Annotated in this window: 50 protein-coding genes (1 of these 50 running past the window's edge); 4 read left to right on the top strand and 46 right to left on the bottom strand. The window is 34.6% G+C overall.

The features are described 5' to 3' along the window. The 5 genes from C240_RS13830 to C240_RS13810 form a co-directional block, all read right to left on the bottom strand. Nucleotides 1-427 carry the 5' portion of an ABC transporter substrate-binding protein gene (locus tag C240_RS13830; RefSeq protein WP_271497048.1) on the bottom strand. It extends 638 nt beyond the left edge of the window, so 427 of the gene's 1,065 nt are visible here — the first part of the coding sequence; its start codon is at nucleotides 425-427; its stop codon lies beyond the left edge, outside the window. 27 nt (nucleotides 428-454) lie between these two features. Next, nucleotides 455-1,495, bottom strand: a complete 1,041-nt coding sequence (locus tag C240_RS13825; protein WP_271497047.1) for an ABC transporter ATP-binding protein — start codon at nucleotides 1,493-1,495, stop codon at nucleotides 455-457. A 55-nt stretch (nucleotides 1,496-1,550) separates the two neighbouring features. Further along, entirely contained in the window at nucleotides 1,551-2,330 is a 780-nt protein-coding gene (locus C240_RS13820; protein ID WP_271497046.1) for an ABC transporter permease, read from the bottom strand. Continuing rightward, nucleotides 2,323-3,159, bottom strand: a complete 837-nt coding sequence (locus C240_RS13815; RefSeq protein WP_271497045.1) for an ABC transporter permease — start codon at nucleotides 3,157-3,159, stop codon at nucleotides 2,323-2,325. Before C240_RS13815 ends, C240_RS13820 begins: the two co-directional genes overlap by 8 nt. A gap of 213 nt (nucleotides 3,160-3,372) precedes the next feature. After that, nucleotides 3,373-3,792 carry a YbgA family protein gene (locus tag C240_RS13810; protein WP_271497044.1) on the bottom strand — a complete coding sequence of 140 codons (420 nt, stop codon included), beginning with the start codon at nucleotides 3,790-3,792 and terminating at the stop codon, nucleotides 3,373-3,375. 163 nt (nucleotides 3,793-3,955) lie between these two features. Here C240_RS13810 and C240_RS13805 point away from each other — a divergent pair, with 163 nt between their 5' ends. After that, nucleotides 3,956-5,425, top strand: coding sequence for a peptide MFS transporter (locus C240_RS13805; protein WP_271497043.1), 1,470 nt, complete (start codon nucleotides 3,956-3,958; stop codon nucleotides 5,423-5,425). A 198-nt stretch (nucleotides 5,426-5,623) separates the two neighbouring features. On the opposite strand, the gene C240_RS13800 is transcribed toward C240_RS13805, so the two are convergent. The 4 genes from C240_RS13800 to fabF form a co-directional block, all read right to left on the bottom strand. Then, a complete protein-coding gene (locus C240_RS13800; protein WP_271497070.1) occupies nucleotides 5,624-6,784 on the bottom strand; it encodes a cation:proton antiporter in 1,161 nt (386 codons plus the stop codon). Nucleotides 6,785-6,893: 109 nt separating this feature from the next. Continuing rightward, nucleotides 6,894-7,457: an elongation factor P gene (efp, locus tag C240_RS13795; protein ID WP_271497042.1), complete on the bottom strand. Its 564-nt coding sequence runs from the start codon at nucleotides 7,455-7,457 to the stop codon at nucleotides 6,894-6,896. Nucleotides 7,458-7,839: 382 nt separating this feature from the next. Beyond that, a complete protein-coding gene (fabZ, locus tag C240_RS13790) occupies nucleotides 7,840-8,274 on the bottom strand; it encodes a 3-hydroxyacyl-ACP dehydratase FabZ (RefSeq protein ID WP_271497041.1) in 435 nt (144 codons plus the stop codon). 1 nt (nucleotide 8,275) lies between these two features. Further along, complete coding sequence (gene fabF, locus C240_RS13785) at nucleotides 8,276-9,514, bottom strand: beta-ketoacyl-ACP synthase II (protein ID WP_271497040.1); 1,239 nt, start codon at nucleotides 9,512-9,514, stop codon at nucleotides 8,276-8,278. 302 nt (nucleotides 9,515-9,816) lie between these two features. Between fabF and fabI the strand changes: the two genes are divergently transcribed. Next, nucleotides 9,817-10,569 carry an enoyl-ACP reductase FabI gene (fabI, locus tag C240_RS13780; protein ID WP_271497039.1) on the top strand — a complete coding sequence of 251 codons (753 nt, stop codon included), beginning with the start codon at nucleotides 9,817-9,819 and terminating at the stop codon, nucleotides 10,567-10,569. Between the two features lie 157 nt (nucleotides 10,570-10,726). Here the strand turns inward: fabI and C240_RS13775 are convergent, their stop codons facing one another. The 11 genes from C240_RS13775 to C240_RS13725 all read right to left on the bottom strand — a co-directional run bounded on the left by C240_RS13775 (nucleotide 10,727) and on the right by C240_RS13725 (nucleotide 26,841). Then, nucleotides 10,727-12,073, bottom strand: a complete 1,347-nt coding sequence (locus tag C240_RS13775; protein ID WP_271497038.1) for a glutamate decarboxylase — start codon at nucleotides 12,071-12,073, stop codon at nucleotides 10,727-10,729. Nucleotides 12,074-12,130: 57 nt separating this feature from the next. After that, entirely contained in the window at nucleotides 12,131-13,132 is a 1,002-nt protein-coding gene (locus tag C240_RS13770; RefSeq protein WP_271497037.1) for a choloylglycine hydrolase family protein, read from the bottom strand. A gap of 38 nt (nucleotides 13,133-13,170) precedes the next feature. Further along, nucleotides 13,171-15,597: a YhgE/Pip domain-containing protein gene (locus tag C240_RS13765; RefSeq protein WP_271497036.1), complete on the bottom strand. Its 2,427-nt coding sequence runs from the start codon at nucleotides 15,595-15,597 to the stop codon at nucleotides 13,171-13,173. Beyond that, the gene (locus C240_RS13760) at nucleotides 15,584-17,002 is read right to left on the bottom strand and encodes an amino acid permease (RefSeq protein WP_271497035.1); all 1,419 of its coding nucleotides are present in this window, start codon (nucleotides 17,000-17,002) and stop codon (nucleotides 15,584-15,586) included. The genes C240_RS13765 and C240_RS13760 overlap by 14 nt, the downstream gene beginning before the upstream one ends. A gap of 268 nt (nucleotides 17,003-17,270) precedes the next feature. Continuing rightward, nucleotides 17,271-18,749: a helix-turn-helix domain-containing protein gene (locus tag C240_RS13755; protein WP_271497034.1), complete on the bottom strand. Its 1,479-nt coding sequence runs from the start codon at nucleotides 18,747-18,749 to the stop codon at nucleotides 17,271-17,273. Nucleotides 18,750-19,548: 799 nt separating this feature from the next. Further along, nucleotides 19,549-20,265 carry a DNA-binding response regulator gene (locus C240_RS13750; protein ID WP_271497033.1) on the bottom strand — a complete coding sequence of 239 codons (717 nt, stop codon included), beginning with the start codon at nucleotides 20,263-20,265 and terminating at the stop codon, nucleotides 19,549-19,551. Between the two features lie 549 nt (nucleotides 20,266-20,814). Further along, on the bottom strand, nucleotides 20,815-22,350 hold the full coding sequence (locus C240_RS13745) for a helix-turn-helix domain-containing protein (RefSeq protein ID WP_271497032.1): 1,536 nt from the start codon (nucleotides 22,348-22,350) through the stop codon (nucleotides 20,815-20,817). A 569-nt stretch (nucleotides 22,351-22,919) separates the two neighbouring features. Then, on the bottom strand, nucleotides 22,920-24,302 hold the full coding sequence (locus C240_RS13740) for a glutamate decarboxylase (RefSeq protein ID WP_271497031.1): 1,383 nt from the start codon (nucleotides 24,300-24,302) through the stop codon (nucleotides 22,920-22,922). Nucleotides 24,303-24,354: 52 nt separating this feature from the next. Continuing rightward, on the bottom strand, nucleotides 24,355-25,344 hold the full coding sequence (locus tag C240_RS13735; RefSeq protein ID WP_271497030.1) for a choloylglycine hydrolase family protein: 990 nt from the start codon (nucleotides 25,342-25,344) through the stop codon (nucleotides 24,355-24,357). 159 nt (nucleotides 25,345-25,503) lie between these two features. Continuing rightward, on the bottom strand, nucleotides 25,504-26,055 hold the full coding sequence (locus C240_RS13730; protein WP_271497029.1) for an FUSC family protein: 552 nt from the start codon (nucleotides 26,053-26,055) through the stop codon (nucleotides 25,504-25,506). Nucleotides 26,056-26,094: 39 nt separating this feature from the next. Then, the gene (locus C240_RS13725) at nucleotides 26,095-26,841 is read right to left on the bottom strand and encodes a tyrosine-protein phosphatase (protein WP_271497028.1); all 747 of its coding nucleotides are present in this window, start codon (nucleotides 26,839-26,841) and stop codon (nucleotides 26,095-26,097) included. A 214-nt stretch (nucleotides 26,842-27,055) separates the two neighbouring features. Between C240_RS13725 and C240_RS13720 the strand changes: the two genes are divergently transcribed. Further along, on the top strand, nucleotides 27,056-27,661 hold the full coding sequence (locus C240_RS13720) for a helix-hairpin-helix domain-containing protein (RefSeq protein ID WP_271497027.1): 606 nt from the start codon (nucleotides 27,056-27,058) through the stop codon (nucleotides 27,659-27,661). Nucleotides 27,662-27,699: 38 nt separating this feature from the next. Here C240_RS13720 and C240_RS13715 read toward each other — a convergent pair whose 3' ends face one another. The 17 genes from C240_RS13715 to C240_RS13635 form a co-directional block, all read right to left on the bottom strand. Further along, complete coding sequence (locus C240_RS13715) at nucleotides 27,700-29,352, bottom strand: amino acid ABC transporter ATP-binding/permease protein (protein ID WP_271497026.1); 1,653 nt, start codon at nucleotides 29,350-29,352, stop codon at nucleotides 27,700-27,702. Next, nucleotides 29,353-31,077 (bottom strand): ABC transporter ATP-binding protein/permease, encoded by a 1,725-nt coding sequence (locus C240_RS13710; RefSeq protein ID WP_271497069.1) that lies wholly within the window; start codon nucleotides 31,075-31,077, stop codon nucleotides 29,353-29,355. Continuing rightward, a complete protein-coding gene (locus C240_RS13705) occupies nucleotides 31,064-31,468 on the bottom strand; it encodes a YbaN family protein (RefSeq protein ID WP_271497025.1) in 405 nt (134 codons plus the stop codon). Before C240_RS13705 ends, C240_RS13710 begins: the two co-directional genes overlap by 14 nt. After that, nucleotides 31,468-31,788: a nitrous oxide-stimulated promoter family protein gene (locus C240_RS13700; RefSeq protein WP_271497024.1), complete on the bottom strand. Its 321-nt coding sequence runs from the start codon at nucleotides 31,786-31,788 to the stop codon at nucleotides 31,468-31,470. Before C240_RS13700 ends, C240_RS13705 begins: the two co-directional genes overlap by 1 nt. A 162-nt stretch (nucleotides 31,789-31,950) precedes the next feature. Beyond that, nucleotides 31,951-32,277, bottom strand: a complete 327-nt coding sequence (locus C240_RS13695) for a ribonuclease G (RefSeq protein WP_271497023.1) — start codon at nucleotides 32,275-32,277, stop codon at nucleotides 31,951-31,953. Nucleotides 32,278-32,728: 451 nt separating this feature from the next. Continuing rightward, nucleotides 32,729-33,718, bottom strand: coding sequence for a choloylglycine hydrolase family protein (locus tag C240_RS13690; protein WP_271497022.1), 990 nt, complete (start codon nucleotides 33,716-33,718; stop codon nucleotides 32,729-32,731). A gap of 124 nt (nucleotides 33,719-33,842) precedes the next feature. Then, on the bottom strand, nucleotides 33,843-36,260 hold the full coding sequence (locus C240_RS13685) for a YhgE/Pip domain-containing protein (RefSeq protein WP_271497021.1): 2,418 nt from the start codon (nucleotides 36,258-36,260) through the stop codon (nucleotides 33,843-33,845). Then, nucleotides 36,257-37,699 (bottom strand): amino acid permease, encoded by a 1,443-nt coding sequence (locus C240_RS13680; RefSeq protein WP_271497020.1) that lies wholly within the window; start codon nucleotides 37,697-37,699, stop codon nucleotides 36,257-36,259. The genes C240_RS13685 and C240_RS13680 overlap by 4 nt, the downstream gene beginning before the upstream one ends. 81 nt (nucleotides 37,700-37,780) lie before the next feature. Further along, entirely contained in the window at nucleotides 37,781-38,299 is a 519-nt protein-coding gene (locus tag C240_RS13675; protein WP_271497019.1) for an HdeD family acid-resistance protein, read from the bottom strand. Nucleotides 38,300-38,861: 562 nt separating this feature from the next. Continuing rightward, nucleotides 38,862-39,893, bottom strand: coding sequence for a LacI family DNA-binding transcriptional regulator (locus tag C240_RS13670; RefSeq protein ID WP_271497018.1), 1,032 nt, complete (start codon nucleotides 39,891-39,893; stop codon nucleotides 38,862-38,864). A 15-nt stretch (nucleotides 39,894-39,908) separates the two neighbouring features. Beyond that, nucleotides 39,909-42,041, bottom strand: coding sequence for a glycoside hydrolase family 65 protein (locus C240_RS13665; RefSeq protein ID WP_271497017.1), 2,133 nt, complete (start codon nucleotides 42,039-42,041; stop codon nucleotides 39,909-39,911). After that, nucleotides 42,028-42,864 carry a carbohydrate ABC transporter permease gene (locus C240_RS13660; protein ID WP_271497016.1) on the bottom strand — a complete coding sequence of 279 codons (837 nt, stop codon included), beginning with the start codon at nucleotides 42,862-42,864 and terminating at the stop codon, nucleotides 42,028-42,030. The genes C240_RS13665 and C240_RS13660 overlap by 14 nt, the downstream gene beginning before the upstream one ends. 3 nt (nucleotides 42,865-42,867) lie before the next feature. Beyond that, nucleotides 42,868-43,773, bottom strand: coding sequence for a carbohydrate ABC transporter permease (locus C240_RS13655; RefSeq protein ID WP_271497015.1), 906 nt, complete (start codon nucleotides 43,771-43,773; stop codon nucleotides 42,868-42,870). A 118-nt stretch (nucleotides 43,774-43,891) separates the two neighbouring features. Continuing rightward, nucleotides 43,892-45,160, bottom strand: a complete 1,269-nt coding sequence (locus C240_RS13650; protein WP_271497014.1) for a sugar ABC transporter substrate-binding protein — start codon at nucleotides 45,158-45,160, stop codon at nucleotides 43,892-43,894. Nucleotides 45,161-45,171: 11 nt separating this feature from the next. Continuing rightward, nucleotides 45,172-47,499 (bottom strand): glycoside hydrolase family 65 protein, encoded by a 2,328-nt coding sequence (locus C240_RS13645; protein WP_271497013.1) that lies wholly within the window; start codon nucleotides 47,497-47,499, stop codon nucleotides 45,172-45,174. A gap of 44 nt (nucleotides 47,500-47,543) precedes the next feature. Continuing rightward, nucleotides 47,544-47,837 carry a hypothetical protein gene (locus C240_RS13640; protein ID WP_271497012.1) on the bottom strand — a complete coding sequence of 98 codons (294 nt, stop codon included), beginning with the start codon at nucleotides 47,835-47,837 and terminating at the stop codon, nucleotides 47,544-47,546. After that, complete coding sequence (locus tag C240_RS13635) at nucleotides 47,815-48,252, bottom strand: RDD family protein (RefSeq protein WP_271497011.1); 438 nt, start codon at nucleotides 48,250-48,252, stop codon at nucleotides 47,815-47,817. The genes C240_RS13640 and C240_RS13635 overlap by 23 nt, the downstream gene beginning before the upstream one ends. Before the next feature lie 159 nt (nucleotides 48,253-48,411). Here C240_RS13635 and pgmB point away from each other — a divergent pair, with 159 nt between their 5' ends. Next, a complete protein-coding gene (gene pgmB / locus C240_RS13630) occupies nucleotides 48,412-49,086 on the top strand; it encodes a beta-phosphoglucomutase (protein ID WP_271497010.1) in 675 nt (224 codons plus the stop codon). 60 nt (nucleotides 49,087-49,146) lie between these two features. Here the strand turns inward: pgmB and C240_RS13625 are convergent, their stop codons facing one another. The 9 genes from C240_RS13625 to C240_RS13585 form a co-directional block, all read right to left on the bottom strand. After that, nucleotides 49,147-50,367, bottom strand: coding sequence for an AbrB/MazE/SpoVT family DNA-binding domain-containing protein (locus C240_RS13625; RefSeq protein ID WP_271497009.1), 1,221 nt, complete (start codon nucleotides 50,365-50,367; stop codon nucleotides 49,147-49,149). Between the two features lie 223 nt (nucleotides 50,368-50,590). Beyond that, nucleotides 50,591-51,904 (bottom strand): NCS2 family permease, encoded by a 1,314-nt coding sequence (locus tag C240_RS13620; RefSeq protein WP_271497008.1) that lies wholly within the window; start codon nucleotides 51,902-51,904, stop codon nucleotides 50,591-50,593. 364 nt (nucleotides 51,905-52,268) lie between these two features. Continuing rightward, a complete protein-coding gene (locus C240_RS13615; protein WP_271497007.1) occupies nucleotides 52,269-52,670 on the bottom strand; it encodes a hypothetical protein in 402 nt (133 codons plus the stop codon). Nucleotides 52,671-52,786: 116 nt separating this feature from the next. Continuing rightward, nucleotides 52,787-53,431, bottom strand: a complete 645-nt coding sequence (locus C240_RS13610) for a DUF998 domain-containing protein (protein WP_271497006.1) — start codon at nucleotides 53,429-53,431, stop codon at nucleotides 52,787-52,789. 642 nt (nucleotides 53,432-54,073) lie between these two features. Then, the gene (locus C240_RS13605) at nucleotides 54,074-55,120 is read right to left on the bottom strand and encodes a trypsin-like serine peptidase (protein WP_271497005.1); all 1,047 of its coding nucleotides are present in this window, start codon (nucleotides 55,118-55,120) and stop codon (nucleotides 54,074-54,076) included. Next, a complete protein-coding gene (locus C240_RS13600; protein ID WP_271497004.1) occupies nucleotides 55,101-55,409 on the bottom strand; it encodes a hypothetical protein in 309 nt (102 codons plus the stop codon). The genes C240_RS13605 and C240_RS13600 overlap by 20 nt, the downstream gene beginning before the upstream one ends. Nucleotides 55,410-55,566: 157 nt before the next feature. Next, nucleotides 55,567-55,989 (bottom strand): hypothetical protein, encoded by a 423-nt coding sequence (locus tag C240_RS13595; protein ID WP_271497003.1) that lies wholly within the window; start codon nucleotides 55,987-55,989, stop codon nucleotides 55,567-55,569. A gap of 333 nt (nucleotides 55,990-56,322) precedes the next feature. After that, on the bottom strand, nucleotides 56,323-56,547 hold the full coding sequence (locus tag C240_RS13590) for a hypothetical protein (protein ID WP_271497002.1): 225 nt from the start codon (nucleotides 56,545-56,547) through the stop codon (nucleotides 56,323-56,325). A gap of 30 nt (nucleotides 56,548-56,577) precedes the next feature. After that, nucleotides 56,578-57,671: hypothetical protein (locus C240_RS13585; RefSeq protein WP_271497001.1), on the bottom strand; the 1,094-nt coding region annotated here is incomplete at its 5' end.

The following is a 57,671-nucleotide window of genomic DNA, read 5'->3' as shown; positions in this document are numbered from 1 at the left end:
CTATACTGTTAACTGCAATCGGAACCCCTGCGCCGCTCTCATAAACTTCTTTAGCACCAGTCGTTAACTCTTTGATATTTGGTACTTCTTTTTCAGTAATCTTTTCAAAAAGCCCTTCTTCATTACCTTGGGTTGCATTCGCTTGTGCTAACTCAATAACATCAATGCCTGCATTGGGATTGTTCAATAGTTTTGTATAACGGTCAGCGCTATTACCAACTTCTAAAGTAACTTTTGCATCATTGGATTCTTCAAATGGTTTAATGATATCTTTTTTCACAATATCTTCGCTTAATCCAAAAGTAGACACAACTAATGCGTTACTTCCGCTTTTGCTGTCACTTTTTGTATCCGCCTCACTATTACCGCAAGCCGCCATAAGTAATGTTGCTGTTGCTAAAACACCGATCATTAATTTCTTTTTCATGCTGTCTGTATCTCCTTCATTTATCGTTTATTTTTCTAAAATAACTAATTTATCTGCTGGAAAAGCCAGATGGATAGTTGCTTCTGTTTCATAAATTTGTTCGCTTGTTCCATTAACTAGTAATTTCCCTAGAGATGTTTGGACTTCATATTGGTAACTTTTTCCTAAAAAGGTTCTAACAACAACTGTTCCTTCAATAGAATCATCAACAGATTCTGGTACAATTTCAATATCTTCTGGACGAATTGTTGCTACGATTTCTGCTGTAGCTGGTTCAGGATTAGTCGTTGTAAATACTTGCCCACCAACACTGCTGTATTGTCCTTCTGCGGTTTTCTTAACATCGAAGAAGTTTTCAAAGCCGATGAAATGAGCAACAAATTTTGTTTTTGGTAAACGGTAAATCTTTTCGGGTGAATCATATTGCTCAATAACACCATTATTCATGATGGCAACTTTATCTGAAATCGAGAAACATTCTTCCTGATCATGAGTAACAAAAACAGTTGTGATGCCTAACTGCTGCTGAATTCGTTTGATTTCGATTCGCATCGCTACTCTTAGTTTTGCATCCAAATTACTTAATGGCTCATCCAATAATAATAATTTAGGTTCAATAATCAAGGCACGCGCTAAAGCCACACGTTGTCTTTGCCCGCCTGAAAGTTGTTTAGGATAACGATCCCCAAGGTTTTCTAAACCGCAAACTTCCAGCATTTTTGCAACTTTTTCTTGCATAGCAGCTTTTGATTCTTTTCTTAATTTCAACCCAAAAGCAACATTTTCTGCAATAGTCAAATGAGGAAATAAAGCATAACTTTGAAACACCATACCAAAATTTCGTTTGTGAACAGGCACTTTCGTTAATTCTTCATCATCTAATTCAAAAGAACCGTCATTGGGCTTAATCAGGCCTGCAATGACACGCAGCGTGGTTGTTTTACCACAGCCGCTAGGTCCAAGCAGAGAAACTAGCTCCCCTTTTTCCATCGAAATACTTAAATCTTTTAATATATCTTGTTTCCCGTCATAGCTGACACGGATATCTTTTAAATCAACAAAAGTCAAAATTTTCTCCTCTTTCTACCTATAAGTCCGGAATCTATTGTCCCTTTAATTTAAACTACGCAATCGAAGCCAATCCCAATGTTTTTTCGATCAAAAACATTAAGCCCATCGTCAATAGCATCAACATTACTGATATAGCTGAAACTGTCGGATCATAGTTGTACTCCATATAACTCAACAATGAAGTCGGCAACATCGTCACGCCTGGACCAGATAAAAACATCGAAACCGGTACATTATTGAATGAATTTACGAAAGCCAACATAAATGCCGCAAAAATACCGGAAGAAACATTCGGTAAAACGATTTGAATAAACGCACGAGTTCTGGTACAGCCTAAGGTCCAAGCTACTTCTTCCATTGAATAATCCAATTGCTCCATACTAGAACCAACTACCCGAATAATATATGGCAAACTAATCAGGAAATGCCCTATTAGCAGACCTTGAAAAATCGGCAAACCTAACTTAATCACAATATATTGAAACAACGTGTAACCGACCACAATTCCCGGAATCACAGTTGGCGACAAAAAGAAACTTTTAATGAAATTCCGACCTTTTACTGAATAACGGGCCAAGGCATATGAAGCTGGAATTCCAACAACTAAAGCTAATGCCGTCGCTAATACGCCGATGCTTAAGCTTAATTTAAAACTATTCATAAACGTTTCTGACTGCAACGCTTTCCCATACCAATCCAACGTAAAGCCTTTAATTGGAAATTGAATAGCCGCAGCTGTTCCAAACGAAGTAACCACAATTAAACACAGCGGTAAAAATAAAAATAAGAATACTAGGATCGCAATCAACGACATCCCTTTTTGTTTACGCATTGTTTGCTTCTCTCCTATCAACTTTTTTCGCTAGTAAATCCAATAATTTCATCACGATTAAAGTAACCACAATCATAATCAGCGCTAATACGCTGGCTGCACTCCAATCACCTAAAGTATTGGCTTTTTGATATAAAAACGTAGACATCATCATTTTTTGATTCCCGCCTAATAGCTGCGGTGTCGTATACGCAGTCAATGTGCCAGTAAATACTAAGACGCTCCCAACAATCGTGCCCGGGATAGATAACGGTAAAACCACTTTACGAAAAGCTGTAAAAGGGCTTGCTCCTAAGGTTTCTGCGGCTTCTAACATCTCACCTTCAATATTTTCCATAACACCGACTAGCGTCATAATCATAGTAGGTAAAAATAAGTAAACTGAACCGATAATAATAGCAAATTCTGTATAAAGTAAATTCAACGGTTCAGAAATTAAGCCAGTATTTAACAATAATGTATTAACCACACCTGTTTTACCAAGAATGTTGATCCACGCAAAACTACGAATAACGGAATTTGTCAGCAATGGAAATAGTGTCATCGCCATCAAGATACCACGCCATTTTTTGCTTACTCCTGCGATAAAATATGCTGTTGGAATCCCAAGTAAAATCGAAATAAACGTTACAATCAATGAGACTCTAATCGTGCGCCAAAAGATCGACATATTGTAGTCATCTTTAAAAAACGTGAGATAATTGTTAAGCGTCACCCCTTGATCGGTAAAAATAGTTGGTAAAATGCTAGTTACTAAAGGAATCATTAAGAAAAATAATAATAAAATCATTCCAGGTGCCACAATAAAATACGGAACATTCTTGTTCATTCATACACTCCTCGTTCGTTTTTCCACTGATTTAGTATAATCATTTTCTGAACGTTTTTCAATATGTTTTTTCAATTTATAAAATAAACATTCGGTTATTAACAAAAAACGAACGAAATAAAAATAAAAACAGCAGAACTAAACAAAAATAACGAACATAAAGTCGTATTTTGCTAATTCTCCTGATTTTTACTAATTATTTAGTTATGTCCTTTAATGAAAAAGTAATCGTGATTGAAGTAAATATTCTTCTTGATATTTTAACGATAATTCTTGTAAAAACGGGAGTAACCTATCTTGTTCTATTGAAAAATTATCAACTAATTTTTGGTATTTTTTCTGCTCATCTTCTGTAGCTTTATTTTTAAAGTATCCCCAAATATGTTGATATGCATTTAAACTATTGCCTTTTTTAGCTGGTTCAGCAAGAGCATGCTGAATGTAAAAACGAAACTGCAGCTCCTTTTCATCACTCCAATTATGATCTGCAAACAATGCACGGATAGCTTTATAGTCTGGTTGAGATTTTGAGAGAACTAAATATTTTAACTCGGCCCATTCCATCTGTTTTTTTGCAATTTCTTTCAAAATGATACGCCCTTTCAATTGTTTTATACCTTTATTTTCTTCCAATTATTAAAATTAAATGAATATATATCCGTTTTTTCTTATACACTAATCATGGAAATTTATGCTGAATAAAAGAGTAGAAGTTTACAATATATTACATATATTTTTCAGAAAACACTTAAATCTTGAATTTTCTGAATATTAAAAAAGAATTGAGGTTTTACTTATGAACGAGCAGCAGCTAGACAAATCATTTTTGGGTCAGCCAAAAGGACTGTCTACACTCTTCTTCACTGAAATGTGGGAAAGATTTAGTTATTATGGTATGCGCGCTATTTTACTCTATTATATCTACGATACGGTAGCAAACGGGGGATTGGGGCTACCTAAGGAAACTGCATTAGCAATTATGTCAATTTATGGATCACTAGTTTTTATGTCAAGTATTGTCGGAGGCTGGATTTCTGACAGGGTTTTAGGTGCCAGAAAAACCGTCTTTTTCGGCGGCGTATTTATTATGGTTGGTCATATTGTCTTAGCAACTCCTTTTGGTGTCGCAGCTTTATTTCTTTCCATTTTACTAATTGTGATTGGGACAGGCATGCTAAAACCAAATGTTTCTGGTATGGTCGGACATTTATATTCAGGAACAGATAATCGACGTGATGCTGGTTTTTCTATTTTTTATATGGGTATTAATATTGGTGCATTGATCGCTCCTTTTATTGTAGGAACGCTAGGCCAAACATATAATTATCATATTGGTTTTTCTATTGCAGCATTTGGTATGTTTTTCGGCTTATTACAGTACTATTTCCAAGGAAAAAAATCTTTGGCTAATATTGGTTTAGCACCAACAAATCCAATGGATACAATAGAAAAGAAAAAATTCTTACGCTCATTTTTTATCGCTATTATTGTGGCAATCGTCATTTTCGGCGGTGCTTTTCTGACAGATCATTTAACGATTGATTTTTTTATCAACACCGTTAGTGTCCTTGGTATTTTGTTACCTGTTTACTATTTTATTAAAATGCTAACTTCAAAAAATGTTACTGCTGAAGAAAAACCGCGAATTCTTGGCTATATTCCGCTCTTTATCGCCGGAATTATTTTCTGGTCATTAGAGGAACAAGGTTCTTCTATTTTAGCACTTTTTGCAAATGAACGAACAAATGAAACATTATTTGGTTTTCATATTGCTTCAAGCTGGTTTCAATCATTAAACCCGATTTTCGTTGTCATATTAACGCCAATCTTTGTAACTCTTTGGACAAGATTAGGTAACAGACAGCCATCAACTGTCGTCAAGTTTTCCCTTGGTTTAGTTATTACGGGACTTTCTTTTATTCTATTGATGTTTCCAGGATTACTATATGGAACAAGCGGTCGTGTAAGTCCGTTATGGCTATTCTTCGCTTTCTTTATTATGATTATAGGTGAAATGTGTATTTCTCCTGTTGGTTTATCAGTTACCACAAAATTAGCACCAAAAGCATTTGAATCTCAAACAGTGGCAATTTGGTTATTGGCCGATGCAGCTTCACAAGCGATTAATGCGCAAATTGCTCGTTTTTACACACCGCAAACTGAGTCAGCTTACTTCGGTATTGTTGGTGCAGTGGCAGTAGTTGCCGGAATTATTCTATTCCTAGTAAAAAATCCAATAAAAAAATTAATGGGTTCTGTTCGTTAAATAATTATAATAAATAAAGCGTGAGTGGGACAAAACTAAAAATCAGTTTTGTTTCACTCACTAGATCCGAATAAACGGCGAGAAAAAAGCAGCTCCTTCGGAAATAAGCTGAAATTCACAAAAATTTGAAGAGCAATTTTCGTGAATCCCTTCTTATTTCTCGGAGCTAAACGCTTTTTGTCTCAGCCTCGCTTTTTCTTAGTATTTTAGTGTGTCTTGTTTAACAATCGCTGCTTTCAATAGCAATGGTGCAATAATTGTCGTTAAAATAATCACCATAATCACTGAAGAATAATACTCTTCCGAAAGAAAACTAGATGTCAATCCGACTTGCGCGATAATCAACGCCATTTCGCCCCTAGAAACCATTCCCGAACCAATAACTATGGTAGAAATCCCCTTAAATCCTGTAAAACGTGCGCCAAGTGCACCGCCGACTAATTTCGACACCACAGCAACCACAGTTAATAACAAGATAAATAGAAAATGTTTTGACATGCCAGCAAACGTCATATTTAGTCCAATCGAAACAAAAAACATTGGAATGAAAACAGCATAACCAATCGGCTCTAATTTTTCATCCACACGCTTGCGATAACCTGTTTGAGCAATCGCTACTCCAGCAAAAAAAGCACCGATAATCGCTCCCATATCCAACATCTCAGCAAAATAGGCAAATCCTAAACAAATCACTAAAGAAAAGGCTGAAACTGCTTCTATGGCAATTAACTTTTCACTTAGATTTAGAATCCGAGGAACCAACCATTTGCTTGCTGCAAAAATAACCATAAAGAAAAAGACTTTTAGCAACAACACTTCCCATATCGGCAAACCATTATCTGGTGAAGATTGATTCATCAAACTTAACATAATTCCTAAAATCAAAACGACTACAATATCATCGACCACCGCTGCTCCAAGAATCGTAGCGCCTTCTTCAGTATCAATTTTCTTCAAATCTTTTAAAACTTGTACTGAAATACTAACCGAAGTTGCACTAAATAATACACCCAGAAAAATCGATTGCTGCATTGAAAAATTGAAGATTTCTCCAACTCCAAAACCCATTACTGCTGGAAATAAAATCCCCATCAAAGCAACTGCCAAAGCCGGTCGCCAATATTTCTTCAATAATTCCAAATCACTTTCCAAACCAGCAATGAACATTAAAATAATCACGCCAATTTCAGAAAAATAATGCATAAATTCATCAGGTTTCACCCACCCTAGTAACGCAGGTCCAATGATAATACCAACCAATAATTCCCCAATTACAGAAGGAATCCCTACACGGTTACAAAAATGCCCCGCCAGCTTTGTAAATAACAATACCAAACACAATGTCAATAAAAATTCCATCATTACCTCACTTCTTAATAGACACCTATACCAATTTCTAATTTAATCATCAAAAAATAAAAAAACAGCTGACAGATTCATCTAGCAATTGTCAGCTGTTTAAGTTCAACTATTTTGAAGCACGTTTTAAATAAGTGCCTTCTTGTGTGTTGATTTCTAGTAATTCATCTGCTTCGATAAAGTCAGGAACGTTTACGACTAAACCAGTTTCCATTACAGCAGGTTTACCAGAACCTGAAACAGTTGCACCTTTGATTGATGGTTGTGTTTCTTGTACTTTTAAAATAACAGTTGTAGGTAAAGTTACCCCAATTACTTCAGAACCGTAAAATTGGATTTTTACTTCCATGTTTTCTAAAAGATATTTTAATTCATCTTCAATAACAGATGTTGGGATTTCGTATTGTTCGTATGTTTCTAAGTCCATGAAATTTGCTGTATCATCTTGGCTATATAGATACTGAACAGGTTTGCTTTCGATGAAGGCTTTTTTTACTTTATCATCTGGACGCATTGTTGTATCTGTTGTCGCACCAGTGCGGACATCTTTTAATTTCATACGCATAACGGTATTACCTTTGCCTGGTTTGTGGTGACTAGCTTCCATTACACGGATTAATTTACCGTCTTGTTCAAATGTCATTCCTGCTTTAAGATCACTTACTGCTATCATTTTTATAGCTCTCCTTCTTTAAAGTCAGATAGCCTGCTTTTTTCTATGTCAGAGAAAAAGGAACTATCTGCTTTTCTATTAAAAATTCTTCTCAACCATTGTAGCAGATTAGCTGCGGTTATTCTAGAGAATACGCGTTTCTAAACAAATTTTTTTTCATGCTATCTATATGTATTTAGAAAAATTTAGTAGCCTGTAAATATTTGGTTAATGATTAATTTACCATTGTTTAAGCTGTAATAAATAACAAAAATGTGCGGAACAAAACTAAAAATCAGTTTTGCTCCACACACTAGATCCGAATAGACGGTGAGAAAAGGGGCTACCACACTTACTTCTTTGGGCTAAACACTTTTATCTCAGTCTATTTAGTTGATTTTCCTTATCTACCAACGATAAATGTCAGTTCACATTCACAAACTTTTTTATCTTCAACATAAGCTGTTGCTTTACCAATTCCAACATAATCTCTGATTTTAACAATTTCAAAGTGAAGTTTTAATACATCACCCGGTACAACTTTTTGACGGAATTTTGCTTTATTGATTCCTCCAATATAAGCTGTTTCGCCTTCAAATTGTTCCATTTTTAGAATTAGAATCGAGCCAACTTGAGCTAAAGCTTCAATAATTAAAACGCCCGGCATTGTTGGGTTTCCAGGGAAATGTCCTTGGAAAAATTCTTCGTTGATTGTAACGTTTTTTGTAGCGATAATTTTTTTCTCCGGAATAATTTCATCCACATAATCGATATAACAAATCGGGTAACGATTCGGGATCATTTCCATAATTTCTGTTGCGTTCATTAATCTTGCCATTTTAGTTTTCCTCCCATTTTTTCATACAAATTACGCCGTTATGCCCACCAAAACCAAAAGAATTACTAATGGCATAGGTCGCATCAATCGTGCGTGCTCCATCTGTTACATAATCTAAATCACATTCAGGATCTGCAGTTTGATACCCTTGCGTTGGGTGTGCTTTTCCTTCTTGCAATGTCTTCACACAAGCAATTGCTTCAATACCGCCAGCTGCTCCTAGAAGATGTCCGGTCATACTTTTAGTGCTAGAAATTGGAATTTCATAAGCACGTTCACCAAATACTCGTTTTAAAGCTGCCGTCTCAGCGGCATCATTGGCTGGCGTTGACGTACCATGAGCATTTACATAACCAACTTCTGTCGTTTGAATTGCTGCTTCTGCCAAAGCCAGCTCAATCGCATCAGCGGCTCCGCTACCGTCTTTTAAAGGTGCTGTCATATGACTAGCATCGCAATTGCTACCGTAACCGACAATTTCACCTAAAATCGTTGCACCGCGTTTTTGTGCATGCTCCAGCTCTTCCAGCATTAACATACCAGCACCTTCGCCCATCACAAAGCCATGTCTTTCTTTATCAAAGGGAATAGAAGCCCGTGTCGGATCTTCTGTCGTATTCAACGCGCTTAATGCTGCAAAACCAGCAATACCAATTTCGCAAATCGTTGCTTCCGTTCCGCCTGTAATCATCATGTCAGCAAGTCCGTACTTAATTGTGCGGAAAGCTTCACCAATCGCATTTGTTGCTGAGGCACAAGCCGTCACGATTGTTTGAGAAGGTCCTTTTGCCCCTAATTTGATTGAAATATTTCCTGAAGCCATATTTGCGATAACCATTGGTACAAAAAATGGTGTTACTCGTTTGGCACCTTTTTTATCCATCACTCGAACTTGATCTTGTAAAGTTGTCATTCCACCAATACCACTGCCGACGATTACGCCAAAACGTTTTGGATCAATCTTGTCATAATCTAAGCCGCTCATCATCCACGCTTCAGATGCAGCTACTAGACCATATTGTGAAAATAAATCCATTCGTTTTTGTTCTTTTCGATCAAGAACAGTGCTTGGATCAAAATCTTTAACTTCACCAGCAAGTGAAACGCCAGTATCTTCTGAATCAAACTTAGTAATTTTCCCGATTCCAAGCTTTCCGTTTACTAAATTCTGCCAGTATTCTTTGACGGTATTTCCTAAAGGGGTAACTGCCCCCATTCCAGTTATTACAACTCGCTTCATCGTGCACCTCCACTATTGTTTTGACTGTCAAAATAAAAAAAACTTGCTTAACCAATACTTTTTTGTTTAAATTTAAGTAAAATAGTTTGACTTTCAAAGTATTTTGGTTAATAATTCAGACATCGATAAAATGTCTGTCTCATTGTGATTATTATTTAGAGAATTATATTATCATTCTCACACAGATAATACCAGTTGCAATTTTATCCGTCAACTTAAATAAAGTCAGTTATTGAGATTTTATTAATAGGTGTACCACTATTTACGTACTAAAATAATTATTAAAAAAGGAGAAATTTTAAATGTTTTTAAAAAATAAAAAAATTGTCGTAATGGGCGTAGCCAACAAAAAAAGTATTGCTTGGGGATGTGCCAAAGCTTTGAAAGAACAAGGCGCTGATGTTATTTATACTTATCAAAACGAACGTATGAAAAAGCAATTATTAAAATTAGCTGAACCAACTGATTTACTAGTAGAGTGCGATGTTGCCTCTGACGAATCAATCGCTGAAGCGTTTAAAACAATCCAAGCGAAATACGAAAAAATTGACGGCTTAGTTCACGCAATTGCTTTCGCCAACAAAGAAGAACTAGATGGAAATGTTAGTGACATCAGCCGCTCTGGTTTCTTATTAGCGCAAGATATTAGCAGCTACTCTCTTTTGGCTGTTGCACATTACGCAAAACCTATGCTTAACCCAGGATCAGGGATCGTTACAATGACTTACCTAGGTTCTGAACGAGCTATCCCTAATTACAACATGATGGGAATTGCCAAAGCTTCTTTAGAAACAGCAGTAAAATATCTAGCTTATGAATTTGCTGTGGACAAAATCCGTGTCAACGGTATCTCGGCAGGTGCGATTAAAACACTAGCTGTAACTGGCGTAAAAGATTACGATCAATTAATTAAACTATCAGAAGACCGCACTCCTGACAAAGCAGGTGTTACCATTGAAGAGGTCGGAAATACTTGTGCCTTTTTAGTCAGTGAATTAGCCGCTGGGATCGTCGGAGACATCATTTACGTTGATAAAGGTGTTCATTTAACTTAAGCACCTAAATACGTTCTAATATAGCTAAAATAGCGACTCACAGCACATTCATCTTTCTAGCAAAAAAATAAGACGCCAGGCACGTTTTCACACCGTTTACCTGACGTCTTATTTTTTAATTAGTTACAGCTATATTGCTATTTTATTAGCACTATTTTTAATGAGTAAATCCGTGAACTTTTTCACCGCTGTCATGCCCTAAAACAGTAGCAGTTGCTAACTCTTTGATTGCTTCATTAAAGTCTTCAACCATTTCTTCTGCCATCGGCATTGTTAAATCAGCACGACAAACGAAGCGTTGGATAATTACATTGTCCATATCTTTTGGTAATGGATATGCTGGAACTTGCCATCCTTTCATCAGTAAACGGTCAGCTAAATCATATAGCGTCCATTTCACATCTGCATCTGCTTTTAAGGTATAACATACAATCGGGATATTTGAGCCATCATTATAGATTCTAAATAAACCAGTGTCTTCAACTGCTTTTGCTAAATACATAGCCACTTCTTTCGTTTCTGTATGAACTTGACGATAGCCATTATGTCCTAGTTTTAAGAACATGTAATATTGACCGATAATTTGACTGGCACTTCTTGAGAAGTTAATTGCCATCGTCGGCATATGTCCGCCAAGATAACTAACATCAAAGATTAATTCTTCAGGTAAATATTCACGATCTTTCCAAATTACCCAACCAACACCTGGATAAACTAAACCATATTTGTGTCCAGAAGTATTAATTGAAACAACATTTTTTAAGCGGAAATCCCAAGCTAATTCTGGATTAACAAACGGAACAAACATTGCACCACTTGCACCATCGATATGAATAACTAGGTCAGCGTTATGTTTGGCATTATAATCTTCAACCATCTTGTCTAACGTTTCAATATCATCAAATTTACCAGTATAAGTGATACCTAAAATCCCTACAATCCCAATCGTATATTCATCAACATAATCAAATACTCGATCTAAGTCTAAACTTAAATGATCTGGGTCAACAGGGACTTCTCTTAATTCAACATCCCAATAAACCCCGAATTTTTCCCAACAAACTTGGAATCCTGCTGAAATAACTAAGTTAGGTTTTCTTTTCGTTACATCGATGCCTTTTTTCTCAGCTAGATGGCGCCATCTAAATTTCATGGCCATCCCTCCTAGCATACATGCTTCACTTGAACCTACTGTTGAAGTTCCAATGAAGTTTTCAGTTGGTGCATTCCATAGGTTTGCTAACATATTTACACAAGAAGATTCTACTTTAGCTGTTCTTGGATATTCTGATTTGTCGATAGCATTTTTATCTAACGTTTCAGACATTAGTTTTATCGCTTCATCGTCCATATAAGTTTGGCAAAACGTTGCTAAATTTTGTCTGGAGTTCCCTTCGTCAATTAAATAACTTTTGATTGCATCATACGCAACATCTGAGCCAATTCCATCTTCGAAAAATGTATTTGATGGTAATTTTTGATTTGAAAAGTCTTTATTTGTCATAGTAATCCATCCTATTCTTTATTTATTTTTTTATTATTAATAAAAAGCTGCAATAAGTTATAACCTTGTGTTCAATACATCAAATGATTCAGTGTCTCCTTGATATTTAAAGACAATTGGCTCTTTTTTACTTAGCAGCTCTTTATCTAGAACCAGCTTCGTAATTTGATGATTTTCATAAGATGTATAATAGTATGTTTGAGTATTATTTACCATTGTTCCTGAATATAATGAGTAATCTTCTTCGCCATTTTGAGTAACGACGATCCCTTTAGGAATTCGAACTGTATTCAAAATGTGCTGTGCATTATTAACACCTTCTGTTTCATCTTTTGCAGGCTCGATATGTTCTTTAAAGAACGCTGCACGGACAAAACGTTCCGGCGGTGTATAACCACCCGGCAAGCCCATTGTTCCTGTTCCTTGAGAAAACGGTTCTGCCACGTATTCACCAAAGGTTTCCGGTGCATATTGTTTAGGTCTAACCGGTAAATAATTTCTTAAGTTTTCAATATGCCATTCTAGTTGAGGTGTATTCGTCATCACGCCAACTGGATTTTCTTTTGGTTTTAAATGCTTTTCTGTCGGTTCAATAACAGTGCTATTGCCTTCAGCATCTGTAATAATCCAATGAAGCGGCGTAACGATGTTAAGCAATGGAGCAGCCACTCCGACAATATTTAATGTACCAATATTTTTCTTCACATCTTCCACAGAAGTCATATTTCCTAGAAGCCAAAGAATCACTTCATGCGGTGCTAAGTTAATACTGTTACTTTCGGTGTAATCCTGATACTTCGCTTCTCCTGGAAGGTATAATTCAGCTACAGAAAGTCCATGTTCATTAACGCCATCTGCAACAAAGTACCCCTCTCCCAATAAACGTCCTGCACCAATAAAACCATAATCTGACTTATGTTTTTTATTATCAGCTACAGATTCCCATTTATATTCTGCCGGAATATAAATGGGACGAGCATCTAAGGGAAATGAAAAATCCATCGTCCTAGATAAAAGATATTTTCCGTCTAACGTCTTAGTAAAAATACTAGTACACATATAAAACCATCCTCCTCTTTTATCCTTTATTTGTATTTTTAATTCTCCAAACCTTGTAATTTTTGATTGTCATTCAATACAGAGACATTTTCCAAGTGTTTCTTTTGTAAAATATGCATTGAATAACGTAGTAGTGCTACAAAAACAATGGTTAATACGATTAAAACTAAAATACTCTTCGTAAATAACGGTGTCCCAATCCCTCCAGAGATCGCCTCTCTAAATGCATAAACTGAGTAAGACATCGGAAGATATGGATGAATTGCTTTAAAGAATGGCGCCTGCAACTGAATTGGGAAGGTACCACCCGCACCACCTAATTGTAGTACTAATAGAATCATCGCAACGAAACGGCCTGGATTATCAAAAGTCATTGCCAAGAACATTGTAATTGCCATGTATGACCATGCACTAACAAATGCTGTTAGGAAAAATTGGAAAAGATTGTCTACATGTAAACCGATTAGCAACATAACACTTGCCTGAATCAGCGCCATCATACTTGAAACGCCAAATCCTAGACTAACTTTACTCAACCACCAAGCACCGCTTGATTGTCCTGCCATAGAAATTTTTCTGATTGGATAAACAAAGTTGAACAACATTGAACCTACGAATAATGCAAGTGACATAATATATGGAGCTAACGCTTCACCATAATTTGCAACTTTACTATATTCATCATTGGTTAATTTTGTTGGTGCTGCAAACTGATCAATGTTTTTCTTCGTAATTTTTATTGTTGAGCTTTCACTAACACCTTCATCTAATGCAGAAGCTAATTCTTTTGCTCCATCTTCTAACTGATTGATTCCACTCATCAATTCAGGTGAGTTTTCATTTAATTCTGCTAATCCAGCTTGTAATTGATCTGCACCTGTGTTTAACTGATCTACCCCACTTGATAAAGTCGGAATTTGACTTTGGAGTTGATCTAAACCAGAAGTTAATTGACCGCTTCCGGTCGCTAGCTGATTCACACCTGCTAAAGCGGTTGGTAATCCTGTAGCCACAAGATTTAAATCAGAACTAATTGCATATAAGTTATTCGTTAAGCCAGCTGCACTTCCTGAACTTGGAACTTGATTCAATAAAGATTCAAACGTATTGACTCCTGCTTGGATACTAGCTACAGAAGCTGATACCTGTTGAGAAGATGCCGCCATTGCATTAGCTATATTACTTACATCATTTGCTGATACAGATAATTCAGTTGCTCTAACACTCAATGTATTTAATTCTGCTTCAACAGCTGCTAAAGACGTATTAATTTGTGAAGTAGCAGCAGCAATTTGTTCGTCTAAAATTGCATCTACTTTACTGCTAATCGCACTTACAATACTAGCTTTTTCGTTATCTGGAATAGTTGTTGGTGCTAGTAAACCTGCTACATAAGAATCAATATCTGTTTGAATTTTTTGAATTTGTAGGTTCGCACCACTTAAACTATTACTTGCAACAGTCGCTTGATTCGCTACTGCAGTTGCATCGCCCGAAATTCCTAATAATTTGTCTTTGTTTGTAATAATTGATTCGATTTCATTTCTAATATTTTGTAAATCATTGTCCAAAACTACTTTTACGTTAGGGTCTAAATTACTTTCAAAAGTAGCCAAAGCATTAGCTAAATCTTGTGTTCCAACAGCCAATTGATTTAAACCAGCATCAATGTTAGTCACATTATTTTGAACGGGTGCTAAAGCACTATTGACCTGGTTCAAAGCAGAACTTAATTGATTAGATCCACTATCTAACTGTGAAACACCAGATGCCAATGGACCAATACTTGAAGCTAATTGTCCTGTTCCATCTGCCAATTGATTAGAACCGTCGTCAGCTTGAGAAACACCATCCGTATATTGTTTCAATCCTGTCTGGAGTTCTCCGCCACCATCTGCTAATTGATCTGCACCACTAGCCGCTTGGCCGAGAGCACTAACTAATTGTCCTCCAGCTTCCACAACAGCCGTTGCATATGCTTCAACAACTTGTTCTCTGACTTGCGTTTCCAAAGCAGTAGCACCAACTGTTGAAATTTCATCAGCAATATAGTTTAGAGAATCGTTAGTTGTATAGACGATCTCCATTTTTTGAGGCGTTTGATTAATAATACTCGCTGCATTTTTTGAAAAATCTTTGGTAATAGTGACAATCATGTAATATTTTAAATCTTTCATACCTTGTTCAGCTTCTTCTTTTGAGACAAACTGCCAATCTAGTTGATGATCTTTTTTCAAATTATCAACAACTTGTTCACCAACATTCATTTTCTGACCTAATAATTCTGTTGGCTGGTCTTCATTTACCACGGCTACAGGCAAGTCTTTTGCCCGACCATAAGGGTCCCAAACTGATTTATCAAAAATTGATGAGTACAAAATCGGTATAAATGTAATTGCAATAACCGAAATTAGTAAAATTTTATTGCGAAATAAGTTAATCCATTCTTGTTTAGCCATTTTCATGATGTTTCTCTCCTTTCAGTTTATTTTTCTTACTATAGAACTGATAAAAAATCAGCGGAGCGACTAATGTCACAATATAGCTAAAAATTAACGTAGTAATATATGTTTGTCCTTCTGACTTGCTCATTGAATCAGGTATGATGAATGCTGTTATAATGGCAGCAATTGAAACTAATAGCCCTACACCTGAAACAAGAACTTTCACGACTTGACCACCTGGAATTTGGTAATCTCTTTTTAACTCTTTCTTTTTGAATACAACAACTAGATACGCGATGAAAAATAGTATATAAGCACTTAAATAAATAACTACTGTCAATGAAATAGCTGTTTGGAATGAGACATTTCCGCCTGAACTACCTGAACCTAAAGTTAAAATAGCTGCCCAAACAGTTACAACAATTCCTTGAACCATAAGTATTGGTACTGGAACCTCATAATCATTTGTTTGTGCATATCTTTTTGGCAACAAGCCTTTTGAAGCTACAAATTGCAACCCTTCTGTTGGACTGACAATCCAAGAACTGACTTGAGCCATTACACCAAATGAAACCAAGAAACCTAAAATAATAACTAATGGAGAATTTTTCCCTGGTGAAACTAGCACTTGAAAGGCTTCAACAACTCCTTTATTCGCTGAAATGTTTCCATGTAAAACCATTGATACAACACTTCCGCCAATTGTACTAAGAACCACCCCTACAATAACTAAGATAAACATAATTTTGGGATAATTTTTCTTAGGGTCATCCAAATCAGTAATATGCGGAGCTGAAGCTTCCACCCCCATATAAGCAAGAACAAATGATACTAATGCTGCGATATTGCTTTTATCTGGTAAAAAGTGACTATTTGTGAAATTGGTTGAGATTGGATTTCCTGAGGCAATATATTTAATCGCCAATACCAACATAATTAACACTGGAACAACAATCCCAATTGAAAAACCATATTTTGCAACTTGTTCTGTTATCTTTGTTCCTTTAAATTGAAGAAGTGTCAATAACCAAAAGATTGCAATAACACTAACAAATTTTACAGCTACATTATTGTTTAATACCGGTATATTTAAAACATCAGATACCGTTCCAATAATGAAGTAAATCATTGTTACAAAACCTACAGTAACTTGAAACCATTGAAAAAAGATTGCTGTAAAACCAAATTTTTCACCAAGCGGTTCACCCACCCAGCTGAAAATCCCACCTTCTTGATAACCTTCTATCGTTGCAAGTTCTGCTGAACTTAATGCAACAGGTAAAAACCAAAATAGTCCACAAAGTAATAAGAAAAAGATTAACGTCTTACCTGAATCAGCAAAAGTTGGATATTCATAGACAGTTATAAACAACGAAGCTGTCATCGCAAAAAATCCAAACCTTGATAATTGTTTTTTTTCCTTCATCACATCTTCATCCCTTCTATTAAATTTCATTTCATAGTTTTATTATAAAGTCTTTTTCTCCTCCAAAATCTGCTTTTCTGACTTTTTCAACGAAGCATTTCCGGCAAAATAACACTATTCTTTAACGTTTATTCAATATAATAAGAAAAGAATCTATTATTGATATTTTTTTGTCTTTTAGCAAGACAAAAAAACGCTCATTAGATGTCTATTTTTTTAAAATAGTTTTCTAATGAGCGCTTGTTTATTTAATTAAAGTAGATTATTTCTAAAGTAATCCTTCAATATAATTTCTAATAGCACTAATATCTCTTTTGTTCAGAGGATAATTTATAACGATCGTTTTTTCATCATTCGGTTTACTGATAATGTTCGTTAGAATCAAGTCAGGATTTTGTAAATAATTCATCTCGACAAACTCAATATTAAACTGATCGCTAAAGTAATTAGCTATATAATTTTTTATCTCATCTTCGAGAATTTCTGGTCCAGAAGTCCGTAGATATATTTTTATATATTTTTCGTAAACAACACTGTTTTTAACAGCTGACAGTACCATAAAATATCTTTGAATTAAAAAAATTTTTTCTAAAAACAATTCATTGCCGCTTTTAATGTACAATTGGTCTATAAATCCTTGAATTTTTCTTATGTAATTTGGAAAATGTTCAGAAATATACTCATAAAAATAATTAGAATTATAGTCAAAAGTTACATTCTTATACATTTTAGCAAACAAGTGGCTCCTAAAAACGTGCATGAAAACTGATTCATATTTATTCTTAGGTATTTCAGAAATTGATTTTGAAAATTCTTCCATAAATAGTCCCGTCGTTGAAAAGATATCTGAGCCATTATCTCTATGCGTTTTGATTATATAATTACGTAAACTGCTTTGACTATAAAAGTAGGCTCTCATGGTCAACGAAAGTGCTAAAAAACGAATTTCTGCTACAGAGAATATCTGATGATTGTTATAAATTTTACCTAGCACTGACAATATTTGTGAACTATCATCTTTAGGTAAATAAGGGTCCCACTCCTCTTTAAATACCACTTCGTGTTTTTTTCGAAACCTTACGATACCTATAAATAACATAAAAAATATTTCTCTTCGCTCTATCGTGTTAAGATTTAAATATAAAGTTTCAGCCATTAAATCAATACCACTATTAATTTTAGCCTCATCCATACTAGCCAGCATCTTTAAATTATCATCTAAACTATATAACATCCAAGTAACACTATACATAACCACCCTAACTTGATGTTCTTCCCCTGTCACAGAAAAACTTCTAGTGGAAATACCTAAATTAAAATCTGTCAAAAATTTTTCAACTTTTTTAAGTGATGACAAAACAGCATTTTTTCCTAAATCATTTTTTTTCGTATAGTCATTCACAGAAGTATATTTATCAAATAATAGCGCAACCAGTAATTGTACATTTTCATCATTTTTACAAATATAGTTTTTCAATAAAGAAAAATTCGCATTTTGATCAATAATTAACTTCATACCTTTATTCTTTTTAACTTTTAAAATAAAATAATGCCCCTCTAACCTTGTATACTCCTCAATCAAATCATACACCATATTTATATACCGCTGAGTACTTCTTTCTACAAGATCCAATTCCAAACTTATTTCTTTGACGCTATACCATCTTTCTTCTTGAGAGATACTAGTTATTATTTTTAAAAGTATTTGGTTTCGATTATTCAATATAGAACATAATTTGCTATCCATAAACTATTTGCCTCCCCCACTTAAAGACCATCAAAAATTTTGCAGCCAATAAAACAACGAGCCAGATAATTACTCTTCATACCTATTGTTTAATAGCGTTAACTGTCCTATAAAACAACATTAAATTACAAACGTTCTTTTTTATGAATACATTCTAGCTATCACATCCGCTATTTTCAGCTTAATTTTCTCTATTTAGTCTATTTCATTTTGTTTAAATTCCTATCATTTAAATCATTTTAAATTTATGATTATCAAATAAATTCAAATTAACTTCCTATCCTAACAACCAGCACCATATAAGCTATACCATATCGATTTTAAATTCCACATTTTATTTATTTAAAATAAAAAAACAATGATTTTATTTTAAATAAAGAAAGATCTAACTGTTCTTATAAAGTATACATGCATTATCTAGAAAGTACAAAAATTAAGTCGCAAACACTACAAACACAGTAAAAAAATGATTTAAATCGTCATTAATTACTAAATCAGAACTATTCATTTCTATTTTTCATTTCAAGAAAACAATTAATTTTTTTTATTATCGAAAATAAAAAAATATGATAAAACACCAAAAAAACAACTATACCAATTTTTTATCTATCTATTATCAAAAATATAACGATCCACCATTTCTTCAAATCCTGTTTTCAAAACTAGTTAACAAAATTCAATTACTAGTTATATAATGAAAATATACAAAAAAGATACGATCAAAACTCTAAAATCATATCTTTCGTTTTTTCTACTATTCTATTTTATTTTCTTCAACTATTTTAACTGTTACGATTAATTAAACTGATAACATATAGCCTTTTAAGCGAATTGTCTTAATATATATTGGTTTATCCGGATCAATCTCAACTTTTTTTCTTAAATGAGATACCAAGTTGGCCAAACGGAAAGTACTGTACTCCGTTTCTTTTTCCCAAACTTGTTGAAATAATTCTTCATACGTTACTACTTGATTAGGAAATTTTATCAATAACGATAATGCTCTATACTCTAAACGAGTCAAGAGTATATCAGCTTTGCCAGCGATTTTTACCCCCATGATATCTGGAAGTAATTTAATCGAACGTTTCTCAAAATCAGACTCAGATGAATTATTGATGGCAGCTTTCCTTGACCATCCATCATTACTCTGTCCCTGCAGACGGTCCAGTTCCATTCTAACTAGTAAAGCCAGTTCATCAGCTTCGATCTTTGTTTCTACTGTGCCTTTCGCACCTAATTGTAAATAAATTATTCGATTGTTTTTTCTAGAGTCTTTTGATGCAATCCAAATTAAGCCATTTGAAATACTTTTTACCTGTATAATCAACTCACAAGTTTTGCCTATATTATCTGAGTTTACTTCTTCTATAATGACTGCATCCATTTCTTGAATATTTTCTTCTGTGACTTGATCGATATTTAATAATGAAACATTACAATTTTCATTAGTTAATGCATGTACATATTCATCAAATGATCGGTCTACAGATGAAACAATTGCTATATTATACATTTATTTGACTTCCTCCTTCACTATCTATCCCTCTTGTTTTCATTCACAAACCTAATTTACTCTTAACCAGATTTATTAATTAACATGTGTTACGTGCAGCATTCTCTTACAACCTTTTATTTCTAAATTTTATTATTAAAGTAGTCGATCAAATTTAATTGCTTCTTCACGTTATTTAATAATAAATTTTAACATCCGTCACTTGCTTATTTTCACCTAAACTACACAGAAGAATTACCTTTTTATAAGTGAAATCAAGCTTTAGACCACTGATGGTATGTTCGCTTACAAAATAACAAACATTCAGTGCATTGTCGTTCAGATTCAGCTCGTGTTTTATTCTTCTATATAATGAACCACCTCATAATACTAATACAAATGATAAAATCAGATCATTTAGAATTTTATTGGTTTGAACCTAAATCCTCTTAATTTCCCATTGTATACAGACTAGCTCAGCCACTTAAACCACTATAACGTATTTTTTTATTAAACTGATTCGGATAATTCCCAAATTCTCGGGACTTCAACTAACAACGTTTAACTTTTTTAGTTCGCAATCCTTTTTATCTTTCTGTTTAATAATGTACAAAAGATTTTACGTTGTCTTCGGCAACTGATTTTTTGCAAAACCTTTTTTACTTTTTTCTTGTCTATCTCATTAGGGTGAGCATTCCAAATGATTAACTCAGCTTGACTATTTTTCTTGTGCAAAATTTCTGAATAAGAGCGATCTGATATAATCAAATCTACATCTTTATCTGAAAAATCACAAAACTCAATTTTCATATTCGTTTTTGAGATAACGATATTTTTAAAGTATTGATTTACCTGCTCACCAAATTGCGAAATTATGGCTACTTTAATACTGCCCATCCGAAAATCAGAAAATAATAGATCGTAAAGTTCTTGTTGGTACAATTTTTCTATTATCTTTCTATCAGGCAACAATTCTTTAAACTCTTCTTTTCGAAATAACTCACTTGTCATAGTTTCAACAACTTCTGTTAACATCTCAGATATCGCAGGATCACAATCGGTTAAATAAAAATCGTTACTTTTCAAAAAATCTTTTCCACCTTTAAATACCAATAACCCGAGATGCTGGATAACTAAGTTAGTATATAACGTAATTTGTTCTGAAATCGTTAAGTTTAGTGAAAAGTGGTCATAAAATTCTCTCATCCAAAAACTAGAAAGTTGGCTCTCCTGATTTTTGTTTAATTCTATTCTTATATGAACTTTATCTACCTCGCCATATATTCTCCTAGGTTGAAAACAAAATAAGATTAGATAGATAAATAATACTTCTTCTTCTACACTTTCTGCTGGAATATTTTTACTTAAAAATTTAGGTGTTAATTCTTCTTCTAACTCGTTGTACATTCCTTTGTATAAATGAAACTCCGTACAGTCAACAGTTTTTTTTCTTAAATTAACACGGTTAAAGATCGTTCCAATCCAATAGAGGAAAAATTCCGTTTCAGAAACACTTAATTTTCGTGAATAGAATCGCTCGATGATATCAACATATTCAAAAGCGGTTTGCTTTTCAAAATATTTAAATGGCCATTCAATCCCGCCTAACGTGTTCCAATAAAAGTTAAGGTAGAAATATCTGATCTGTATTTCTGTACCTTTAAGCCGGATATTTTTATTCAATTCCAACTCTAATGAAAACTCTTTTACCAATTCTTTAATTTCAACAATATGTGTATAGACCACGGTATAACTAAGGTATCTTTCACTGGCAAATGTTTTGATATCTATAAATTTGTTATGGAATAGTTCATCAATAACTTGATAGATAATTGACTCTTTATAGTAGTAAACCTCAATTTCTTTAACCGAAAATCCATCTAATTGAAGTAAACAGTAACCTAGAATATTTTTATCCAAAATTTCAACGTTACTTTCCCAAGATTCCATATCTTCTCTTAGCAACTCAACTGTACGAACTAACGTTTTATTACTGACATTTAGTTGCTCTGATAATTCTTTCACACTAAAATATCTTGTTTCAGAACTCATTATCTTTATCAAGTTTAATTTTCTAGCAGAAATTTTATCTAAAATTTTGATCATATTCCTCCCTCTTTCCCGACATATTTTTTGTTTGCAAATAATATTTTTTAATTTTTTCTATGTAGATCCTAAAATCAACTAATTTTACTAAAGTTCCTAAACGATGCATTGATTAAAAAAAACATTTTTTATTTTTATATTTTTGTTTTTTATTTTTAATAATACTCAAACATAAATTTTAGTTTAAAATAATTATTTTTCAAGAGCTTACAAATTTAAAATTCCCGAGCATTTGCCCATTTTAAATTAAACCCACGTTCCATTCCATTCCATCTTTTATAGATTTTTTCAAAAAAAATAACAAAAAAATAACATATCATCTTTTTTGAAAGTACAAAAAAATTTAAATTAGCAGCCATTAACACCTTACCTATTATCATTTCAAATCATTTTGTCATCACTTTTTTTCATCAGTTTCTATGTATTGTGTCGGACTTTTTATGTAACTGCCATTTAATAGCCGTGAAAAAGTATACGCTGATAAATTACTGACTCTATGAATACATATATTCATACCCTGTTTTCAAGTTTTCGTTTATCATGCGTATTTCTTTCACTATTGCTCTAAATTAATGTGTAAAACCTTGTACATGTGCTGATTCTTTTTCATGGTACAAAATGCGTGCGTTATTTAAATCTTCTACACATTGATTGAAGTCTCTAATTAATGCTTGAGCCATATTTTGACCTAGATCGGCGCGGCAAACAAAACGCTGAATCACTTGATTATCCAAATCATCAGGAAGTGGATACGCGGGAACTTGCCAACCTTTCATTTGAAGACGATCAGCTAAATCATACAAAGTCCACTCAACATCTGTTTCTTCTTTTAAAGTGTAACAAACGATTGGTAAGTTGCTGCCGTCGTTATAAACATCAAACAATCCTGTCTCTTCAACAGCTTTTGCAATACTTACTGCAGCTTCTTTAGTCCTAGTATGAATTTCTTTATAACCATCAAATCCATAACGATAGAAGTTATAATATTGTCCAATAATTTGGCTAGCACTTCTTGAAAAATTAATCGCCATTGTTGGCATATGTCCGCCTAAATAACTCACGTCAAAGACTAATTCTTCTGGTAAATATTCTTTATCTCGCCATAAAATCCAACCCACACCAGGATAAACTAAACCATATTTATGACCTGAAGTATTAATCGAAATGACATTTTTCAAGCGGAAATCCCATGCTAATTCTGGGTTCACAAATGGTGTAAACATCGCTCCGCTGGCACCATCTACGTGAATCACTAATTCATGTTCATGTGTTTGATTGTATTCTTCTGCTAAATCATTTAAGGCTTGGATATCATCAAATTTACCAGTATAGGTAATACCCCAGATACCTACGATTCCAATTGTATAATCATCAACATAATCCATAACTTTATCAACATTCATACTTAATTCACCATTATCCATAGGTACTTCACGCATTTCAATATCCCAATAAACACAGAACTTTTCCCAACATACTTGGAATCCGGATGAAATAATCAAGTTAGGTTTTTGCGCATTGATATCTAATCCACGTTTAATTGCTTGATTACGCCAGCGGAATTTCATAGCCATTCCACCTAGCATACACGCTTCACTTGATCCTACTGTTGACGTCCCCATTACTCGTTCTTGATCTGGCGCGTTCCACAAGTCAGCTAAGACATTCACACAGCTTGTTTCTAATTCTGCTGTTTGCGGGTATTCTGATTTATCGATAGCGTTTTTTTCCATTGTTTCAGCCATTAACTGTGTCACTTCGGGGTCCATATAGGTTTGACAGAAGGTCGCTAAGTTTTGACGAGCATTTCCTTCATCGATTAATTGGTCCTTGATTAAGCGATATGCGATTTTTGCTTCTACTGGTGATTTATGCATTTTTTTCATTACTACATCTTCCGCTGAAGCTTCTGTTCCAAAAAGTGGGGTTGCTAATTCGTTTGTATTCATCATGTTGATTTCCTCCGATAGTTTGTTTTTTTAGTAGTTTAAATTCGTTTTTTTATTAGTTCAATTCTTTGAAGTTTTCAGTTTTGTCTACATTAAAAGTTACTGGTTCTTCTGAAGTTAATAATTCATCTGTAATCGTCACTTTAGCAACTTGATCGTTGTCGTAAGCACTGAAGTAGTATGAACGGCTTTCGTTACACATTGTTCCTACGTATTGAGAATAGTCTTCCGCACCTTCTGCTGTCACTACAATACCTTTCGGGATTCGGACAGTAGCTAAAATGTGATAAGCGTTCGTTACACCAGATGTTTCATTTTTAGCTTGATCAATGTATTCTTTAAAGAATGCAGCGCGGACAAAACGTTCTGGTGGCGTATAACCTCCAGGTAAGCCCATTGTTCCTGTTCCTTGTGAAAATGGTACTGCCGTATATTCGCCGAATGTTACTGGTTCGTATTGCTTTGGACGAACATTTAAGTAGTTGCGCAAGTTTTCAATATGCCATTCAAAACATGGCGTGTTGGTCATCACCCCAACTGGGTTTTCTTTAATTCTCAATTCTTTTTCTGTTGGTTCGATTACAACGCAGCGACCTGTCTCATCTGTAATGATCCAATGTAGCGGCGTAACAATATTTAGCATTGGTGCCTCTAGCCCTACTAAATTGATTTTATGAATTTGCTTTTCAATTTCTTCAACAGTAGCAAAGTTTCCTAATAACCATAAAATTAATTCATGAGGTGCAAAGTTTTTTTGTCCATTTTCTGCTTCGTTTTGGTAATCAACTTCTCCTGGAAGGTATAATTCCGCAATTGAAAGTCCTTTCTCATTTACTCCATCAGCCAGAAAATATGATTCACCCAACAAGCGTCCTGCTCCTAAAAATCCAAATTGATTAGTGTAAGCTTGCTTGTCTGCTTCTGAAGTCCAGTTATAATTTCTAGGGATATAGGTTGGATTTGGATCTAGTGGAAATGAGAAGTCCATAGTTCTTGATAACAGATGTTTACCGTCGATTGTTTTTGTGAAGATACTTGTGCACATAATGTCACGTCCTTTTCTTTTTTATGTTTTATTTAATTTGCTTTCCTTTACACTCTTTATTTTACAGAGTTATTTGTTGTTTAATTTTTTGATTGTGTCGGTTCTTTCGACAAAATTGGTAGAATGGGATAATTCAAGTATTGAAACAGATTATGCTGTTTATGTTTTTTTCTTTTCCTCTTTTTCTACTTCAATACTTTCTTCTAAACCTTTTATAATATGTGCTTTTTTAGGAGCAAAAAGTAGATTTACCAAAACTGCCATTAGTCCGCCAACAAAAGTAGCTAAAATTCTTTGCAACACGTAATTCGTATCGTTCGCTGGTGCAAGTAGGGTCATTGTAATCATAGTCATCAAAGCACCTCTAACAGTGATCGGACTTTTATCCCCGCCAGAAATAGCTACGGTAAAATAGGTCGCTAGTGGAATTAGAATTAAACGTGTCAAACTAGTATTATTCAAATGATTTTGCAGTAGTAAGTACGCAGTTCCCGCACTACAGCCAATTGCCGTTCCCAAAAGACGATATCTTGCAAAGATCCATGAATCTACTGAGCTTGCGTTGACTCCGAAAACTGCAGTACCTGACGAAATCATCATTAAACTTGTACTATCTTGATTTTTAAAAACTGTATAAAAGACAATACACATAAAGACAACAACCGTCATTTTGATCGTTTTTTGCTCAATGAATCGTTTGGAAATTTTCATGTTACTTACACCTTTCTAGGCTTTTTAAAATAGTTTTTTCTATTTAAGGTAAAGTTTGCGTAATTGTTTAATTTTTTCATCTGAGAAATTTAATACATCATTTACGTACGTTTTAAAATCGCCATATTCTTTATCGATTGTTGAAAATGCTGTTTCTAAGTACGTTTTTTTTACTTCAAGCATTTGTTTTATTTGTGCGATTTGTTCGTTTGATAACTGTTTCGTTTCCTCTACTTGTGATAAAATTTGCTGATTTTCTGATACTCGTTGTGTATTAGTTAGTAAGTAATCTTGATAGATATCTTCGCTCGATACACCTAGTATTTGTAGAATAAGTGCTGCGCCAAAACCTGTCCGATCTTTTCCAGCTGAACAATGAAAAATTAACGATTGTCCCTTTAAATCCAATAATAGATTCAAAAATTGCCGATAACCTTGATGAGCAGAATCTAACAAAACCAAATTTTTGTATATAGCCTCCATCATTTCTTCAGCTGGGATATCTGCGGTCATCATGTTTGCCAGACTGCCATTTTTATCCAGACTGTCCGCTAAAACATCAATAGCTATATATTCAACACCTTTTGGAACAGTATCCGAATCACTTTTTTTCTCTGCTTCACTACGAAAATCAACAATCACTTGTATTTGATTTTCTCGTGTTAAAAAATCCTGTTCAGCTTTTGATAAATTCGCTAGTGTCCCGCTTCTAAAAAGCTGTTGTTGTTTCACGTTTTTATTGTCCGCTCCTACTTTGCCACCAATATCTCTGAAATTTGTAATCATATTTTTAAGAACACTCCTATCTTTTTTAAAGCACTTTTTTGATCGTGCTTCTCTTTTGCTATAACTTATTTTACTGCTGATTCCTTGCAATTTTTTTCTCAATATTGTCGTTTCATTCGACTCTTACTCAAATAATCCTAGCTTCTAATTACTGGTAAATCGTAATTCCTCTAGCTATACTATAATAAGTATTATGAAGATAAAGGAGACAATTATGACGACACTGCCTAATATCGGTAAACCAGCAGCCAATGCTCTCAGTTCAATTGGAATCACAACTCTAGAACAAGTTTCTACATTAGATAAAACTGCACTTTCAAAAATTCACGGTGTCGGTCCTAAAGCAATCGCTATTTTAGAAAAAGCATTAGCAGAACAGCAGTTGACTTTTCAAAGCAATCAGTCAAATACTCTATTACCTAAGACAGACTTTGCTATAATTTGCCCATTCAAATGTGACAATGCTCCAAAAAGACGGATCATTCGTGATTATTTAATTGCCAGCGCATCTGCCAATCAATCAGCATTGGAAACCTTAATTTCTGACTCATTAGAATGGATCGTTTCAGGGGATTGTCAAACAATTGATAAAGCTACTTTCCTTACTTTAATCTGTGAAAATCGCCAAGATATCAGTTCGTTAGAAATTCATTCGATCTTGACTCATAGAAAAGAAGGCTCTGCTCACGGTACAATCACTACAAAAAAAGGGGATAAGATCTATTTTTCAGATATTTTTCGTTTTACTACTAATCCAAAAGATCCGAAAATTAATCAGATTACTTCATTTATCATTAATAAAAAAATGGTTGAGACATAACTCTTTGAGTTATATCTCAACCATTTCTATCTGTTTCATTATTTTTCTAAAGTCAATTGTCCATCTGCTAATTGATACCGTTGATCGGCAATTTTCAAAGTTGTTTCTCGATGAGAAATCAACAAAACCGTTTTATCGTGCATCCCTTCTTTTAAAGAAAGTAAAATCGCTTGCTCGTTCAAATAATCTAAATTGCTTGTAGGCTCATCTAACAGCAAAAATGGTGCATCATGAAGAAACAGTCTAGCCAAACCAAGACGCTGCCGCTCTCCATCAGAAATACTACGATTATTGCCGCCAATTTTGGTCTCGTACTTTTCTGGTAAAGATAGAATCCATTCGTGAATTGATGCTTTTTTTGCAGCAAGTTCAATCTCTTCCTGCGTTGCCATCTCTTTTCCTAAACCAATATTTTTTGCTACACTATCCTCAAAGATAAATGTTGTTTGTTCCATCACTCCTTCAATTTGATGAAGTGATGCTTCTTCGAGGTCAGATACATTCGTCTGGTCAAATAAAATCACACCCGAATTAGGATCCCAATACCGCATCAGTAGTTTCAATAAAGTACTTTTTCCATTTCCACTTTCGCCGCCAATACCAATAACATCACCTTTTTTTATCAAAAGCGATACATCAGAAAGGATATCCTTTTGTACTTCCGCGTAACGAAACGAAATTCGATCTACATGAGCTGTTTCAAAATCTGATTTTACTTCATGACTACTGCTAAAATCAACATCTGGCTGTTCATTGGTTAATACAAATAACCGTCGACCACTTGCCAACGTAGTTAATAACGCGCTACCTAAGCCACTTAAAGCTAAAACTGAGCCGAAGGAACTTAAGCTTAAAATCACACCAGTTAGAACAACTTCTACACTCAAGTGAGCTTGGGTTCCAATGATAAAAATACTGACAGCTGTTGCTATTAAAACAATCTCACTCCAAATTTTAAGTTCACTTTCTTGAGCTAGTCTACGTTTATATTGACTATTTAATTGTTGCCCTGATTGGTTTAATTTTTTTACTTGTTCTATCTCAAGAGAATATTGAGCAATATCTTGTAAACTATTAATGTCTTCTATTACATTTTGATTTAATGATACAAACGCTTGTTGATAATCGTCACCTAAAGCACGACTATTGCGATAGCCAATTACTGGAATCAAGATTCCGACTAACAACTGCCCTACTAATAACAACAATGAAAGTAATGGGCTGTAGAAATACAAATAACCAACTGTCACAATTGTTGTCCCAGCAGCTATCAAAATCGGTGAAATCGTATGGGCAAAGAAAACCTCTAACGCTTCTACATCCGATGTGATCGCAGTCACCAGATCACCGCTTTTTTTACCTACTAATTTAGCTGGACCCAATTTACGAATCGATGCAAAAATTTGTTCCCGAATAACTGCCAATAAATTAAACGCAATATCATGATTTAAATATTGTTCGCCATATCTGGCTACTCCGCGAATTACCCCACATAAAAGCATCAAAAATAACGCTCGCATAGGTTGAGCATGATTACCACTGGCTATAGATAAAACTTCTCTTAGACCTATGATTGGAATCGCTACAACAGATAAATTACTGAGAATCCCTAAGAATACTGCAGTAAAAACTTTCCCCTTTACATGACTAACGAATGACAGCAACCACTGGATTAGTGCACTTTCTTTCATTTATTGCTCACCTCCGCTGATTACTGATTGCTCTTGTTTAAAGTAATTTTTAAAATACATAGATTCCTCTTGTAAGACAGCTGGTGCACCCATTTCTACCAATTCACCTTTATCAAAAACAAGAACTTGATCTGCATTTAAAACATTATATAATCGATGAGAAATGAATATCACCAAACGGACTCGCGCTAATTCTTTCAAACATGCTAAGATAATTTCCTCGCTTTTTAGGTCAATACCTGAAGTGATTTCATCAAATACATATAATTCTGCATCTCTAAGCAACGCTCTGGCTAATAACAATCTTTGTCTCTGCCCGCCTGATAAGTTGCCGCCATTTTCATCTAAAATTGTCAACAACTTTTCTGGTAACTTTTTCACAAAACTAGCTAACTGAACTTTTTCCAATACTGCCCAAAGTTCTTCGTCTGTTGCCAGTTTATTTCCCAGCAATAAATTTTCTTTAATTGACGTCGGATACACATAGCCATGATTATCAACCAAAATTGATTTTTGCTTAACTGTAGTTTTAGAGAGTTCACGTAATTCAACATCATTCCAATAAATATCGCCTTGATATTGAGACAACTGATGGAGTAATAAACGGACAACTGTACTCTTTCCAGATCCGGATTTTCCAACTAACGCCGTGAATTCACCTCGCTTAACAGTGAAAGATAAGTTTTGTAATACTTCTGTTTCTGCTTCTTCATATTTAAAGTAAACCCGTTCAATTTTCAACTGTTCTAAAGGAGCACTTAACGAGATCTCACCATAAGTTTGTTCCGGCAACTCTAAATAAGAAAATAGCTTTTTACACGCACTGATTCCATTCATTGCCACATGGAATAATGAACCAAGTTGACGCATCGGAATAAAAAATTCAGCACTTAATAAGATAAACAAAAACATACCTGTTAATGAAATAGTACTTTGAGCATACGCAAATAATGCTAACCCAATTCCTAATGCTGCGCCGCAATATGACACGATATCCATAATCGTAATCGAATTTAGCTGCATTGATAAAAGACTCATCGTTACTTTTCTAAAACGTTCAGCATCTAATACAGCTTCATTTTGCTTATTACCATCTTGATCATAGGCTTTTAGTGTACTTAAGCCACTTAAATTTTCATGAAATCTAGCGCCTAAATCTGTATATTGCGTCCAATAACCACTTAAAATACGTTTGGCAATTTTCATCACGCTCATGATAATCAGCGGAATCAACGGCATACAAACTAAAAGAACCACAGCAGGCTGCCAAGCAAAACTTACAAGTGCTCCAAAAATCAGTAGTGAAGCAAACAAGCAATAAAATAATTGCGGTAAGAAACGTGCATAATAAATTTCCAATTGCTCGATTCCATCTACTGATAATTTGGCAAGTGCTGCTGAAGATAATTGTCCTTGACTTTTTCCTAGTCGAAACGCTTTTTCCATTACAGCCTGACGCATCGCAAGCCTTAATTCAGAAGATGCTTGATAGGTTAATTGCTCCATCCACCACGTCAACAAAATCTTAACAAGCAGTGTACCTATGAAAGTTACAAGCAATGTCGATAACATGATTTCACCTGTCAGTAAATAATTCGCCAGTTGTTCTGCAATTACCCACCACATAATAATCGATGCTGCTAAATAAATCAGACGAGCAATCACAAGTTTAAAAAGATTCTTTTTTTCAGTCAGTTGAAATAAGCGCTTATCAATCATCTGCATCACCTAATTCAGGCGTCCGATTAACAGCCTTACCTTTTCCTTTTAGATACCAAGTTAATCCAATCACGTGAGCGATATAAACAACACTCAAAGTAATCCGCATCACCAAATTATCCACTAATAAACCCGGAATCAGAAAAATAATAAATATCATTACAAACATTCGGATCATTCCTTTGGTAGTAATATTTTTATTCACCAAAGCATCTTGCACATATTTTTGATAACTATCCGACTGAACAAATTTTTGATATAACTTATCTGAACTTCGCAGCCAGAAAAAGCCAGTCAATAAATAAAACACAGTCGTAGGTAAAAACGGCAGGAAAATCCCAATTGTCCCTAAAGCAAACGTCAATGATCCTAAAAAAATAAATAACCATTTCTTCATTACTCAACACTCCTTGTTAATCCGCGATAAGCGTGTCTCAGTGTTAAAACTGGATGTTTGAAGAGCATACGTGGACCTGAATACCGCATAATCTTTTTCATTTGTTCCCGATATTTAGGTTGGTAACAGTGAACTGGACAACGTTGACAAGTTGTTTTTTCTTCGCCAAACTGACAAAATTCTAAACGTTTCCTTGCATAATTTAGCATTCTATCTTCTGGAATTGCCTCTTCTTCTTGATTACGGTAATAAATTCGAATCATAACTTCCATTAAACGAATTTCCTCCATAATAATGGGTCCAGAATTTTTCTCTCTCATCTCGTACGGTACCTCCTAAATATCATCTTGCTCAGTATAACACATACTACAGTAACTGAGAATGATTATCAGTAACTTCCTTAGTTTTTACTTTTTACAATTTATAGAGAAGTAAAAAGACACTACGGTAAAAATCAACCGCAGTGTCTTTTTCTATTTTATTTAGTAATTTACAAGGTAAGAAAATAGAATGATTCCTAAAAATAGATATAAAACAATAAGTGCAATCACAAGAATAAACCAAACAAATCCAGCACGATTCCATGTTTTTTGGATTTCTTTAAATGTGTTAACATCTTCCATTAGAAATTGACCACTATTCCAAGCCCATTCATTTCCTTTAAAACCACAAACAAATACCCACACAATGTTGAAAAACGGAATTAAGCAAAGTAAAGGCAAATATGTTCTATTTCCAATACCCCAAATAATACTGAACATAAACGCTCCCCAGTTCCAACCTTTAATTTCATTAGGTGCTTCTCCCATAAGTTTTAACCCCTTTCTTTTTTTATTAGTAAAAAATATTTTTCACTGAATACATTTTATCATTTGTAGTAAATTATGTCAGCCGCTTTGACAAATTATTGTTTTAATATTGAATAATTCCCTTTTCTCATCAATAAAGGCAGCTTTTTCTTTCTATTATTTTTAATTATCTACTCAAAAAAATAAGAGTGTGAAGTAAAACTAAAAATCAGTTTTACTCCACGCTCTTACTCCAAATATTCATCCTATGGAATTTTTAATTTCGGCTACTGCATAAATCTTTTTATATGCACGTCCGTTTCTTCATGCCACAAAATACACTTTAATGTCTTCTTGCAAATCCTTGATTATTACTGTCACTAAGTTTTAACCTAAATCGGGACAACCAGATAAGTTTACTATGTGCTTGTTTGGATAATTTTTCTATGTATTAAGTCTGAAACAACCAGACTTAATTTAAGCTTTTAAAAGTTTCTGTTTTATCTACTAAAAATGAGATTGGTTTATCTACTTCTAATAGGTCATCTGTAATCGTTACTTTAGCAATTTGGCTGTTGTCATAACTGTTGAAGTAGTATGAACGACTTTGGTTACACATTGTACCAACATATTGGGAATAATCTTGTGCACCTTCTTGAGTAACAACAATGCCTTTTGGAATACGAACAGTTGCTAAAATATGGTAGGCGTTTGTAACACCTGCTGCTTCGTTTTCAGCCTCGTCAATATATTCTTTGAAAAATGCAGCGCGGACAAAACGTTCCGGTGGCGTATAGCCGCCAGGCAAGCCCATTGTTCCTGTTCCTTGTGAAAATGGCACTGCTGTAAATTCACCGAATGTTACTGGTTCGTATTGTTTTGGGCGAACGTTTAAATAGTTGCGTAAATTTTCAACATGCCATTCAAAACGTGGAGTATTTGTCATCACACCAACTGGATTTTCTTTAATCTTCAATTCTTTTTCTGTTGGTTCGATAATCACACAGCGACCCGTTTCATCTGTAATAATCCAATGTAGAGGCGTTACGATATTTAGCATTGGCGCTTTTACTGCAACCAGATTAACTTCATTTAGTTTTGTTTCGATTTCTTTAATTGAGCCGAAATTTCCTAACATCCATAAAATTAATTCATGAGGTGCTAAATTATTTTTATTTTCTTCTGGAGCTTCTTGATATTGCGCTTCTCCAGGTAAATATAATTCCGCGATTGATAAACCTTTTTCATTTACACCATCTGCTACAAAATACGCTGTTCCTAATAAACGTCCAGCTCCGATAAAACCAAATTTATTTTCATGTGATACATTGTCTGCTCCTGATTCCCATTTGTAGTTTCTTGGGATATACAGTGGACTTGGGTCTAAAGGAAATGAAAAGTCCATTGTTCTTGATAATAAGCTTTTCCCATCAGTTGTTTTTGTAAAAATACTTGTACACATAATTTGGCACGTCCTTTTCTTTTTTAGGTTCTTTGTTTTGTTTATACTACTTATTTTACGTTTTTTTTATGTATTTTATTTCAAGATTCTGTCGAGTCTTTCGACAGAATCTCGAAATGAATGTCTATTGTTCTACTGCTTGTAATTCTTGGTTATTATCTAGTTGTGATATTCCTGCTAAGTGTTTTCTTTGCAACAAGTTCATAGAAATTCCTAGTAAAATAACGAAGGCTATGAATACGAAACTTAGAACAGCAACACTATGATTAAACATTGGTGCACCAATTCCGCCTGAAATTGCTTCACGGAATCCATAGATTGAATAAGACATTGGCAAGTATGGGTGGATTGCATTAAAGAATCCATTGGTTAACGGCATTGGGAATGTTCCACCAGCTCCGCCTAGTTGTAATACAAGGAGAATCATCGCAACAAATCTTCCTGGGTTATCAAAGGTCATTGCGAAGAACATAACTAAGAACATATATGCCCAAGCACTGATGAAGGCCATTAGATAGAATGAGCCGATATTATCTACGTGTAAACCGATCATTAACATTACTGTTGCTTCGATTGCTGCCATTGCAGTTGATACAGCAAATCCAATTGCTACTTTACTTAACCACCAGTTACGAGAAGATTGACCGGCCATTGAAACTTTACGAATTGGGAAGACAAAGTTAAAGACTAAACATCCGACAAATAGTGCAAGTGACATAATATATGGGGATAAAGCTTCTCCATAGTTTGATACATGACTATATTCATCAAGTTTTAAATTCGTTGGATCAGCGAACATTTCGATGTTCTTTTGACCTAAATCAGCTTTTCCGGCTAATTCTGCCGCTTCACCTAGTGCTGTTGCTAATTGATCTGAACCAGATTCTAATTGATCGACTCCGCTCATTAATTGTGGAGAGTTGTCATTTAGTTCAGCTAAGCCACTATTTAATTGTACTGCACCACTGTTTAACTGTGTAACGCCTGATGCTAGAGTCGGCATTTGAGCTGATAATTGATTTAATCCTGTAGACAACTGATTTCCGCCATCTGTTAATTGATCGACACCTGCTAATGCAGCTGGTAGTTCGGTGCTTAATTGATTTAAATCTGCTGAGGCTCTATCTAAATCATTGACTAACGTTGTTGCATTTAAACTTAATGGAGCAATATTTAAGATTGCAAAAACATCATTTGTACCATTTTGGATTTCGTTGAAACCAACTTTTAGATTTGCAGTGTTGGCAGAAATTCCTGCCGCTAATTCGCTTAAAGCTCTAGCTTGTGTTGCTAATTGTTCAGCAGACGCTTTGGCTTGTTGAATATTGCCTGATAGCGCTGCTGTTTCAGATTGAATTTTAGCATTTTGAGCTGATTCAAAGGCAGCGATTTGACCGCTAATTTCTGCTACTAATTGACTTTTTGTTGCTTCTTCAATTCCTTCTTGGCGGCTAATACTTTCTGCAATTTGACTTTGCAAACTAGAAGAATCAACGGCTAATTTACTGTTTAATTCACCTAATTGTGCACCTAGTTGGTCTAAATCAGCTGAAATTTGAGCTGATTCAATTGATGTATTTTCTAATGCTTTTGAGTCACTTAAAATTTTATCTAGGTCTGCTTGTGCTTGATCTAAATTGTGTTGAATTGTTGCTTTTGATGTTGCATCTAAACTGTTATCAACATTTTTTAAGGCTTGTTCTAATTCTTTACTTCCTTGAGAAAGTTCTGCTAAACCAGCACTTAATGCATTGACTTTACCGCTGATTGGTTGTGTTTTACTATCAATCGTATTAAGAGCTGAGCTTAATTCTGCCGCTCCTGAATCTAGTTGACCGACACCTGAGCTTAAAGGGCCAATGTTGCTGGCTAATTCATTTGTACCATCTGCTAATTGTGTTGAACCATCTGCTGCTTGAGAAACACCATCTGTATATTGTGATAAGCCACTCTCTAATTGAGAAGTACCTGCTGCTAATTGATTCGCACCGTCAGAAGCTTGGTCCATACCTTTAGCAGCTTCTTTACCAACTTCGTTTAATGCTGTCACATAAGATTCTGTTACGCTATCTCTAACTTGTGACTCTAAGCTTGTTGCACCAATTTGAGAAATTTCTTCTCCGATATAGTTAAGTGATCCATTTGTTGTATACGTAAGTTCCATTTTTTTCGGGTCTTTATCTAGTAAAGTTGTTGCATCTTTGGAGAAATCTTTTGGAATAGTGACGATCATATAATAATGTAAGTCTTTCATTCCTTTCTCAGCTTCAGCCGCCGAGACGAATTCCCATTTTAAATCGTGATTGGTTTTTAATTGATCAACGAGTTGTTCACCCACATTGACCTTTTGTCCCATCATTTCCACAGGTTTATCTTCATTTACTACTGCAACTGGCAAGTCTTTCGCTCGACCATAAGGGTCCCAAACTGATTTTGAGAAGAACCCTGCATATAAAATTGGGATAAAGGTAATCGCAAGTACTGAAATAAGTAAGATTTTATTTTTAAAGATATTAATGAATTCTTGTTTAATCATTTTCATATAGTTTGCTCCTCTTTAGCTGTATTTACTTTATTTTCTGATTTACGACGACTGTAAAAACGATAGAATACGAATGGAATCGCCAATGTAACTAGATAACTAATGCCTAATGTAATAAGATACGTATGAATTTGCGCTCCTTTTAATTCGCTTGGTGCAATCATTGAAGAACCGATGGCTAAAAGTGACAATAGTAGTCCTGCTCCAGCGATTAATGCTTTACCAATTTTTCCACCTGGTACTTGATACGTTCTTTCTAACCCTTGATTAGAGCGTTTGAAGATCAAGACAAAGTAGGCAACGAAGAATAATACATAAGCACTTAAGTAAATAATTACAGTTAGTGAAATGGCTGTTAGGAAGGAAACGTTACTACCTCCACCGCCAAGTGTTAAAACTGCAGCCCAGATTGTTACGACAATTCCTTGTACAATCAATAGTGCAACTGGAACTTGATTGTCATTAACTTTTTTGAAACGCTCAGGAATTAGACCTTTTTGAGCAACGGTTCTTAAACCTTCAGTTGGTCCAACAATCCATGAACAAACTTGAGCTAACACACCGAATGCGACTAACATTGCAACAATTTTTACTACCCAAGTTAATTGACCATTTTCTGAAAGGATCAATGTTTGGAAAGTTTGAACAACACCTGAGTTTAAAGATAATTTATCAGCTGGAACGACCATTGAGACAGCACTTCCGCCGATAGTACTTAATAGAATACCGACAATTACTAAAATGAACATTGCTAATGGATAATTTTTCTTAGGATTCTCTAATTCATTAATATGCGGCGCTGATGCTTCAACACCCATGTACGCTAACATAAATGAAGCAAGTGCGGCAAAATCTTTCCCTTTTGGCAAGAATCCTTTATCTGTAAATGAAGTTGCTACTGGGTGACCACCAACAACGATGTATTTAATTGTTAAAATTAACATTAATCCAACTGGGATAATAATTCCTACGATAAAACCTGCTTTGGCAACTTTAGCTGTTGTCTCTGTCCCTTTAAATTGAAGCAGTGTTGCAATCCAGAAGATAATAATTACACTGAGAAATTTCAACATTGGATTATCATTTAATGCCGGAACACCTGCTGCGTAAGAAACAGATCCGATAATGAAGTAAATCATTGTGACAAAACCAACTGTGATTTGAAACCATTGGAAGAAGATAGCGGCAAAACCGTATTTCTCACCTAATGTTTTTCCAACCCAACCGAAGATTCCGCCTTCTTGGTACCCTTTAATTGTTGCCATTTCTGCTGAACATAGTGCAACTGGTAAGAACCAGAACAACCCACAGATTAATAAGAAGAAAACTAAAGTCATTCCTGACATTGCAAATGTTGGATATTCATAAACTGTGATAAAAAGTGACGCCGTCATGGCGAAGAAACTGAATAATGATAACTTTCTTTTATTCTCTGACATACTATTTTTTCCTCTCTTCGTTTAAGTTTTAGAACCAGACGGCGCCGGTTCTTTTTACGTTTTTAATTTAACATGTCACATTTAGAATGCTGAGATCAAGTAGTTGATTCCCGCTAGTAAAAGATAGAAACCAACTAAGAATGCTAATGTTAATGCTGATACTAAAGGATTGAAGAATAACATGACACCGATGATTACTCCGATGATATTTACAATTAGTGAAAACCAATAGTAACCAGTACCAATTTCTTTCGCACTATCTTTGTGGATTAATCGGACAACTGAGTCACTAATAAACCAAATTGCAAAGATGAATGGTGATACAATCACTCCGAATGCTAAGTGGAATAAAAAGAAAATCCCAATTAATAGATCAACGATTCCAATTAAAAGACTTGTATTTGAATGCTTTTCTGTTGTTTCTTTATTTTTGCTTCGTGCGATTAACTCAACTGCTCCTTTTATAATTGCTGAAATTGCGAAAAAGATTACGAGTGCAGCTAGATCTTGTGCAGGGTTTTGAAAAGCTAATACTGCAACCCATGCATATAATATTCCAACGATGAAACGTCCTAAATTAAATTTTCTTGTTTTTGTCATTTCTTATTTCCTCCAGTCAATTTGTTTTTGTTGATGATTGTTTTTCTCTCTCAACTTTGTATATTTAGTATAAGGAATAAAGTGCTGTTACAATTTTCGTATTGTGTCGTGTCATACGAGACAAATGTTGAAATTGTTCATTGTTATAAAATTAAGTGAAATAGCTGTATTTTTTGAAGCCCTCCATTCTTTTACTCGTTTGCATTACTTTGTTGCAACTTGATATACATAGTATAGATGTAAAACTGTATTAAAATTTTTCATATCTTGTCGCGTGATACGAGACAAAAGTTAAAATCGTTAGCTGACTTGCGCTCAAGTACTTTTAAACATGCGTAATTTGAAGTCCTCCGTTCCTTTTATTGATTTGTTTTAACTTGGTATATGTAGTATAAAATAGAAGTGTTTCTAGAAAATTTCATTTCATGTCGGGTGATGCGAGCCAAATGTCAAAATTGAAGTTAATAGTCACAATATGTTATTTCAAACAAAAAATAGCCTTACAACAAAACAATGATCGTTTTGTCTAAGACTATTTTTTACTATTATATAGAAGAAAAAATTATTTTTGATCTTTTTTTACATCCGCTACACTTTCACGATAATGAATATCATGTGGAATAATCCAGTGATTGATTTTTTCTTCCAAATTATCCTTAATGATCTCAGTTAAAAGTTTTGCTGCCTCAAATCCAATGGTTTCCATATCTTGAGCTACAGATGTTAATGTCGGCGTAACATACGATGCTAAAACAATATCGTCAAAGCCGATAATTGAAAGATCTTCTGGTACTTTTTTACCCATATCTCTTGCAGCACGCATCGCACCAATAGCAATGATATCGCTGGCACAAAACAGAGCAGTAATTTCTTTATGACTACTCAATAAATTTTTGGTAATTAAAAAAGCAATATCTTCATCAAAGTTGGCATATTGTACATAGGATTCATTAACTAACAAATCATTTTTTTCCAATGCCTGCCGGTAACCTGATTCACGTAAAGTACTAACATTGGCATCTCTACTTCCATTAATCATCCCGATGTTTTGATGCCCTCTACTAATCAAATAATTAACTGCTTCCAGCGAAGCTGCCTCGCTATCGATTGAGACGGTTCCCACTTGAGGATTATCCATTACAATATCAATCAAAACTGTCGGTAAACTGGTTTCCTGAATTTCATAATAATATGGATCTGTCATTTTTAATCCTTGAATAACAGCGCCGGTAATATTATGCTCATTACAAAATTGACGAAAGGTTTTGGATTCTTGTTTTTCTGTACTTGTTCCATAGAAAACAAACTCGAAATCCGATTGCTCCGTAAATTTATATACGCCATTCAATACTTCTAGCGGCATCGTTGATTTCCGGTTAAAATTAAACTCATTTAAAATCAAGGCAATGGTTTGCTGTGATTTTGAGGATAATGTTCTAGCAGCCATATTCGGTGTATAGTCCAGCTCTTTAGCAACCTCAAAAATTTTTTCTTTTGTTTCTTGATTGATATCACTATAGCCATTAAAAACTTTAGACACAGTTGCAATCGAAACTCCAGCAACTTTAGCTACATCACGAATGGTTGCACGCACATCAGAAACCTCCTTTTAGTTGATTCGTACATCCTTACCAGAATATGCCACATTCAGCTGTGAACTTGGAAGTAATGTACAATTAATTGTTTCTTGATTAAGAACGACCTCAATTAGTTCGCCTTGATAGAGGATTTTAAATTTTAGCTCCTCAATTTCTTTTGGTAAATAATTGGTCATATGCAGCCCCTGGTCATATCTAAGTCCAGCAAATCCGTAAATCAGACTTAACCAGCTACCGCCCATATTAGCTGCATGGATTCCATCCTCCACATTTCCTTGCAAATCTGTTAAATCCATTAATGCTGTGTCCATAAAATAATGGTAGGCTTTTTCCAGCTGTCCTGTTCGACTTGCCATAATACTGAAAATTGAGCGTGATAATGACGAATCATGGGTCGTTACTCGTTCATAGTAATCATAATCTCTCAGCAATTGGTCTTGAGTAAAATCGTCCGTAAAAAGCATTTCTGCCAAAACAGTATCTGCTTGTTTGCACACTTGATATTTATAAATAATCATCGGATGATAGTGCAGCAACAACGGGTATTTCTCTTTTGGTGTTTTTGCAAAATCCCAAATCGCTTGCTCTAAAAATTCATCATCTTGGTTCGTAATCTGTTTTTCTTGATTATAACCGAAATACATCAAATCAGCTGCTTTTAGCCATTCTTTACGCTCGTTTTTGTAACAATTCAAGCGTTCAGCTAAAGAAACTGCATAGCGTAAATTATTTTGCGCCATTTTGTTTGTATAAAAATTATTATTGACTAAAGCACTGTATTCATCAGGACCTGTTACACCGTTGATACAAAAAGCAAGTTTACCTTCTTTATCCAGAAAATCACCGAAGCTTAACCAAAATTTAGCTGTTTCAAAAACTACTTGACTACCTTTATTTTGGATAAATTCTTTATCTCCGGTAATTCGCTCGTACAATTGAAAACCATACACAATATCCGCATTGATATGAACTTGCGCGGTTCCTGCTGGGTAGTAAGCACTTGTCTCCTGACCATCAATCGTCCGCCACGCAAACAATGCTCCATCCTGATCTAACTCTTGTGCTCGTTTTTTGGCCTGCTCTAAAATAGTATAACGATAAGTTAACAAAGCTTTTGCTGTTTCCGGTTGTGTATAAATGAAAAACGGCAACATATACATTTCGGTATCCCAAAAATAATGACCTTCATATCCTTCACCCGTCAACCCTTTTGCAGCAAAGTTCGTCTTGCCATCACGTCCTGCTCCTTGATTTAAATGGAACAGGTTAAAACGAATCCCTTTTTGCAGTTCATTATTCCCTTTTATTTCAATATCGCTAGCCAACCAAAATTTCTCGTAAGCCGCTTTTTGTTCTTGAACTAAAGTTTCATAATCGGCTATTTCACATTGAAAAATCGACTGTTCAGCAATCTTTTCATCAAAAATCGAACTAACCTGAAAAATCAAATCAACCTGATCTTTACCTATTATAAAACTATCATCGCTATTTATCACACGAATTGCAAGTTTTTTTTGGCTGTTTTTTGTCTCAAAATGATAAATATTTTCTTGTTGTTCAATCTGTAAATCCTGTTCTTTACTAACTACGCGCGGATCATCAACAATTCCCTCAACAACTTCACTTTTTTGAAAAAGGGTCTGTGTTAGGTAAATTGGTTCTTCAAAAGTATAATTTTCCACTTCATAGCGGCAAACAAATAATTCACTGCGTGTAAGCGAGGCAAAAGATGTCAGCTTTAGTTCAAATGTTTTCCCAATTGGTGTTTCAACCGCATAAGATTCAAATAATATCCCTTGTTTCATATCTAGTTGTGTCTCTAATAGCTTGATTTGCCACTCTGTATCAGCTGAATTTTCTTCACCTATTTGCAAGATCACGCCACGTAAATTCGGCAATTTACAAATCGTTTGATGCTCTTTGGCGTATCCATAAGCCCATTCACCATATTGAATTTTTTCACTCTCAAAAAATCCATTGACAAATGTTCCCGGATTACCAGAATAAAATTGATTAATTTTTAACGGATTCCCGGCCCGCACACCAAAATGTCCATTACCTACAGCGAATAAAGTTTCCAAATATTCAGCTTTCTGATGGTTTAATTCCTTACTATCTAAAATAAATGCTCTATTTTTCTCCATCCATTCTCACTCCTTGCAGGAAGTACTTATTGAAAATCAAATACAAAATGATAATTGGAATAATCGTGATAACACTTGCTGCCATCGTCTGATCCCAGCGGACACCGCCATTTTGACTTTGAAACGTTTGTAACCCTAGAGTCAAAGTATATTTGCTTGGCGTCGTTAAGTAAAGCATTGGTTTCATAAATTCATTCCAAAAACTCATAAAAATGAAAACAGCTTGGGTGGCAATTGATGGTTTTGCTAAGGGCATTACAATTCTAAAGAAGGTTTGAAACCTGCCTAGCCCATCCAACGCCGCCGCTTCTTCTACATCGGTTGGAAAAGATAAGAAAAATTGACGCATCATAAAAATATTCCCAATATTAATCGCTGCAGGTAAAATCAGTGCTGAAAAACTATCCAACATTCCTAAGTTCATTAGAATCAAATAATTAGGAATCAACAAAACTTGTGCCGGCACCATCATCAATGCTAAAAAGCCATAATAAATCCGCTGACGTCCAGGGAAGTTCAATCGCGCTAATGCATATCCTGCCATCGTGTTTAACAAAATATTGATCGCTGTTCCAATCACAGAAATAATCACCGAGTTGATAAACCAGCGTGTAAATAAAGAAGAACGCCCCAAAACATATTGATAATTTCCCCATGTAAAATTTTGTGGAATTAAACTTAAATCCCCAGAAACAATTTCTTTTAATGGTTTAAAGGATGCAGCAATCGCCCAAATAAACGGATAAAACGTTGCAATGGCATAAATAATAAGAACTGCATACAAAATCCCTTTTGCTATTTTTTCTTTTTTGGTCGTTTTCATTTTCTACCTCCCGCCGTTTAATTTCTCAGCTAAACGTGACGCTATAAAAATAATAATCGCTAAAACAATCGCTAACGCAGCAGCATAGCCCATTGTATTCATCTGTCCAAATGCATACTGATAGATCATCAACGAAATCGTCAGTGTCGAATTATTGGGTCCGCCAGAGCCGTTAGAAAAAATATAGGCCTGATCGAACATTTGAAAAGTCCCAATAATCCCTGTCAATAAAACATACGTTGTAATCGGGCGTAGATACGGAATCGTAATGTAACGTAATTTATCAATAGCGGTCGCACCATCAACAGAAGCAGCTTCATATAAAGAGGCTGGTAAGTCAACTAATGATGCCAAATAAATCGTCATATAATACGGAACCGTGGACCAGATGTTCATGACCATAATCACTTTTAACGCGTAGGCTGGTTCCTGTAAAAAGTTAATTGGTTCATTATATAAACCTAAACTCATAAAGAATTCATTGACCGGACCATAAACATTAAAAATGAACATGAAAATAATAGTTAAAGCAGAACTGGATGTTAATGTAGGTAAAAAGTAAATTAAGCGAAACAGTTTTTTTCCTTTAATACCGCGGCTACTTAAAATGTAGGCAATAATCAACGCAAAAAATGTCTGTAATGGTACTACAATAAATGCAAATGTTGCCGTATTTTTAAGTGCAATCAATGCTTTTTTATCTTGAAAGATTCGCAAATAATTATCGAATCCTTTAAATGAATAGCTTGATGTATATAAATTTACATCATTAAATGAAAGATAAACGGCAAATGAGATGGCCAAAACAAAAAAGACTGCCACAATTAAAATCGCTGGGGCTAAAAATAACCATGCTTGTCTAATCTCTTGCCGTTGTGCCTTGTTTTTTCTTGTTTTTTGAATGTCCATTAGATGCTCCTTTTCTGAAATCTAGAGATTGTAATAGTCTCAGTTTATTCCAATCTATTGAAAATAAACGTGTAGGAAAAACAGAACATTCCTTTTATCCTACACGTTCACTAATCAATTATTGTGCATCAATGTCAGCATTGGCTTGTTCATCTACTTGTTTCATCGCTTTTTCAAAACTTTCACTGCCATCTAATGCTTTTGGTACGAAGTTTTGATAAGCTTTGTTAATTGTGTCCAGAGTTACGCCATTTTGCCAAACAGTAGCATAATCCCAAGCATCTAAATGAACTTTCAAATCAGGATTATCCGTAATTTTTGCTGCTTTAGCTACATCTTCACGACTTGGTAATGTACCTGTTCCTTCGACCCAACCTTGCATTCCAGCTTCACTTGTTGCATATTGAATCCATTTGTCTGCAAGTTCTGATTGCTTTGTTCCAGAGTATTTTCCCCAACCAACTGAAAACATCATTGATCCTTCTGTTCCTTTGTATGTTGGCATTTTACGTACTGTAAATGGAACATCGGAAAATTCTGTGTTTAATGTTTCATAAACCCAATTTCCTTCATCCATAATAGCAATTTTCCCAGTTCCGAAGGCTTCACCATTCCAGCCAGTACCCACATCTTTAGGTGTTACAACAGCTTTAGTATCCACTAAATCTTTTAAGATTGATAGATTTTCAACAACTTTTTTATTGGCAAGATTAGAACGTCCATCTTTTTCGATTGGCTGTGCATCATCACGGATTGCTAAATGATAGTTACGTGACAAATCTTGGTTATAGCTCATGGCAAAAACTTTTCCAGCACCATAAACGTCATCAATTTTCTTTTGGAACTCTGGTAACCATTCAACATATTCTTCATATGAAGTCGGGATATCATCCACTGAAACGCCTGTTTTCTCAAAAATTTCTGTGTTTAAATAGATCGCCAAAGTAGACATATCTTTTGGTACTGCATACAAATCACCATCTGTAGAAAACGTGTCGATTAAGCTATCATAAAACTTATCAGCTTCAAATTTATCGCTATCTAATTTTTCTAACATACCGTTTTGTGAGAAAAATGGATACATTTGTGCATCCACATAGAAAACATCAGGAGCTGTTTTTCCAACCATATCAGCTTGAATTTGAGTATTGTAATCGGTATAAACTTTCTTTTCGATTTTAGCACCTGTGTCTTTTTCAAATGTTTCGATCATTTTGTCTAGTGATTTTTCTTCAGACTCATTTCCACCCCAAACGCCAATGGTTAGTGTTTCGCCTTTAAAATCAGTTTTTCCGCTATCCGATTTTTCGGTACTACCGCAAGCGGCTAACAAACCTACTGTTGCTGTAACAATTCCGACACTAACTAGTTTTTTCCATACTTTCATTTCTTTTCCTCCTATAATTTAACTATTAGTTGATCCGTAACTGAATAGGTACTGCCAAATGCTTCAAATGTGACTTCTTGCTCTCCTTGGTTGGTAATGGTCATCTGATCTTTGCTAACTTCAACTATTAATGGATTATTTTGCCAAACAATACCGTACGTAAGGTTATTCCAAGCTTCAGGTAAATGAGGTTCAATTCTTAATTTTCCATTCAAACAACGAACACCGCCATAGCCAAAAACAGTCATTTGCCAAATTCCGCCTAACGATGCCGCATGAATTCCTTCATTAGAAGAGTGCATATTTTCACCCATATCGATTGCTAATGCTTGTTTGAATAGTTCATAAGATTCTTCAAGTTTGCCTAAATCTGCTGCTAAAATAGCATGGGTTGATAATGAAAGAGAGGAATCATGTAATGTTTTTGATTCATAATAATTCCAATTAATTAGTTTTTCTTCTTTCGGGAACAAATCTTCAAATAAGAAAAGCAGTAATAAAATATCCGCCTGTTTCGTTACTTGCATCTGATTAACTTGGTCCAAATTATATTCATGGAATAAGGTGCCGACTTGTGGATCATTTTTATATTCCGTTAAATCAATAATTTGTTTTGATAAATAAGTATCATCTTGCGGCAGCACTTTTTCTTGATTCGGTTGTGGTAAATAAAGCTTGCCAACTTTTTCTTGCCAGTCTGTATACACGCGATCCAACTCTAATTTTTCATTTAATCGGTTGAACAGTGCTGGATCTTCTACTCTTAATGTATCCACTAATGTCATTGCTAACGTAATATTCCAGTGCGCCGTATAATTAGTAAACGCATTATTATCTACATGTTCTTTATATTCGTCAGGTCCAACGACTTCTAAAATTTCATAGCGTTGATTATCTTCTTGCCATTCTAAACGGCTAGCCCAGAATTTTGCTGTATCAAGAATCACTTCATAACCTTTTTCTTTAGCAAACGTTTGATTTCCTGTTACATCGATAAATTGCTTGATTCCAAAAGCCACATCACTAGTAATATGCTGCTCAATAAAACCAGACCAAATTTTTGTAGGTTTCCCGGTAATAATATCCGCAGCTCCCCAAACCGGTGTAGTTTCACCATCATCGGGCCAAGCCGCTTCCCAAGGAAATTGTGCTCCTTCAAAACCATTTTCATGTGCTTTTTTATGCGCTCCCTCAAGCCCTAAATAGCGATATGTTACTAGTTTTTCAGCAATTTCAGGATGTGTAAAAGTAAAGTACGGCAACATAAAAATTTCCGTATCCCAGAAAGTATGTCCTTTGTATCCTTCACCTGAAAGTCCTTTCGCTCCGATATTCATTCGCTCATCGTGCGCTGGTGTCATCACGTGTAAGTGATACTTAGCAAAGTTAACTGCTAATTGATCTTTTAGATTTTGTGAGTCAATTGTGATTGGTAAAACTGACCAAACTTGTTGCTCCCAGGCTTGTGCTGAAGCTTCTTGTAGTTTTTCATAACCAGAATGATACGATTGTTTTAGTTCTTCTAAAGCTATATTTTTGACTTCTTCCAGCGTTTTTCCTGCTGTTTCTTGATCGATACTTGTGTGGACAGAAGATAATTTCTCAATTGTAGCGGTTTCATTTGGTGCTATGTCCAGCCAATAACGGTTATAGATTTTACGGCGTCCCATTTCAATTCTTTTTTTCGTTTCATTGTAAATATCTTGCTCTTTCTTAATTTTATGAACGGTCGATAAAACAAAGAAAATATTGGATTGGCTTGTATATGGCATCATTTGCATATATTTACCTTCTGACAACGCCTTATCGCCTTCAGTAAAATGTTGGGAACCGCTGTTTGATAACTGTCCATTAATACCAGAATTAATTTCAACTTGTAATGCTTCACCTAAATTCTGAATTTCAATTTTTTGAGCAATTACATGTTTTTCGGCAAAAGAACCAAATCGCTTAAACGTAAATTTCGCCTTAACATCTTGATATTCCCAAATAAACGAACGAACTAACTCTCCTGTTTTTAAATTCAAATTCCGTTGATACTCCGAAACTGAACCTTTCGTTAAATCCAGACGTTTTTGATTTAAGCGAAATTCCATTCCAATTAAATCTGGTACATTAGGCAGTTCCGTTACTTCATTTTCATCAAATTTATTAAAAGTTCCGGCAACAAATGTATCTCTAGTTTCACCAACATAAGACTCTTCAGTCGCTGAGCGAATGCCCAAATAACCATTTCCGATACACATCGTTGTTTCGACTTTTCCCAACCAATCTGAATTAAAATACTTCTCCCCGATTAGCCATGGATTATCCTTAAAATATTGAATTGCAGTTTCCATAATTTCCCCCTAAAGAAAACGTTTTAGTATAATATCAAAAAAATTTAACTATAAAAATAATGATTTGAGCGAAAAATCGTAACGATCCCACCCAATAAGTACGAACCAATAATAAAGACCAGTGCTACTTTCAGTACAACTAAACCAATGAAAAGATGAATAATTCCATAAACTAAATAAGCTCGAATTAAGTATTTTGCATTATATTTATCTTTCAACAACCAAGCAAGAACTGATCCTACACTCGCTGCTGCAATAAATAGAAGCAATAACGGAATCGTATCGATATGAGCAATTGGATTTTTCGAGAGCACTTCATCGTATGAGCTGTTCTTCATAATAATCTCCTTTTTCTAACTTTTTCCGTTCAATATCCAGCAATACTTGACTTTTCCCAATCCAATCATGTAATGTTTTTCCAAAAAATATAGTCGCTAATAAACTAATAAGTACAAAAAACATACCGATAACAGGTACAAAATATAACAGCTTACCTACTTCACGAATCCCCAAATGCAAGGCTCCACCTTCTTCTGTATAGACAGAAATTTGAGCAAAATACTTTCCTATCGTCTTACCTTCAAATGCTGTGATTGCCACAACATTGTAAACAGCAAAAAGTAATTGAGGCAGTACCGTGTAAATCCCGCCATTCATGCCCATCATCGTCATAATCATATAGCTGGAAAAAAAAACTAAGAACAAATCTATACTAGCTGCTAATAGTCTGATCACTAATTTGCCTTTCGTCAAATTAAACACCTCCTTACCGAAAACCTTTTCGTTATAAATGGATGATATCAGATCGAAACAACTTAATCAAGCGTTTTCAAAAAAGTTATTGCAATATTTTTTCAGATAAACTATAATCATTAACGATAAATCTAAAACGTTTTAGGAAAGAGGTATTTCATGTTAAAAGCAGTCATATTTGATTTAGACGGTGTAATTACTGACACTGCAGCATTTCATTTTATTGCATGGCAAAAGCTTGGCAATAAGCTAGGTATCAACATTACCGAAGCATTCAATGAAGAATTAAAAGGGGTTGATCGAACAGAATCTTTGCGTCGGATATTAGCATTAGGAAATCAAGAAACGGCCTTTTCTGAAATTGAAAAAGAAGCCTTAGCAACTGAAAAAAATGATTTCTACGTTTCGTTGATCCAAGAGATTACACCAGCTGATATTTTACCTGGTATTGCTGAATTATTGGCAGATTTAAAAAAACACTCCATCAAAATTGGTTTAGCTTCTGCAAGTAAAAACGCTCCTGCTATTCTTACTAACCTTGGTTTAGCAGACGCATTTGATACAATCGTAGATCCCAGTACTCTAAAAAAAGGAAAACCTGACCCAGAAATCTTCCTACAAGCATGTAAACAATTAGCAATTGATCCAGCTGAAGCAATCGGAGTAGAAGACGCTTATTCAGGTGTTCAAGCCATCAATGAGGCCAAAATGTACGCTATTGGCGTTGGTGATGCTAAGACATTACAAGCTGCAGATTATGTTGTTCCAACTACAAGAGAACTAACCTATGAAAAAATCAGCACCCTTTGGCAAGCCCATACTTCAAAAAATTAACTCATTATTTCAAACAAAAAACTCTGCGCAGAGTAACACTGTGCAGAGTTTTCCTTCTATTTATTTAAGCTCCGCTTCCGTCTCATGGCTGTCATCAAGATCCTCAAGACTCACACTTTTAAGCCTCACTTGAAAAGTATTCGTGAGATTTTGAGCCAGTTTGCGTAAATTTTGAAGTAATAATACGACCCAGCTAAACGCCAACATAAAGGCTATCAATTCAAAAGCCGTTAATGAAAGATAACCCACTACTTGGAATAACACACTTACAACCACTAACGTTGCAGCAATCAAGTAGGAAATCGTCAAAAATTCTTTGGTCACATTCGGTAAAAACCATTTAATCCCAACAATTAAAATAATAATTAAATAAACTAAATATTCAGCGACCAAATTATGCACTCCTTGGAAAGGCCCAGTTTCTGTGTAAGGAAATAATCCCACAGCTCCTAAATCCAAAGCTGTCAACGTTAATAAAACTCTCAATGTAGTCAATCGTTTACTGTGTGGTATCGCCTTTTGCAATTCAACAAACAAACTATCTATCAAAGCAATCATCAATAATGCTGAAAAGATCAACGTCACATTAAACTGCCAGCTATTCTTAGCTTCAATTGTTCCTAAAAAACTAAAGTTAAATTGCCACCATTGATGGTCTCTATTTGTGATCATCGCCAACATCACACCACCAATAATCACAAAAATCAATAAACTCGTTAGTTTAGCAGGCGTAATAGAAAGGGCTGAATAAATCATGAAATAATTAATCGCTCCAACAAAAACAAAAAACAACATCGTTGCCGTGTATTGATCGAATGTTGCTCCGATAAATACTAGTCCCATAATTTTGAAGAAGACTAGTAAAGAAAAGACCAAAATAACAATAAATGAAAGTAATATCGTTGGGAAATTACGCCAATATATCCCTTGTGAGCGTGAAATAATTTTATTTTTTTTACCTTTAATAAAGAAAAATAAAAAGCTAAAAACGCCACTTACAACACCCAACGAAAGAACAAAATTTGCAATAGATAACGCGCCCACCAAAGGAATCTGACTACGTTCACCAAAAAATAAATAACCTAAGAAAATAACACTGGCAATTATTGTTGGTACTAAAAACCATCTCAGTGAAATTGTCTGATTTCCAGCTAGTTTATTTTTTGGTTCAATCATTATTTTTTGATCTACAATACTTAAAGTCACATCTGTTTCATTTTCAAGCTGAAATGTCTCAACTATTTTTTCCGGTAACGTTATCTTAAACTCTTTTTCTCCCATGCCCATTCCCCCACACTTCACTAGTTTATTTTATCCTATTTTTATTATAGTTTTCCCTAGGTTAAAAGCAATAAAAAAGGTCTATATTTAGATATTTAAAAGTCCATAAGCTAAATAAAAAATAACACAAGATCACACAGGTACAAAAAAGGATAAGAGCCATGTAAAAACACGGTCTTACCCAAAAGTAATTATCTATTAATGGCTAGTTCTTTATTTCCAATTAATTTACGTTTAAAATCCACATAAAGCCAACGAATACAAAGAATAGAACATACATTATTGGTGAAACTTCTTTTCCACGTTTTGCTGCAATCATTGTAATCGGATAAAAGATAAACCCAAGCGCAATCCCATCAGAAATACTATAAGTTAAAGGCATGCCCAAAAGAATTAAGAATGAAGGAATCGCAATTTCCATTTCTTTCCACTTAATCTGACTAAGTGACTGAGCCATCAATACACCCACAACAATCAAGGCTGGAGCAGTAACTTGTGATGTCACAACAGATAATAGCGGAGAAAACAATAAACTAAAAATAAAGAATACACCTGTCGTAATTGCCGTTAATCCAGAACGTCCGCCCACAGCAATTCCAGCCGATGATTCTACATATGCACCTACAGGAGATGTACCCAGTAAAGAACCTGCTAACATTGCAGTCGAATCAGCTGCCAATGCTTTACCCACACGCGGCATTTTATTATCTTTCATAAACCCTGCCTGATTCGCTAAACCAACCAAAGTCCCTGCTGTATCGAAGAAAGTAACTAGCAAGAATGTTAAAACTACCACCCACAATTGGATAGAATTAATATCGCCTACATGCTTTAACGCCACTAAAAACGTTGGTTTTAAACTCGGTGCACTTGAAATAAGTTTGTCTGGTGCTTGAATCAATCCTGTCACTAATCCTAATACCGTAGTTGCTGCCATCCCAATAAAAATACCCCCAGGAACGCGGCGAACTAATAAAATAGCTGTAACGATTAAACCAAAAATCGTTAACCATGTTGTGCCCACATTCAATGGACCTAATGCAACAAGTGTGGATTCATTAGATACAATAACGCCACCCTCACTTAAACCAAGAAAAGCAATAAATAAACCAATTCCACCTGATATCGCATATTTCAAATCTGCAGGAATCGCATCAATAATTAATTCACGTAATTTAAATATCGTAATCAAAATGAAAATCAATGAGGCAACAAACACACCTGCCAACGCAGTTTCCCAAGGAACACCCATCCCCACACAAACCGAATAAGCAAAGAAAGCATTAATACCTAGTGCTGGTGCAGTCGCTATTGGATAACGAGCTAAAATCCCCATCAAAATACAACCCAAAGCACTAGCTATAGCTGTTGCCGTAAACACTGCTCCTTCATCCATTCCAGAAGCACCTAACACAGTTGGATTAACAAACAGAATATACGCCATTGAGATAAATGTCGTAAACCCTGCTAGAACCTCACGTCTGACCGTTGTATTTAATTTTTCAATCTCAAAATAAGAAACAATCTTCTCTTTCATTTAATATCCTCCCTAAAATCCGAACAATAATAATGACGTTCGTAATAACTGCAATTTGTTCTTAGAACAACGTGATTAATCATATAATAAACAAGGTAATAAGTAAATATAAAAATGCATTTTAACGTAAAGACGAACATTACCATTTTATATTTCATTTTGGAGGCACACCTATTTTCATTTATGAAACTGCTTATCAACTATTTAGCTTCAAACTAAAAAGTGAGTGGAACAAAACTAAAAATCAGTTTTGTTTCACTCACTAGATCCGAATAAACGGTGAGAAAAAAGCAGCTACTTCACTTCGCTCGGAGCTAAACACTTTTGTCTCAGCTTCTTTTTATTAATTTAATTCTAAAAGAGCTTATTTTTTTTCAAAACCCATTTTAGTTAATTGCTCTTCACCATCTTTGTAGCTGCTGCCAGATTTAACACTATTGGCAGGTGCTTTATAAGTGATGACAGTCTCTTTTTTAGTATAATCCATTTTAGCATCTTCTAAATTAGAAGCTTTTTCAAATGCATCGGCAACTTGTTCAGCGATTGCTTTATCAGTAATTTGTAATTTTTCATTGTCAAATACTGCTTTAGCAGAAACATCAGTTACTTTGTCTCCTTCATGTTCAACAATGATGGAAATTTCCGTACCCTCCGTTGGTGATTGCATAAATGTATCCGTCTCAGCACTCGTTTTAGCCCCTTGACTACACCCTCCTAACAACACTACCATTACTACTACTGAAAGTAGTCCTAAATATTTTTTCATGATTTCCTCCTTAATTTTCAAATCTTTTCTCATTATAGCAATCTTCGCTTGAAAATAAAAGACAATTTGGAATAAATAAATATTTTTCCATAAAAAATCAATACTTCAGATATTTTTTAAAATTGCTGCTGTTTCATCTGATTTATAGCGAAAATGGCTATTGGTAAATAGTTAAAAAAGAAACTTACACGCTGACAAAAGCCTAACTGATTTAAAAACGGCAAATGATTGATCATCGGAATTCTAGCTAATCCATAAATAACAGCAAATAAAAAGCTAACACTTAATAAAACCAGATACAAATGACTTGAAGTTACCTGCCCTTGTTTTTGATAAAGTAAAACTAAAAATAATGGAAATAACAAAAAGCCCGCATAGCCTATACCAGACCCAATATTGTGTACCCAAGTAGAAAAATTCCATGTTGCTTGCTCAGTATTGATACTAAAGAGACCAGTAAAAATACAATCTCCAATACCATATGCTCCAATAGCAATGGCCAATACAGTTGCCCAGACAGTCGAAGTTTCACTAAATGCATGATATACTGCTGGAATCGATAAAACAAAAAATAGACCTGAAACGACCGACCAAACTAAAAAAGCACCACGGACCGGACTATCTACATCGCCAAAAACACTAATCACCATTTTCATCTGATTCATTTTAGGATAAAAAAGACCCAAAATATAGGGTGTTAAAAAATCGCTTATCACACCTAACAGTAAAAAATAAAAACCATATCTTTTAATAAATTCCATTGTTCTCCTCCAAATCCTACTTCTACACTAATTATCATTATAGGTGATTTGAAAAAAAACGAATACTATTTTACTTCAAGACTCTTTTCTTATTAAAAATGCCTTACTCCACCCTAAATTAAAACTTTATTTTATAACTAAATGAGTATTTATTTTTGATTTTCTGCTCGTTTTCATTTACAATACTTTTCATGAAACTATTTAGAAAAAAAGAAAATAAGAACACGCTCTATCGATATAGTTGCCTCTCATGTGGGTATGTCATCGTTAAAACATATAGTGTCAAAGAAAAATTGACTTGTCCTTTATGCAATAACCACACATTTGCCTGTATCGAACTGTAAAGTTGAGAAAGTTACTTAACTTTTATTAGATTTTGACTATAAACCAAAACGAAAAATAGTTTTGGTTTATAGTCTTTTTCTATTTGTAGGTATTGTTACTAATTAAGATATAAAATACCAATTAGTTTAAAATGAATGTTCTAGAGATAACGTCAATTAGGATAGAAAAATACTTTCGGGCAACTCTTATGAACAATTGAACATCTTGTTAAAGCAGCGTTTTAAATTCGGTCACATGAGTATACTCTAGTGAGCAAAAAAATACTATGAACCAAAGCTCATAGTATTTTCTAATTGTTTATTGCAATATCAGATTATATGTTTCATTTGTCATTTTCATAAAACCAGAAGTTGTACCAGTACCATAGTCCATTCTGTATGAGTTAATCCCTATAACTTGATTACTTGAATTTACTAATGGACCCCCACTCATTCCAAAAGCAGAAATTACAGTATTATTATGTGCCTCGAATGTTTGGTGCAAAAATAAAATCGAACCCGTTACAACATTCCCTGAACTAGAATTGAGTACACTCTGATTAAATCCTGGATAACCAAAATTTCTCACATTATTTACAGAAGCTGGAGGATTTTTGTAAAGAGATAGGTTTCTAGGGATTGACCCATGAATTAGTCTCATTTCAATTGCACCAAAGTCACTTCTAAAATTCCCCACATTCACCCAATCTTTATTTGTTCTACCAACTGTTAACGAATACATGCTATCAAATATAACTCCTGAAGACGTTTGTTGTTTTCCGAAGAATACAGTACCCGAAGTAGCAAACCCTCCTAAATCATGAGAATATACACAGTGTCCTGCTGTACCAACATTTCGGTCATTAACCTTAAATACTGAACCACTTAACTCCTTTATAGTCCCATTTTGGTTGTACCAAAATACAGCTTGGCCAACTGAAGCATTAGGAAATCCAGTCGAAGGAACCACTGATAAAGCAAATGGACTGATAGTTGGTCCATTATTTTCTTTTTCGATTGCTTCTATTGGTACATCATCTGAAGTTATTTTTTCAACTTTAACTGAACCTTTAAAACTTGGATCACTTTTCTTGTATTGATTTTCTCTATAAGCTTCCCAATCTTCGTTACTAATAAAATATTGGCCCTCACCAGAAGATCTATTTACATTTGGCTTTACAATTGCATCCAATTCTTCATCTGGTTGTTGGTATTCATGTGTTACTGTCTCAGCGCTATCTCCCTTAAAATCCTCAGCTCTAGCGACATTACTAACAGATAGTGTACCTAATAATAACAACAAAACTAAAAATCTCTTTTTCATATTTTCATGTAATCCTTCCCAGTTAAGTTTTTGTTTTTTCAATTTTTTTCACTCTAATTTGTGCTGGATAAGTCGTTGATACATCCTTGTGTGCCACTATTTTTAATACATCTCCTGCTTGGACATCCGAAATTAAGCCTTCGTAACTGAAGAAATAGTCACCTTGTGTTTTTCCAGCTTTATCCATTTTTGATACATAAAGTATTTTATTTGAGTGATCGACATCTGTGACAATTACATTGTATTCTTGATAATTTCTGTTACCTACCATCCATATCAAAAAAAATAATGCCATACACAATACTACTGACAAAAATATTACTTTTTTCATTCTACATCTCCTAGTTGGCCTTAATTATAGGGAAAAATGTTCACACAAGCTCTCGATCAATCTTACACCTCCTCATGTAAACCGCTTACAATCAGAGTAGCAAACATTCAAATCTATTGCAATTGATATATATAAATTACATTTATTATTTAATATATTACCAATCGATTATTTCTTCAATTTCTCTGTTATCCTGATTAATAGTTGCTGCATGACCTATTTCTACAGATAACGCTTGAAAATCTACCCCCACTGGCTGTGCTATCTTTCCTAATTTCGGATATTTTTTTATGTACTCCTGGAATTCGGTTTCTTTTAACTCTTCTTGCATGGTGATAATTCTTTTAATATATACGGCTTTAAAAGGATTCGTGGTGAAAAAGCAGACCGTAGCTCGGCAGTTTTTTCCTAAAGATTGAATCAACGCTGATTGTTCTTCTACTATAAACAGCATTGAATAATAATGATTTCTATATACCGGTAATGAGAATAGCTGGTTCCTCGGAAACCCCATTCTATCGATTGTCGTCAAAATGACTCCTTGACTAACCCTTAACAAATCTTCTATAGATTTTGACATATCTTAACGTCCCTTAGTTTATTTTTTCTAACAGAAGCTTATTATTAAGAAAAAAAGAATATTTGTAAAATCAAACGCGTTTTTTTTTATAATCTTTTTAGAAAGTATTTTACTAGTCATTCCTGAAAGTTACTATGACGCAATCAGTGATGAGTTGATTGTTGGATCCTACACGTTAATTTACAACCAAAATGGAGGACTTATGTATAAACTCAAGATCACTTTCGACTATACTCTATTGAACAAATATGAATTCCAAAAAAGAAGCCTAGCGTTAAAAAACAACAGGCTTCTCTTGAATATAGTCCTTTTTGGTTATTCATGATTTTTTAGCTAAAATTGATTTTTTATATCATCCCAAATCTCACAAATAGTTTTTCCATCTATTCGTGCTTTAGTCAATAACTCTTCTGAATTTTGAAACACTTGCGTTTCTCCATTAACTTCAGTTAAATAATTCCCATCAGAATTTTGACTGATCCAATATTCCTTATCTTTATAATTAAAGTTGTATTCTTCTCCATAACCTATACTTTCTTCCATATCCTTATATTCCATAAATTTATAACCTCCATATCCTGATAGTTTTTATTCTCTCGTAGGTTTCCCGTTAATATCGTATTTCCATTTATGTTCATGTGGATATTCCGGATGATTTTTAGGATTGCCATGATTTGTCATATCAACATCACGTATAGCTTTTCCTTTATCATCATAAAATCGTCTTGTATTAATTTCACCTTTGGCATTTAAAATATCCACACTGCTATTAGGTTCACCGAATGGTCCAGGGTTTTTATTAACCTTAGTATGGATTTTTGATGGAGTTATATCTATTTCCTTACCTAAGTTACTTTTAAATATATTTTTGGTTCCATTTATATTATTTGGACGCACTCTATAAAAATCATTATCAGTTGCTTTTTGACCAGCATAAGCCCCACCTACTAAACCTAAAACATCAAAAACAGTTTTGCTATGTGCTGCGTACTGGTATTTCCACTTTTCTTCATCCGTTATTGGCAAGCCTGTATGTGGATTTACACCCATTTGAGCGAGTTTTATATACTTTTCTAACACAACATTTTCAGGATCGTTAGGCTGAACAAGGTCGGCTTCAGTTAGCCCATGTTCCGCTAACGTATTCGCTTTGGTTGCTTCTGCTTTCTTCAGTTCTTCTTGTTTCATTTTTTCTCGTTTTTCCCAACGATCGTTTATTGGTTTTGCCCAGGTCATATCAAGTCGTGCAATGTCAAATGTACCAGTAGACGCGTTCCATGCTTTACAATCTTGTACTTGTGCTAAACCATTGCTTAATTCACTTTGTGACGATTGATAGTCCGAAAAGAAACTTGCTGACTGACTACTATATTCACGAAACTTTTCCAATTTCTCTTGTCGCTTCTGCATCGCTTGATAGGCATTCATCGAGCGTCTTTCTAAATCCGTTCGGTGTGTTTTCGCATCTCGAATCAGATCATCAATGGTATCTAACAGTGCTTTATAGTTGTCAATCTCAGCTACTAGCTGGTCTTCGTCCAGATCAGAACCATTAACCGTTGCTAAGTACTCACTTAAGAACTTCTTATGTGCATTCGCTAATGCCTCTCCTGTCATTATAATCGATTGACAAATTGGTGTATAGGCTACCATGAAGTAATTTTTTGCCGAATCATAGGCTT

The organism is Enterococcus sp. 5H (genome assembly GCF_028128615.1).
GTDB lineage: Bacteria > Bacillota > Bacilli > Lactobacillales > Enterococcaceae > Enterococcus_L.
The sequence above is the reverse complement of the archived record's forward strand: the minus strand, read 5'-3'. Positions and strand labels throughout refer to the sequence as shown.

What these genes read in the sequence shown, in the direction of transcription:
- C240_RS13820 (WP_271497046.1), bottom strand. Translation starts at nt 2,330, where the DNA reads ATGCGTAAACAAAAAGGGATGTCGTTGATTGCGATCCTAGTATTCTTA.
- C240_RS13815 (WP_271497045.1), bottom strand. Translation starts at nt 3,159, where the DNA reads ATGAACAAGAATGTTCCGTATTTTATTGTGGCACCTGGAATGATTTTA.
- C240_RS13805 (WP_271497043.1), top strand. Translation starts at nt 3,956, where the DNA reads ATGAACGAGCAGCAGCTAGACAAATCATTTTTGGGTCAGCCAAAAGGA.
- C240_RS13800 (WP_271497070.1), bottom strand. Translation starts at nt 6,784, where the DNA reads ATGGAATTTTTATTGACATTGTGTTTGGTATTGTTATTTACAAAGCTG.
- efp (WP_271497042.1), bottom strand. Translation starts at nt 7,457, where the DNA reads ATGATAGCAGTAAGTGATCTTAAAGCAGGAATGACATTTGAACAAGAC.
- fabZ (WP_271497041.1), bottom strand. Translation starts at nt 8,274, where the DNA reads ATGGCAAGATTAATGAACGCAACAGAAATTATGGAAATGATCCCGAAT.
- fabF (WP_271497040.1), bottom strand. Translation starts at nt 9,514, where the DNA reads ATGAAGCGAGTTGTAATAACTGGAATGGGGGCAGTTACCCCTTTAGGA.
- fabI (WP_271497039.1), top strand. Translation starts at nt 9,817, where the DNA reads ATGTTTTTAAAAAATAAAAAAATTGTCGTAATGGGCGTAGCCAACAAA.
- C240_RS13775 (WP_271497038.1), bottom strand. Translation starts at nt 12,073, where the DNA reads ATGACAAATAAAGACTTTTCAAATCAAAAATTACCATCAAATACATTT.
- C240_RS13770 (WP_271497037.1), bottom strand. Translation starts at nt 13,132, where the DNA reads ATGTGTACTAGTATTTTTACTAAGACGTTAGACGGAAAATATCTTTTA.
- C240_RS13765 (WP_271497036.1), bottom strand. Translation starts at nt 15,597, where the DNA reads ATGAAAATGGCTAAACAAGAATGGATTAACTTATTTCGCAATAAAATT.
- C240_RS13760 (WP_271497035.1), bottom strand. Translation starts at nt 17,002, where the DNA reads ATGAAGGAAAAAAAACAATTATCAAGGTTTGGATTTTTTGCGATGACA.
- C240_RS13755 (WP_271497034.1), bottom strand. Translation starts at nt 18,749, where the DNA reads ATGGATAGCAAATTATGTTCTATATTGAATAATCGAAACCAAATACTT.
- C240_RS13750 (WP_271497033.1), bottom strand. Translation starts at nt 20,265, where the DNA reads ATGTATAATATAGCAATTGTTTCATCTGTAGACCGATCATTTGATGAA.
- C240_RS13745 (WP_271497032.1), bottom strand. Translation starts at nt 22,350, where the DNA reads ATGATCAAAATTTTAGATAAAATTTCTGCTAGAAAATTAAACTTGATA.
- C240_RS13740 (WP_271497031.1), bottom strand. Translation starts at nt 24,302, where the DNA reads ATGATGAATACAAACGAATTAGCAACCCCACTTTTTGGAACAGAAGCT.
- C240_RS13735 (WP_271497030.1), bottom strand. Translation starts at nt 25,344, where the DNA reads ATGTGCACAAGTATCTTCACAAAAACAATCGACGGTAAACATCTGTTA.
- C240_RS13730 (WP_271497029.1), bottom strand. Translation starts at nt 26,055, where the DNA reads ATGAAAATTTCCAAACGATTCATTGAGCAAAAAACGATCAAAATGACG.
- C240_RS13725 (WP_271497028.1), bottom strand. Translation starts at nt 26,841, where the DNA reads ATGATTACAAATTTCAGAGATATTGGTGGCAAAGTAGGAGCGGACAAT.
- C240_RS13720 (WP_271497027.1), top strand. Translation starts at nt 27,056, where the DNA reads ATGACGACACTGCCTAATATCGGTAAACCAGCAGCCAATGCTCTCAGT.
- C240_RS13715 (WP_271497026.1), bottom strand. Translation starts at nt 29,352, where the DNA reads ATGAAAGAAAGTGCACTAATCCAGTGGTTGCTGTCATTCGTTAGTCAT.
- C240_RS13710 (WP_271497069.1), bottom strand. Translation starts at nt 31,077, where the DNA reads ATGCAGATGATTGATAAGCGCTTATTTCAACTGACTGAAAAAAAGAAT.
- C240_RS13705 (WP_271497025.1), bottom strand. Translation starts at nt 31,468, where the DNA reads ATGAAGAAATGGTTATTTATTTTTTTAGGATCATTGACGTTTGCTTTA.
- C240_RS13700 (WP_271497024.1), bottom strand. Translation starts at nt 31,788, where the DNA reads ATGAGAGAGAAAAATTCTGGACCCATTATTATGGAGGAAATTCGTTTA.
- C240_RS13695 (WP_271497023.1), bottom strand. Translation starts at nt 32,277, where the DNA reads ATGGGAGAAGCACCTAATGAAATTAAAGGTTGGAACTGGGGAGCGTTT.
- C240_RS13690 (WP_271497022.1), bottom strand. Translation starts at nt 33,718, where the DNA reads ATGTGTACAAGTATTTTTACAAAAACAACTGATGGGAAAAGCTTATTA.
- C240_RS13685 (WP_271497021.1), bottom strand. Translation starts at nt 36,260, where the DNA reads ATGAAAATGATTAAACAAGAATTCATTAATATCTTTAAAAATAAAATC.
- C240_RS13680 (WP_271497020.1), bottom strand. Translation starts at nt 37,699, where the DNA reads ATGTCAGAGAATAAAAGAAAGTTATCATTATTCAGTTTCTTCGCCATG.
- C240_RS13675 (WP_271497019.1), bottom strand. Translation starts at nt 38,299, where the DNA reads ATGACAAAAACAAGAAAATTTAATTTAGGACGTTTCATCGTTGGAATA.
- C240_RS13665 (WP_271497017.1), bottom strand. Translation starts at nt 42,041, where the DNA reads ATGGAGAAAAATAGAGCATTTATTTTAGATAGTAAGGAATTAAACCAT.
- C240_RS13660 (WP_271497016.1), bottom strand. Translation starts at nt 42,864, where the DNA reads ATGAAAACGACCAAAAAAGAAAAAATAGCAAAAGGGATTTTGTATGCA.
- C240_RS13655 (WP_271497015.1), bottom strand. Translation starts at nt 43,773, where the DNA reads ATGGACATTCAAAAAACAAGAAAAAACAAGGCACAACGGCAAGAGATT.
- C240_RS13650 (WP_271497014.1), bottom strand. Translation starts at nt 45,160, where the DNA reads ATGAAAGTATGGAAAAAACTAGTTAGTGTCGGAATTGTTACAGCAACA.
- C240_RS13645 (WP_271497013.1), bottom strand. Translation starts at nt 47,499, where the DNA reads ATGGAAACTGCAATTCAATATTTTAAGGATAATCCATGGCTAATCGGG.
- C240_RS13640 (WP_271497012.1), bottom strand. Translation starts at nt 47,837, where the DNA reads ATGAAGAACAGCTCATACGATGAAGTGCTCTCGAAAAATCCAATTGCT.
- pgmB (WP_271497010.1), top strand. Translation starts at nt 48,412, where the DNA reads ATGTTAAAAGCAGTCATATTTGATTTAGACGGTGTAATTACTGACACT.
- C240_RS13625 (WP_271497009.1), bottom strand. Translation starts at nt 50,367, where the DNA reads ATGGGAGAAAAAGAGTTTAAGATAACGTTACCGGAAAAAATAGTTGAG.
- C240_RS13620 (WP_271497008.1), bottom strand. Translation starts at nt 51,904, where the DNA reads ATGAAAGAGAAGATTGTTTCTTATTTTGAGATTGAAAAATTAAATACA.
- C240_RS13615 (WP_271497007.1), bottom strand. Translation starts at nt 52,670, where the DNA reads ATGAAAAAATATTTAGGACTACTTTCAGTAGTAGTAATGGTAGTGTTG.
- C240_RS13610 (WP_271497006.1), bottom strand. Translation starts at nt 53,431, where the DNA reads ATGGAATTTATTAAAAGATATGGTTTTTATTTTTTACTGTTAGGTGTG.
- C240_RS13600 (WP_271497004.1), bottom strand. Translation starts at nt 55,409, where the DNA reads ATGAAAAAAGTAATATTTTTGTCAGTAGTATTGTGTATGGCATTATTT.
- C240_RS13595 (WP_271497003.1), bottom strand. Translation starts at nt 55,989, where the DNA reads ATGTCAAAATCTATAGAAGATTTGTTAAGGGTTAGTCAAGGAGTCATT.
- C240_RS13590 (WP_271497002.1), bottom strand. Translation starts at nt 56,547, where the DNA reads ATGGAATATAAGGATATGGAAGAAAGTATAGGTTATGGAGAAGAATAC.